The sequence below is a fragment of the Thermoanaerobaculia bacterium genome (assembly GCA_018057705.1).
Classification (GTDB): domain Bacteria; phylum Acidobacteriota; class Thermoanaerobaculia; order Multivoradales; family JAGPDF01; genus JAGPDF01.
Genome location: JAGPDF010000005.1, coordinates 50,295 through 99,582, shown reverse-complemented (window position 1 = coordinate 99,582; position 49,288 = coordinate 50,295). Strand labels below are relative to the sequence as shown.

The 49,288-nt window shown below is 69.3% G+C and carries 47 protein-coding genes; 13 read left to right on the top strand and 34 right to left on the bottom strand.

The features are described from left to right. Window positions 1-153: 153 nt before the first annotated feature. The gene (locus tag KBI44_02955) at window positions 154-1,086 is read left to right on the top strand and encodes a transposase (protein MBP9143416.1); all 933 of its coding nucleotides are present in this window, start codon (window positions 154-156) and stop codon (window positions 1,084-1,086) included. A 616-nt stretch (window positions 1,087-1,702) separates the two neighbouring features. On the opposite strand, the gene KBI44_02950 is transcribed toward KBI44_02955, so the two are convergent. From KBI44_02950 to KBI44_02910, 9 genes are all read right to left on the bottom strand, one after another. Then, window positions 1,703-2,509 carry a lytic transglycosylase domain-containing protein gene (locus KBI44_02950; GenBank protein MBP9143415.1) on the bottom strand — a complete coding sequence of 269 codons (807 nt, stop codon included), beginning with the start codon at window positions 2,507-2,509 and terminating at the stop codon, window positions 1,703-1,705. Then, window positions 2,484-3,401 carry a site-specific tyrosine recombinase XerD gene (gene xerD, locus KBI44_02945; protein ID MBP9143414.1) on the bottom strand — a complete coding sequence of 306 codons (918 nt, stop codon included), beginning with the start codon at window positions 3,399-3,401 and terminating at the stop codon, window positions 2,484-2,486. Before xerD ends, KBI44_02950 begins: the two co-directional genes overlap by 26 nt. Beyond that, complete coding sequence (locus KBI44_02940; GenBank protein ID MBP9143413.1) at window positions 3,395-4,054, bottom strand: MBL fold metallo-hydrolase; 660 nt, start codon at window positions 4,052-4,054, stop codon at window positions 3,395-3,397. Before KBI44_02940 ends, xerD begins: the two co-directional genes overlap by 7 nt. 13 nt (window positions 4,055-4,067) lie before the next feature. Further along, the gene (locus tag KBI44_02935) at window positions 4,068-4,475 is read right to left on the bottom strand and encodes a PIN domain-containing protein (protein MBP9143412.1); all 408 of its coding nucleotides are present in this window, start codon (window positions 4,473-4,475) and stop codon (window positions 4,068-4,070) included. Then, window positions 4,462-4,692, bottom strand: coding sequence for a type II toxin-antitoxin system VapB family antitoxin (locus KBI44_02930; protein MBP9143411.1), 231 nt, complete (start codon window positions 4,690-4,692; stop codon window positions 4,462-4,464). Before KBI44_02930 ends, KBI44_02935 begins: the two co-directional genes overlap by 14 nt. A 68-nt stretch (window positions 4,693-4,760) precedes the next feature. Next, on the bottom strand, window positions 4,761-6,005 hold the full coding sequence (locus KBI44_02925) for a 2-isopropylmalate synthase (GenBank protein MBP9143410.1): 1,245 nt from the start codon (window positions 6,003-6,005) through the stop codon (window positions 4,761-4,763). Between the two features lie 12 nt (window positions 6,006-6,017). Beyond that, window positions 6,018-7,169: a 3-isopropylmalate dehydrogenase gene (locus KBI44_02920; protein MBP9143409.1), complete on the bottom strand. Its 1,152-nt coding sequence runs from the start codon at window positions 7,167-7,169 to the stop codon at window positions 6,018-6,020. Window positions 7,170-7,257: 88 nt separating this feature from the next. Then, entirely contained in the window at window positions 7,258-8,508 is a 1,251-nt protein-coding gene (locus tag KBI44_02915) for an MFS transporter (GenBank protein MBP9143408.1), read from the bottom strand. 60 nt (window positions 8,509-8,568) lie between these two features. Then, on the bottom strand, window positions 8,569-9,414 hold the full coding sequence (locus tag KBI44_02910; GenBank protein MBP9143407.1) for a DUF2071 domain-containing protein: 846 nt from the start codon (window positions 9,412-9,414) through the stop codon (window positions 8,569-8,571). A gap of 89 nt (window positions 9,415-9,503) precedes the next feature. Between KBI44_02910 and KBI44_02905 the strand changes: the two genes are divergently transcribed. From KBI44_02905 to KBI44_02875, 7 genes are all read left to right on the top strand, one after another. Next, window positions 9,504-11,243, top strand: a complete 1,740-nt coding sequence (locus KBI44_02905; protein MBP9143406.1) for a M28 family peptidase — start codon at window positions 9,504-9,506, stop codon at window positions 11,241-11,243. A 94-nt stretch (window positions 11,244-11,337) separates the two neighbouring features. Continuing rightward, window positions 11,338-11,574, top strand: a complete 237-nt coding sequence (locus KBI44_02900; GenBank protein ID MBP9143405.1) for a hypothetical protein — start codon at window positions 11,338-11,340, stop codon at window positions 11,572-11,574. Further along, window positions 11,564-11,899, top strand: a complete 336-nt coding sequence (locus KBI44_02895; GenBank protein MBP9143404.1) for a type II toxin-antitoxin system PemK/MazF family toxin — start codon at window positions 11,564-11,566, stop codon at window positions 11,897-11,899. The genes KBI44_02900 and KBI44_02895 overlap by 11 nt, the downstream gene beginning before the upstream one ends. A 3-nt stretch (window positions 11,900-11,902) precedes the next feature. Further along, entirely contained in the window at window positions 11,903-12,172 is a 270-nt protein-coding gene (locus KBI44_02890; protein MBP9143403.1) for a hypothetical protein, read from the top strand. After that, window positions 12,169-13,440 (top strand): MFS transporter, encoded by a 1,272-nt coding sequence (locus KBI44_02885; GenBank protein ID MBP9143402.1) that lies wholly within the window; start codon window positions 12,169-12,171, stop codon window positions 13,438-13,440. The genes KBI44_02890 and KBI44_02885 overlap by 4 nt, the downstream gene beginning before the upstream one ends. 87 nt (window positions 13,441-13,527) lie before the next feature. After that, window positions 13,528-13,893: a DUF1428 domain-containing protein gene (locus KBI44_02880; protein ID MBP9143401.1), complete on the top strand. Its 366-nt coding sequence runs from the start codon at window positions 13,528-13,530 to the stop codon at window positions 13,891-13,893. A 16-nt stretch (window positions 13,894-13,909) separates the two neighbouring features. After that, window positions 13,910-14,509, top strand: coding sequence for a GNAT family N-acetyltransferase (locus KBI44_02875; protein MBP9143400.1), 600 nt, complete (start codon window positions 13,910-13,912; stop codon window positions 14,507-14,509). Between the two features lie 35 nt (window positions 14,510-14,544). Here KBI44_02875 and KBI44_02870 read toward each other — a convergent pair whose 3' ends face one another. The 13 genes from KBI44_02870 to KBI44_02810 form a co-directional block, all read right to left on the bottom strand. Then, window positions 14,545-15,345: a hypothetical protein gene (locus KBI44_02870; protein ID MBP9143399.1), complete on the bottom strand. Its 801-nt coding sequence runs from the start codon at window positions 15,343-15,345 to the stop codon at window positions 14,545-14,547. Window positions 15,346-15,760: 415 nt separating this feature from the next. Further along, complete coding sequence (gene add / locus KBI44_02865; protein ID MBP9143398.1) at window positions 15,761-16,744, bottom strand: adenosine deaminase; 984 nt, start codon at window positions 16,742-16,744, stop codon at window positions 15,761-15,763. A gap of 62 nt (window positions 16,745-16,806) precedes the next feature. Then, window positions 16,807-17,340 (bottom strand): pantetheine-phosphate adenylyltransferase, encoded by a 534-nt coding sequence (coaD, locus tag KBI44_02860; GenBank protein MBP9143397.1) that lies wholly within the window; start codon window positions 17,338-17,340, stop codon window positions 16,807-16,809. Next, complete coding sequence (locus KBI44_02855) at window positions 17,337-19,625, bottom strand: hypothetical protein (GenBank protein MBP9143396.1); 2,289 nt, start codon at window positions 19,623-19,625, stop codon at window positions 17,337-17,339. Before KBI44_02855 ends, coaD begins: the two co-directional genes overlap by 4 nt. A gap of 116 nt (window positions 19,626-19,741) precedes the next feature. Continuing rightward, window positions 19,742-21,661, bottom strand: a complete 1,920-nt coding sequence (locus KBI44_02850) for a hypothetical protein (GenBank protein ID MBP9143395.1) — start codon at window positions 21,659-21,661, stop codon at window positions 19,742-19,744. Beyond that, the gene (locus KBI44_02845) at window positions 21,648-22,208 is read right to left on the bottom strand and encodes an L-threonylcarbamoyladenylate synthase (protein ID MBP9143394.1); all 561 of its coding nucleotides are present in this window, start codon (window positions 22,206-22,208) and stop codon (window positions 21,648-21,650) included. Before KBI44_02845 ends, KBI44_02850 begins: the two co-directional genes overlap by 14 nt. Next, on the bottom strand, window positions 22,205-23,941 hold the full coding sequence (gene recN, locus KBI44_02840) for a DNA repair protein RecN (GenBank protein ID MBP9143393.1): 1,737 nt from the start codon (window positions 23,939-23,941) through the stop codon (window positions 22,205-22,207). The genes KBI44_02845 and recN overlap by 4 nt, the downstream gene beginning before the upstream one ends. Before the next feature lie 15 nt (window positions 23,942-23,956). Then, on the bottom strand, window positions 23,957-24,337 hold the full coding sequence (locus tag KBI44_02835; protein ID MBP9143392.1) for a YkgJ family cysteine cluster protein: 381 nt from the start codon (window positions 24,335-24,337) through the stop codon (window positions 23,957-23,959). 74 nt (window positions 24,338-24,411) lie between these two features. Further along, complete coding sequence (locus KBI44_02830) at window positions 24,412-25,416, bottom strand: GGDEF domain-containing protein (protein ID MBP9143391.1); 1,005 nt, start codon at window positions 25,414-25,416, stop codon at window positions 24,412-24,414. Window positions 25,417-25,458: 42 nt separating this feature from the next. Continuing rightward, the gene (locus tag KBI44_02825) at window positions 25,459-26,229 is read right to left on the bottom strand and encodes a type 1 glutamine amidotransferase (protein ID MBP9143390.1); all 771 of its coding nucleotides are present in this window, start codon (window positions 26,227-26,229) and stop codon (window positions 25,459-25,461) included. After that, window positions 26,219-27,118, bottom strand: coding sequence for a proline dehydrogenase family protein (locus KBI44_02820; GenBank protein MBP9143389.1), 900 nt, complete (start codon window positions 27,116-27,118; stop codon window positions 26,219-26,221). The genes KBI44_02825 and KBI44_02820 overlap by 11 nt, the downstream gene beginning before the upstream one ends. A gap of 22 nt (window positions 27,119-27,140) precedes the next feature. Beyond that, window positions 27,141-28,475, bottom strand: a complete 1,335-nt coding sequence (locus KBI44_02815; GenBank protein MBP9143388.1) for a phenylacetate-CoA oxygenase subunit PaaI — start codon at window positions 28,473-28,475, stop codon at window positions 27,141-27,143. Between the two features lie 14 nt (window positions 28,476-28,489). Next, the gene (locus KBI44_02810) at window positions 28,490-28,948 is read right to left on the bottom strand and encodes a GNAT family N-acetyltransferase (GenBank protein MBP9143387.1); all 459 of its coding nucleotides are present in this window, start codon (window positions 28,946-28,948) and stop codon (window positions 28,490-28,492) included. 116 nt (window positions 28,949-29,064) lie between these two features. On the opposite strand from KBI44_02810, the gene KBI44_02805 reads away from it, so the two are divergent. Next, entirely contained in the window at window positions 29,065-29,979 is a 915-nt protein-coding gene (locus KBI44_02805; protein ID MBP9143386.1) for a DMT family transporter, read from the top strand. Window positions 29,980-30,102: 123 nt separating this feature from the next. Here the strand turns inward: KBI44_02805 and KBI44_02800 are convergent, their stop codons facing one another. From KBI44_02800 to lipB, 7 genes are all read right to left on the bottom strand, one after another. Beyond that, on the bottom strand, window positions 30,103-31,710 hold the full coding sequence (locus tag KBI44_02800; protein ID MBP9143385.1) for a hypothetical protein: 1,608 nt from the start codon (window positions 31,708-31,710) through the stop codon (window positions 30,103-30,105). A 116-nt stretch (window positions 31,711-31,826) separates the two neighbouring features. Further along, window positions 31,827-32,765 (bottom strand): lipoyl synthase, encoded by a 939-nt coding sequence (gene lipA, locus KBI44_02795; GenBank protein ID MBP9143384.1) that lies wholly within the window; start codon window positions 32,763-32,765, stop codon window positions 31,827-31,829. A 27-nt stretch (window positions 32,766-32,792) separates the two neighbouring features. Beyond that, window positions 32,793-33,647: a carboxylating nicotinate-nucleotide diphosphorylase gene (nadC, locus tag KBI44_02790; protein ID MBP9143383.1), complete on the bottom strand. Its 855-nt coding sequence runs from the start codon at window positions 33,645-33,647 to the stop codon at window positions 32,793-32,795. Then, window positions 33,644-35,326: an L-aspartate oxidase gene (locus KBI44_02785; GenBank protein ID MBP9143382.1), complete on the bottom strand. Its 1,683-nt coding sequence runs from the start codon at window positions 35,324-35,326 to the stop codon at window positions 33,644-33,646. The genes nadC and KBI44_02785 overlap by 4 nt, the downstream gene beginning before the upstream one ends. Then, window positions 35,323-36,369: a quinolinate synthase NadA gene (gene nadA, locus KBI44_02780; protein ID MBP9143381.1), complete on the bottom strand. Its 1,047-nt coding sequence runs from the start codon at window positions 36,367-36,369 to the stop codon at window positions 35,323-35,325. Before nadA ends, KBI44_02785 begins: the two co-directional genes overlap by 4 nt. A gap of 113 nt (window positions 36,370-36,482) precedes the next feature. Further along, window positions 36,483-37,568, bottom strand: a complete 1,086-nt coding sequence (locus tag KBI44_02775; protein MBP9143380.1) for a hypothetical protein — start codon at window positions 37,566-37,568, stop codon at window positions 36,483-36,485. Further along, complete coding sequence (gene lipB / locus KBI44_02770) at window positions 37,565-38,260, bottom strand: lipoyl(octanoyl) transferase LipB (protein ID MBP9143379.1); 696 nt, start codon at window positions 38,258-38,260, stop codon at window positions 37,565-37,567. Before lipB ends, KBI44_02775 begins: the two co-directional genes overlap by 4 nt. Before the next feature lie 51 nt (window positions 38,261-38,311). Between lipB and KBI44_02765 the strand changes: the two genes are divergently transcribed. Next, the gene (locus tag KBI44_02765) at window positions 38,312-39,061 is read left to right on the top strand and encodes a DUF2238 domain-containing protein (GenBank protein MBP9143378.1); all 750 of its coding nucleotides are present in this window, start codon (window positions 38,312-38,314) and stop codon (window positions 39,059-39,061) included. Between the two features lie 195 nt (window positions 39,062-39,256). On the opposite strand, the gene KBI44_02760 is transcribed toward KBI44_02765, so the two are convergent. After that, the gene (locus KBI44_02760) at window positions 39,257-40,831 is read right to left on the bottom strand and encodes a PAS domain-containing protein (GenBank protein ID MBP9143377.1); all 1,575 of its coding nucleotides are present in this window, start codon (window positions 40,829-40,831) and stop codon (window positions 39,257-39,259) included. Window positions 40,832-41,042: 211 nt separating this feature from the next. Here KBI44_02760 and KBI44_02755 point away from each other — a divergent pair, with 211 nt between their 5' ends. The 3 genes from KBI44_02755 to KBI44_02745 all read left to right on the top strand — a co-directional run bounded on the left by KBI44_02755 (window position 41,043) and on the right by KBI44_02745 (window position 43,343). After that, window positions 41,043-41,294, top strand: a complete 252-nt coding sequence (locus tag KBI44_02755; GenBank protein MBP9143376.1) for a hypothetical protein — start codon at window positions 41,043-41,045, stop codon at window positions 41,292-41,294. 139 nt (window positions 41,295-41,433) lie between these two features. Beyond that, window positions 41,434-42,000 carry a sigma-70 family RNA polymerase sigma factor gene (locus tag KBI44_02750; GenBank protein MBP9143375.1) on the top strand — a complete coding sequence of 189 codons (567 nt, stop codon included), beginning with the start codon at window positions 41,434-41,436 and terminating at the stop codon, window positions 41,998-42,000. Continuing rightward, the gene (locus KBI44_02745) at window positions 41,997-43,343 is read left to right on the top strand and encodes a hypothetical protein (GenBank protein ID MBP9143374.1); all 1,347 of its coding nucleotides are present in this window, start codon (window positions 41,997-41,999) and stop codon (window positions 43,341-43,343) included. The genes KBI44_02750 and KBI44_02745 overlap by 4 nt, the downstream gene beginning before the upstream one ends. Before the next feature lie 39 nt (window positions 43,344-43,382). Here the strand turns inward: KBI44_02745 and sucB are convergent, their stop codons facing one another. From sucB to lpdA, 4 genes are all read right to left on the bottom strand, one after another. Beyond that, complete coding sequence (gene sucB, locus KBI44_02740) at window positions 43,383-44,855, bottom strand: 2-oxoglutarate dehydrogenase, E2 component, dihydrolipoamide succinyltransferase (protein ID MBP9143373.1); 1,473 nt, start codon at window positions 44,853-44,855, stop codon at window positions 43,383-43,385. After that, entirely contained in the window at window positions 44,809-45,795 is a 987-nt protein-coding gene (locus tag KBI44_02735; protein ID MBP9143372.1) for an alpha-ketoacid dehydrogenase subunit beta, read from the bottom strand. The genes sucB and KBI44_02735 overlap by 47 nt, the downstream gene beginning before the upstream one ends. Continuing rightward, window positions 45,792-46,826, bottom strand: coding sequence for a thiamine pyrophosphate-dependent dehydrogenase E1 component subunit alpha (locus KBI44_02730; GenBank protein ID MBP9143371.1), 1,035 nt, complete (start codon window positions 46,824-46,826; stop codon window positions 45,792-45,794). The genes KBI44_02735 and KBI44_02730 overlap by 4 nt, the downstream gene beginning before the upstream one ends. A gap of 67 nt (window positions 46,827-46,893) precedes the next feature. Then, window positions 46,894-48,720, bottom strand: coding sequence for a dihydrolipoyl dehydrogenase (gene lpdA, locus KBI44_02725; protein ID MBP9143370.1), 1,827 nt, complete (start codon window positions 48,718-48,720; stop codon window positions 46,894-46,896). Between the last annotated feature and the right edge of the window lie 568 nt (window positions 48,721-49,288).

Below are 49,288 nucleotides of genomic sequence, written 5' to 3'. Positions count from 1 at the left end.
GCGGGGCTGAGGTGCCAGCCGAGTTTCACTGTCGGCGGTTTGGAGGTAGAAGTGCGGTAGAAGTGCCCCGGTAGAAGTGCCACCCGATTTCCAAAGACGGCCTCTCCAGCCTTCGGCGCCAGATTGCCGAACCGATTTACGTCTTTCACCTGTATGGCAAGAAGACTGAGATACATCCCGCCCGGAGGAGCGCTTGTCGAGGTCACCTGTCGGACGATCCAGGGCCGCCTGCTCCTGCGTCCTTCGGCGGGCCTCAACGACGTCATCCGGGGCGTCCTCGCCCGCGCTGCCCGCCGGTCAGAGGTTCCGATCCACGCCCCGGCTTTCCTCTCCAACCACTACCACCTTCTCCTGACCGTCACCGACGCCCAGCAGCTCGCCGAGTTCATGAACTACCTCAACTCGAATCTCGCCCGGGAGGCCGGCCGCCTCGCGCGCTGGCGCGAGAAGTTCTGGGGCGGGCGCTTCCAGGCGGTCATCGTCTCCGACGAGGAAGAGGCCCAGGTGGCCCGGCTTTCGTACGTCCTTGCGCAAGGCGTCAAGGAAGGTCTCGTCGCTTCGCCGTTCGACTGGCCTGGGGTCCATTGCGCCCAAGCCCTGACCGAGGGGACGCCTCTCTCTGGCCGCTGGCACGACCGGACCCTCGAGTCCGGGGCACGGCGCAAGGGGATTCCGATCGAGCCAGAGGCCTTCATGGAGCATGAGGAGCTCCAGCTCACGCCCCTTCCGTGCTGGGAATCGATCCCCCCGGAGGAGTATCGAGCTCGCGTCCTTCAACTGATCGACGCCATCGAGCATGACGCCCGACGGCTGCAGGAAGAAACCGGGAAGGCGCCGCTCGGAGCCGACGCCGTCTGCCGGCAGAATCCTCATCACGAGCCGAACCGGATCAAGAAGGGCCCAGCCCCCCTGGTGCATGCCGTGGCTCCGGCCGTGCGTCGCAGCCTCCGCAAAGCCTACTTCGCCTTCCGCAAGGCCTATCGATACGCCGCGCACCGGCTTCGGGCGGGCGCGACGGATTTCGAGTTCCCCGTAGGTGCGTTCCCTCCGCGGCTTCCGATTCGACTGGCCGCCCGAACCGGTTAGCGGCTTAGCAAGCTCGAGCACAACCCGAAGACTCTTGGCGCACGGAGCAGCCTTCAGCTGGAACCTCGCGCCTTGGAGACGGTTCCGGGCCCCAATCGATAGGCCACGCAGCGCAACCGCGCTGAGGAATTCCTCCAGCGGACGCTACGACCGACTTGAGCGTGTCCGAATCAGTGAAGGGAGCCGAAAAGAACACGGCTCACGCCAGGAGGATGCAATTTCCTTGGACTAGGGTCGAGAGAGCTTGAAATTTGGGTGGCACCTCTTCTAGGGGGTGGCACCTCTTCTAGGGCGTTGCGAACGTCAACGGGGTGCAGGCTCTTCGGTGGTATCACCAAACACATCGGGATAGTGACGACGAAGCTCATCCAGCGGCGTAAACCGCACGGATCGCTCTTCTGCAACCAGCTCGAGATAGGTGCCACACTTCTTGCACTGGTAAACGGTTCCCTGTCGTTCGCTCGATAAGCCAAGTTCGGCAAAGTTTGAGGTCGGCGCTGGAAACCGATAGCAAGACTCACAAGGCATTTCGACCCCCTTTATGGGTGTGAACGATCACCGGGCCGCGATAAACGGCAGGCTCCGAATCCTCGAGGGTCGTCGTTGAGGCTTTCAACTAAGGGTGGCTGGACGGCAGCTGCGGAGTGCCTTCTCGGGCGAGGCTCGCGAGGGTGGCGGTCTCGAGGCCGAGGTAGCCGAGGATGCGGCGGACGTAGCCCTGAGTCTCGCGGTAGGGCGGGACGCCGCCGTAGCGGTCGACGGAGCCTTCGCCGGCGTTGTAGCCGGCGAGGATCCGCGGCAGGTCGCCGGCGAAGCGGTCGGTGAGGAACGACAGGTAGCGTACCCCCGCTTCGATGTTTCGTTCCGGCTGGAAGAGCTCGCCGGTCCGCACGCCGTAGCGCTTGGCGGTCGCCGGCATGAGCTGCATGAGGCCACGGGCCCCTTTCGGAGAGAGCGCCCGGGGATTGAACGCCGACTCGGCGCGGATCACCGCCGCGATCAGGTGGGGATTGACCTTGTGCTTGCGGGCGGCGGCGAAGATGAGCTCGCTGTAGGCGGTCGCGGGCGCCTTGTCCCCCTCCGTGAAGCGCACCGGGAAGTCATACGCCGTCGCCTCGAGGACCTCGGCCGCCTTCTCCGGCTCGGGGACGACCTCGTCGTCCACCACGCGCTCCACCCGCAGCAGCGGCAGGCGCATCGAGCCGCCCTTGGCGAACGTCAGAACCGCCCCCTGCTCATCGACCACATAGCCTTCGGCCTTGATCACCGAGCCATCGGTCAGGATGACGAGGTGCGCCGGTACCGCGCGCGCCAGGGCGAACGCGCAGAGCGCGAGCCCGAGGGGGCGCAGAAAGGCACGGCAGCGCGCGGATTCCGGCATCGCGGTCACGACTATCTTACGCACGCGGGTGAAAACGGTCATAGGCGCCGCGCAGGCGCTCCTGGTGGATGTGGGTGTAGATCTCCGTCGTCGCGATGTCGGAGTGGCCGAGCATCGCCTGGACGGCGCGCAGATCGGCGCCGTGCTCGAGCAGATGGGTCGCGAAGCTGTGGCGCAGGACATGCGGCGAGATCGGCCGGTCGATGCCGGCGCGCAGGCCCCAGGCCTTGAGGATCTTCCAGAACCCCTGCCGGGTCATCGGCGCACCGCGCAGATTCACGAACACCGCGTCGTGGCGGCCGCGCGCCAACTTCGGGCGGAGCTCCGTCAGGTAGCGGGCGAGAAAACGCTCCGCCTCCTCCCCCACCGGCACCACGCGCTCTTTCGAGCCCTTGCCGAAGGCGAGGAGGTACCCGCCCTTGAGGTCGATCTGCGGCAGCCGCAGACCGACGAGCTCCGACACCCGCAGGCCCGTGGCGTAGAGGAGCTCCAGCATCGCACGGTCGCGCACTCCCGCCGGGGTGGCGAGGTCGGGCGCCGCGAGGAGGCGCTCGACCTCCTCCTCCGACAGCACTTTGGGCAGACGCTTGAACAACCGCGGCGCCTCCAGATTCTCCACCGGATCGTCGCGGCGCTCACCCGCTTCGACCAGATCGCGGTAGAAGCCGTGCATCGCCGCCATCGCCCGGCGCGCCGAGCGCGGGCTGATCTCCTGGCCGTGCAGCCAGCGCAGATGGGCGGCGATCGCCGCCGGGTCGGCGGTGACCAGGTCCGTCCCCGCGCCCTTGCCCTTCTGCCGATCGAGCCAGTCCCCCAGACGCACGAGATCGCTGCGATAGGCCGCCACTGTCTGGGGGGAAAGCCCGCGCTCGAAGGCGAGCGCGTCGAGCCAGAGATCGAGACGCCGCCGCCAGGGGACCGGCGGATTCACCATGCCGGGGCGGCCACCGCCGCGCCGACGAACGGATTCTCGCGCCGCTCCTCGTCGAGCCCGGTCTCGGGGCCGTGCCCGGGAAAGAGCCGATAGTCGCCGCCGAGCTGGAAGAGCTTCTCGCGGATCGAACGGGCGAGCTGGGCGCCGTCACCGCCGGGGAGATCGGTGCGTCCGACGCCGCGGCAGAAGATCGTGTCGCCGACCAGAATCTCCCGACTGGCCTCGTCGATCAGGCAGACGCCGCCGGGGGTATGGCCGGGGGTGTGGAGCACCTGCAGCGCGAGGCCCGCGACCTCGACGTCGGTGCCCTCTTCGAGCCAGCCCGACGGCGCCGGACAAGGGCGTGCCCGGAGAAAAGCCTCGAGCTCCGGCCACTGCGGGCGCTCGAGATAAGGCAGATCGTCGCGATGGATCCAGAGGCCGATGCCGAAGCGCTCCGCGACATGGGCGCAGTGGGCGATGTGATCGACGTGGCCGTGGGTCAGGAGGATGCGCTCCGGGGTGAGACCCCGGCGCTCGATGGCGGCGAAAATCCGGTCGCTCTCGGCGCCGGGATCGACGACGGCGCAGCGGCCGCCTCCGGCGGCGCCTGCGGCCCCGATGAGGTAGCAGTTCTCGGCCAGTGGGCCGACGGTGAGCATCTCCAGGATCACAGTGGAACCTCGCTCACCGCCGACGCCCCACCGAGAGATCGAGCTCGCGTAGCGCCGAGACGCGCGCGAGCTGCGCGTAGTCGCGATCACAGTGGGCTACCGGGAGCTCGTGGCGGAGCGCGCAGGCTGCGATGAGGCAGTCGACGCTCGACCGCGGGGTGACGCCGGCGCGCCGGGCCGAGCGGTAGAGATCGACCGCCTCCTCGACCAGCGGACTCGAGAGCGGCGACTCGACGATTGGAAGCGCGAACATCGCCTCCCGAGCGATGCGATATGCGGCCGGATCCCCAAAGCCCTGCAATACCTCTTGAATCACCGGCAGGCAGGTCACGACCTCTTCAAGCCCGCCCAAGTCGGCCAAGGAGACGGACGGTCGTTGGCGAAAGAGCTCGATCCAGACGGAAGTGTCAACCAGAAACACGCCGACCTTTCACTTTCGGCGGTTCTTCTCCACGCATCCTGGCGAGATCGCCCTGCCACAGCCCCTTGCCGGCGAGCTCGAGGATCTTGCCGGCCCGCGCCCTGCGCACGAGCTCGGAGAGCGCTAGATCGACCGTCGCCGAGTAAGTGCGCTTGCCGCAGAGGCGCGTCGCCTCTTCGAGGAGAACTTCGTCGAGGAGAAGGTTCGTGCGCTTCATGCGCACATTTTATCATCTCTGTGCGCCGAGCTCGTCCGCAGGTCCGCAGGTCTCGCGGCGCCTGGATCCTATTCGGGAACCGGAAGGAACCCGCTGCAAAGCGCGAGAATGCGCTCTTCGGAGAGCACCGCCTTCGACTCCTTGGCGGCGCGGAAGATCGCCTGTACGCACTCGGGCGAGGCCTCGAGACCGCGCTCCTGCAGCCAGCAGAGGACGTTCGCCTGGCCGCTCATCGGACCCACCTCGACCTCCTGCCGCCGGCCGACCATCGCCGCCGGGATGCCCGAGTAGACCCGGTCGGCGAGCCAGTCGTGCCCCTTGGCTCGCGCCTTGAGGATGGCCGCGGCGTGCACTCCCGTCTGGGTGCGGTAGGCGTCCCTGCCGAAGACCGGATAGCTCTCGGGGATCGCCACCCCGGTCGCCCGCGACACCAGCGCGCAGAGCCCGGCGAGCGGCTGCAGGTTCCAGTGGCTCCAGCCGAAGAGCTCGAAGTTCACCAGCAGCTGGTCGAGGGCGCAATTGCCGACGCGCTCGCCAATCCCGAGGATCGTGCCGTGAATCCTGTCCGCGCCGGCTTCGGCGGCCGCGACGGCGTTGGCGAGTCCGAGCCCGCGGTCGTTGTGGCCGTGCCAATCGATCGCCACGTCCTCGCCGGTGTCGTCCACCACCTCACGCAGGAAGCGGACGAGGTTGCGTGCCCCTTCGGGCGTCGCATGCCCGACCGTGTCGGCGATGCAGATCCGCCGCGCCCCGGCCTCGACCGCCGCCGTGTAGAGGGCGCGCGCGTCCTCGGGCCGGGCCCGCGTCGTGTCCTCGGTGACGTACATCACCGGCAGACCCTCGCGCGTCGCGAGCCCGACCGCCTCGCGCGTCAGTTCGAGGAGCTTTGCCATCTCCCACCCTTCAGTGTACTGGCGGATCGGCGACGAGCCGAGGAAGCAGGCGACCTCGATCGCGAGGCCCGTTCGCTGCGAGATCTCGACGATCGGGCGGATGTCGGCCTCGAGCGTTCGCGCCGCGCAGTTGGCGGCGATGGCGAGCTTCTGGTCCACGATCTCCTGGGCGATGCGCGTCACATCGGCGACGACGTGCGACCCGGCGCCCGGCAGGCCGATGTTCAGCGAGTCGATGCCGATGGCGGCGAGACCGTGGAGGATCTCGAGCTTCTGCCCGATCGTCGGCGTCTTCACCGACGGCGACTGCAATCCGTCGCGGAGAGTCTCGTCGTTCAGCGCAATGCGGCCACGCGCCGGATGGAGCTCACCCAGGCAATCGTTCCAGTCATAGATCAACTCGGATACGGAGGGTTGCATCGACGGACCTCCTCAGGAGACGAACGCGGCCGGCCGGGCCGCGGCGCCAGATCCAGGATCGGCCGTTCCCGCAGCACCGGATCCAGAAGCGATGGCTCGCGCCACGAAGTCGCCGACTTCGCCGGTGGTGAGGCTGCCGCCCAGGTCGTGCGTGGTGCGGCCGGTCCGGATCGACTCGCCGACGATGCTCTCGATCTCGAGCGCCGCGGCACGGTGCCCGAGCGTCTCCAGCATCAGGGAGGTCGAGAGGATCGCGCCGAGCGGATTCGCCTTGCCGGTGCCGGCGTATTTCGGCGCCGAGCCGTGCACCGGCTCGAACATGGAGGTGCGCCCCGGATGGAGATTCGCCGAGCCGGCGACCCCCAGACCGCCCTGCAGCGCCGCGCCCAGGTCGGTGAGGATGTCGCCGAACATGTTGTTCGAAACGATGACCTCGAACTGCTCCGGGGCGCGCACCAGCTGCATACAGAGCGCGTCGACGAACATGTGCGAGGCCTCGATCGCCGGATACTCCTTCGCGAGACCGAAGAAGACGCGTTGCCACAGATCGTGGCCGAAACGCATGACGTTCGACTTGTCGGCCATCAGGACCTTCTTCTTGCCGTTCGCCGCCGCCCATTCGAACGCCGCGCGGCAGATGCGCTCGACGCCCTTGTAGGTGTTGACCTCTTCCTGCAGCGCGACCTCGTCGGGGGTCCCCTTCTTCAGGAAGCCGCCGACACCGACGTAAGCACCCTCGGTGTTCTCACGGAAGACCGTGAAGTCGATATCGCCCTCGCTCTTGCCCTTGAGCGGGCAGAGCCGGGCGTCGTAGAGCTTGCACGGCCGGAAGTTGATGTAGAGGTCGAGCTGAAAACGGATCCCGAGCAGGATGTCGGCGGCGTGCCGCATGTCGGGGATGCGCGGGTCGCCGTAGGCGCCGATGAAGATGGCGGAGAAGTTGTCGCGCAGGTCGTCCATCGCGCCGGCCGGGATCGAGACTCCGGTCTCGAGGTAGTGGTCGGCGCTCCACGGGAAATGGACCAGCTCGAGCGGCAGGGAGTGGCGCTCGGCGGCGGCCTGCATCACCTTGACCGCCTCGGCGGTGACGTCGCGGCCGATGCCATCTCCGGGCAGGACAGCGATGCGCTGCGGACGGCGATCCTTCGGGTCGGTCAGATTCATCGTGGCTCTCGCTGGCTCTTGCTGGCTCTCGTTGACTCTCGGCTCGTGGGAGCCCGGTGGAGTGAATCGAGGTCCATCCCGATCGGCCTCAGTCGGGCGGACGTGACTCGCACTCGGCGCTGACGGCGGTCGATGCTAGCACGCGACCCAGCCCCCAGAATCCGAGCCAGAGGGCGCCGCCGACCACGCCGGCCGCCCCCCAGAGCACGCCCCCGCCATAGCGGTCGTAAACCGACAGGCCCAGCGCCGGCGCCAGCAGGAAGGCGGTCGCGAAGGCCATCGTATAAGCGCCCATATAGCGCCCGGCGCGCGCCGATCCGGCCCGGGCGGCGACGAAGATGTTGGTCATCGGCAGAGTGAGCATCTCGCCGACTGTCCAGACGAGCACGGTTGCGGCGGCGAAGAGCGCCCCGCGCCCCAGGGGCAGGAGCGCGAAACCGAGGCAGAGGAGAAAGGCGCCCGGCCCGATGATCGCGAGTGGAGCCAGGCGCTCGGTGCGGTGCAGGATGAGCATCTCAAAGGCGACTACGACGAGCGCGTTGAGGCCGAGGAGCCCCCCGATGGCGGCCTCGCTGAGCCCGTATTCATGGTGCAGATAGAGCGGAAAAGTGCCATTGATCTGGAAGAAGACGATCGCCAGAACCATCGCGAGGCCGAGGAAGACGACGAACGGGCCGTCGCGCCAGGGCGAGCCCACCGGTTGCGGCGCCTCGTCGGAAGCTGCGACGGGCCGCATGCCGCGGCGCGCGGCCCGCCGGCGGGCGAGAAAGAGGACTGCGGCGGCGGCCCAACAGGTGCCGGCGTCGGCGAGAAACAGCAGATCGTAGTTGGCGCTCGCCAGAAGGCCGCCGACCGCCGGTCCGATCGACATGCCGGCGTTCACGGCCAGGCGCAGGAGCCCCATCGAACGCCCCCGCACCTCCGCCGGGACATCCTTGCCCGCTGCGGCGAGCAGTGCCGGCCGGTAGCACTCCGCGACCAGGCTGATCACCACCATGGCGACGCCCCAGCCGCGTTCCGATTCGATCCGGGTGAGGGCGAGGAATCCGAAGCCGGTGCCGATGAGGGAGAACTGCTGCACCGCGACTGGCGACCAGCGGTCCGCCGCCCATCCACCGAGGAAGGCGCCGCCGATGGCGCCGGCGCCGTAGAGGGCGAGCATCCGGCCGGCTGCGGCGGGACTCCACCCGAACTGTCCGGTCAGGTAGAGGGTGAGGAACGGCAGCACCATCGTGCCGGCGCGATTGACCAGCGTGGCGAAAGCGAGGATCCAGACCTCGCCGGGGAGGCCCGAGAAGGCACGGACGTAGCTCCGGCCGAGCCGGCGCAGGGGGCTCAAGCGATCAGCTCGTAACGGAAAGCTGGCGCGAAACGCAGATCTGGGCTGGCGTCGCGCGGCTCATCCGGCCGCGGTCATCGGCGCAGCGACCGGCACCTCGCGCGCCCCTTCGAAGGCGAAGACGAACTGAACCCTGGGCACGAGGAAGGCCGAGTGCACCTCGGACCAGCCTTCGACGGGTACGAACGGCAGGAATGTCTCGAGCCAGTCGGCCTGCTCGATCCGCGCGCTGACCGGCAGCGCAGGGGTCGCCGGCCGGTCGGTCTCGACACGCCGCAGGGAGGCGCCCTGCCGCCAGAAGGCGCGAGTGCGGTCGCGAAAGAACGCGACCTCCCCCTCCCACTGCCGCGAGGAGCGCGGTCGCGGATCCTCGACCTCGCCGCCCGAGCCTCCGCCGGCCGCTCCGGCGAATCCTCCGGGTGCGCCGATGCGCACCGCCGTCGTCAGGCGAGCTCCGGCGGAGAACCTCCAGCGCCAGATGCGCGGATCCGGATCTGGAGCCCCGCCGCTCTCCCGAAGGGCGCCATCCGCCGGCGCCTCCGGAAGCCCGTCGGGAAACTCACAGACCGCCGCCGAGAGCGGCTGCCCGCCGACGAGTCTCCCGAGCGGCACCACCCATCCGGGCACCAGCTGGCGAAGCAGCAGGACCGACGCTGTGTTGACGGCGTCGCGCACGTAGAGTCGCGCATCGACCTGGGGATAGGACAGAGCGAGCCAGCTCGCTCCCCGCAGGTGGAGACCTACCTGGCGGTAGAGCACCAGCGAGAAGAACGCCAGGCCTTCACTCCCAACGTGGCCGGCGCGCCCCAGGTCGTAGCGCAGCCCGGCCGGCGCCGGTGGCAACGCCGCGAGCGGAATCGCCCAGTTCAGGTAGAGAGCATCGGCGAGCGCCGTTTCGAGGACCACCCGGGGAAGTTAGCCTGTCTCCCGCTGACCGGCAAGTGGGCACGCGTCGCAAGAGCGCCGGACGGCCGCTTTCAGGGGAGAATGGCGCCATGAACCGATCGTCTCGCTCCGCCGCGATCCCCCTGCTCGGCTGCACCCTGACCGTCGGCATGCTGCTCGCGACCTCCGCGACCCGCGCCGACAGCGGCTCCCCGCCTGCCGTCGTCGAGCCGACACCGGCCGGCGGGCCGATCGACGCCGCGGGCCTCGCCGCGACGGTGCGTTTCCTCTCCTCCGACGCCCTCGAGGGGCGAGGGCCGGGGAGCCGCGGCGACCAGGTGGCGCGGCTCTACCTCTCCAGCGAGCTCGAAGCTCTCGGCCTGGTGCCGGGAGTCGGCACGGGCGCCGGCGCGGGGTCGCCATCGCCAACCTGGGAGCAGTCGTTTCCGATGGTGGGCATCGATTCGCAGGCCCCGGCGACCTGGGAGTTTCAGGCTCCGGGCGGCCGGGTTGCGCTCGCCCGCCGGGAGGAGTTCATCGCGGCGTCGGGCGTCCAGGCGGCGACAGCGACGATCCAGGATTCGGAGGTCGTCTTCGTTGGCTACGGCATCCAGGCGCCGGAGTACGGCTGGGACGATTTCAAAGGGGTCGATCTGCGGGGCAAAGTCCTGCTGATGCTCAACAACGATCCGGACTGGGACGACGCCCTCTTCGCCGGCAAGCGCCGGCTCTACTACGGCCGCTGGACCTACAAGTACGAGAGCGCCGCGCGCCAGGGCGCGGCTGGCGCCGTCATCATCCACACCACCCCCTCCGCCGGCTATCCGTTCCAGGTCGTTCAATCCTCCTGGTCGAGCGAACAGTTCGAGCTCCCCGCGGGCGACGAACCGCGCCTGCAGATCTCCGGCTGGACGACCGAAGGGGCCGCCGAGAAGCTGGTCGCGCTCTCCGGCCGGAAGCTCTCCGAGCTCGTCGAGGCCGCGAGGTCGAAATCGTTCCGTCCGGTGCCGCTCGGCATCCGCACCAGCCTGACGCTCGAGAACCAGATCCGCAAAGTCGAAACCGCGAACGTCGCCGGGCTCCTGCCCGGATCCGATCCCGTCCTGCGTGACGAGGTGGTCGTCTACACCGCCCATCACGACCATCTGGGCGTCGCCTCGCCCGACAAGGAGGGCGACACGATCTACAACGGCGCGCTCGACAACGCCACCGGCTGCGCCCAGCTCCTCGCCCTGGCAAGAGCGTTCGCGGCCTTGCCCGAGCGCCCGCGGCGCTCGATCCTCTTCCTCTTCGTCGCCGCCGAGGAGCAGGGCCTGCTGGGCTCCCGGCACTACTCGACCCACCCGACCTTCGCTCCGGGCAAGATGGCCGCGAACATCAACCTCGACTCGGCGAACATCTACGGCCGCACCCGCGACGTCACCTACGTCGGCTTCGGCAAGTCGTCGCTCGACGCCGTGGTGACCGCCGCCGCCGCGGCGCAGGGCCGGGTCGTCCACGGCGACCCGGCGCCCGAGAAGGGCTCCTTCTACCGTTCGGACCAGTTCCACTTCGCGCGCATCGGCGTGCCGGCGATCTACCTCGACCCGGGAACCGAGTTCGTGGGCGCGGGCGCCCCGGCCGCCAAGGCGCGACAGGAGGCCTACGACGCGACCTGCTACCACCAGCCGTGCGACGAGTTGAACGCCGACTGGGTCTGGGACGGCATGCTCGAGGACACCCGGCTCGCGCTGGCCATCGGCACCGCCATCGCCAACGCCGACGCCATGCCGACCTGGAACCCCGGCGACGAATTCGAAGCGGCTCGCGAGGCTGCGCTGGCCGACGGCGCCGGAAACGGGACACCGTGAAGCAACGCCTGGACCGCAACACCTCCTTCTGACCGCCGCAGGGCCGGGCGACCATGGAATACCCGGGTATTCCGCGTGGTGCTACACTGGTGTCATGAAGATCGGCGTCTCCCTCACCGAGGAGCTCGTCCGGTTCGCGGACGCGGAAGCGGCACGGCGCGGCACGACGCGCTCGGGTCTGCTGGCGGAGCTCCTCGACGAAGCCCGCGTCCGCGCCCGGACCCGGGCCTACCTGGACCGGCATGGCTGGGACGTCGCGGAGGACGAGACCGCCTGGCGCGACTACCAGCGTGCCCGCATGGCGCAGGAGTATGCCGAAGATGACTGGTGACTCCCCGCTGCCCAGCCGCGGTGAGGTCTGGTGGGTGCGCGTCGACAAACGCCGTCCGGCGGTCATCGTCCAGACCGACAAGGTCCGCGAGCCCCGCATCGCTTCATTTCTCGTCGTGCCGCTGACCGGCCGTCTGCATCTCGAGGGACTGCCCGGAAACGTCCGGCTCGACACCCGCTCGACCCGCCTTGGGAAGCCCTCCGTCGCCAACGTCTACGACCTGCAGAAGGTCCTCAAGGCCGACCTGATCGAGCGTGTGTCCCAGCTTCGGCCGAGCGAGCTCGCGGCGCTCGACGCCGGCCTGCGCCTCGTTCTCGAGCTCTGACCGATGACCGCTCAGGCCTGGTTGGGGATCGGTATCCTGGTGCTCGTCGTCCTCGTCCTCCTCGAAGGCAAGCGCCAGGAGAGGATCCATGGCAAGAGCCGGCGGCGCGGACTGATGCGCACGGGACTCCTCGAGCTGCAGAAACAGCTCGAACCCGAGCGCAAGATCGAGATCCTCCTCGACGAGCGCGACGACACCGAGGCCGAGGAGAGCGCCGCGCCGCCGCAGCCGCCGCCTCCGACAGCTTCGCGGCGGCCGCAGGGCAAGGCTTGAGCCTCCCCGAAGCGCTCCGCTCCCTGAGGCATCGCAACTACCGGCTCTTCTTCGCCGGCCAGCTCGTCTCGCTCACCGGCACCTGGATGCAGTCGGTCGCCCAGGCCTGGCTCGCCTACAGCCTCACGCACTCGGCCGCCGTCCTCGGCATCGTCGGCTTCGCCGGCCAGATCCCGGCCCTGCTCTTCTCCCCCGCCGGCGGCGTCGTGGCGGACCGCTTCGCCCGGCGCCGGGTGCTGCTCGCGACCCAGGCCACCTCGATGGTCCTGGCGTTCACTCTCGCGGCGCTGACGCTCGGCGGACAGGTGTCGATCTCCTGGATCCTCGTCCTGGCGGCACTCTCCGGCGTGGTGAACGCCTTCGACATTCCCACCCGCCAGGCGTTCGCGGTCGACATGGTCGGGCGCGACGACCTGGTGAACGCGATCGCCCTGAACTCGTCGATCTTCAACGGCGCGCGCGTCCTCGGGCCGGCGATCGCCGGTATTCTCGTGGCTCGGATCGGCGAGGGCTGGTGCTTCCTCGTCAACGGGGTGAGCTATTTCGCGGTCCTCGGCAGCCTCCTGGCGATGCGGCTGCCGGCGCCGGCGCGGGGCGCGCACGCCACTACTGCATGGGCGAGCGTGCGCGAAGGCTTCGTCTACGCCTCGCGCGCCCGCCCGGTGCGCGCCCTCCTGCTGCTGCTCGGCGTCGTGAGCCTCACCGGCATGCCCTACGTCGTCCTGATGCCGGTCTTCGCGCGCGAGATCCTGGGCGGCGGCGCCCGCGAGCTCGGTCTGCTGATGGGCTGCGCCGGTGTGGGCGCTCTCCTCGGCGCGATCGTGCTCGCCAGCCGCAGGCACGTCAAGGGCCTGGGTACGTTCATTGCCATCTGCGCCGGCGGAATGGGGATCTCCCTGATTGCCTTCGCCCTCTCGCGCGACTTCCGGCTCTCGGCGCTCCTCCTCGTGCCGGTCGGCTTCTTCGTCATGAGCCAGATGGCGAGCTCGAACACGCTCATCCAGTCGCTCATTCCCGACGCCATGCGCGGCCGCGTGATGTCGCTCTACGCCATGATGTTCATGGGCATGGCGCCGATCGGCGCCCTCGTCGCGGGCTTCCTCGCTGCCCGGATCGGCGCTCCCGCGACCCTGGCCGGGGGCGGTGCGATCTGCATCGCCGGTGCCCTCCTCTTCGCCCGCCACCTCCCCGCCCTGCGCCTCGAAGCCCGCCAGATGATCGTCGAGCTCCAGATGTCCGCCGGCGCCCCGCCCGAAGAGCCGACCTGAACCTCACCCTCCTGGACGCAGCTGCTTTCGCCTGGACTAGACTCCGCTGCTAGTGCATGCCAGACAACCACGACCCTGGGAGGCCTCATGAGCTACGTCGATGGATTCGTCTTCGCGGTGCCGAAGAAGAAGGTTGCGGAGTACAAGCGGATCGCGAGGAAGGCCGGGAAGGTCTGGATGGAGCATGGGGCGCTCGCCTATCAGGAGTGTCTCGGGGAAGACATTCCGAAGAAGAAGAAAGGGAGTGTGTCCTTCCCCGGTATGGTGCTGGCGAAGCCCGGCGAGCTCATCGGCTTCTCCTGGATCGTCTACAAGTCGCGCGCCCATCGCGACAAGGTGCTCAAGAAGGTTCTCAGCGATCCCCGGCTCGCCAAGATGATGAACCCCGACGCGATGCCGTTCGACATGAAGCGCATGGCCTACGGCGGATTCAAGACCCTCGTCTCGTTCTGAGCGTTGGAGGGTCGGCATGATCGCTCCAACCCCGGTGACGCTCGAAGGCGACGGAGTACGGCTCGAACCGCTGGCGGCGGCGCACTGTGACGGCCTCGCTGCGGCGGCCGCCGACGGCCGGCTCTGGGAGCTCTGGTACACCTCCGTGCCGGCGCCGGAGGAGACTGCCGGCTACATCGACAGGGCGCTCGCCGGCCAGCGCGCCGGCGACATGCTGCCGTGGGCCGTGCGCGAGCTCGCGAGCGGCGCCATCGTCGGCAGCACGCGCTACCACGACATCGTCGCGGCGGCCGACCGGGTGGAGATCGGCTGGACCTGGTACGCCGCCGCCTGGCAGCGCAGTCACGTCAACTCCGCCTGCAAGCTCCTGCTCTTCACGCACGCCTTCGAGACGCTCGGTTGCCGGGTGGTCGGCCTGCGGACCGACAACTTCAACTTCGCCTCGCAGAGGGCGATCGAAGCGCTCGGAGCGAAGAGGGACGGAGTGATCCGCCATCACTGGGCGCGGCGCGACGGCTCGGTGCGCGACACCGTCCTCTACAGCGTGCTCGCCAGCGAGTGGCCGGACGTCCGCAAGCATCTTTCCGGCCGGCTCGCCCGGCACCGCGCCCCCTGAGGCGGTGCCGGGTCGTCGCTCGAGGGCCGGCCCCGTCAGGGTACCGTCTGATGCCAGGCTGCGGTGTCGCCGCTCTCGAAGCCGTCCAGGAACGGCAGGTTGGAGAGCGACAGGTCATCGTAGAAGGTCGAGGTCGCGTTGTTGGCGAACAGGTCCACGCCCCGCAGGCTGACCGCTCCCTCGGGCCCGAGGTGCGTCGACCAGGGGGCCGTGTAGAACTGCGCGCCGTTGTAGAAGACCGTCTGGGTATTCGCCGTCAGGTCGGCGACGACGCGGATTTCGACCCACTGGTCGCGCACCAGCGGCGCCGTCACGCCGGTGGTGCAGTCGCCGAGCGTGTCGTCGCGAACCACTCCGGCGGTGCCGTCGAAGCAGAGCTGGACCGACCAGTGCCCGAACGCCAACGCGGGATAGGTGTTGAGGAGGATGAAGTAGGTGCGGCCGGTAACCGCCGTCGGCAGGTACTGCCAGGCCGTGTAGGTCCACACGCCCGATGTGTAGCCTGAGTACTGGTGGACGAGGTCGGTATCGCCGACGACGTCGATCGAATTCGGGGCGCTTCGGAGTTGCGTGGCGCTGGTCAGCGCGCCGACAGTTCCCGAACCGCCCCAGCCCTCCCACCCGCCCTGCCCGATGACCTCGGAGCCGGTGGCGTACGCATCGAAATGCTCGATCCAATTCGGCGCCGGACCCAGCGGCTCCTGGGCGAGCGGCAGGTCGGCGGGCGGCGGCTGGGCGAGCCGGAAGTCGGAGGCGCCGGCCTCCCCGGGGAGCCAGGCCCCGAGGGCGATGGCGGCGGAAGCGCTGCAGAGGACGAGCATCATCTTGGGCTGCATCTTTCCTCCCTGAAAAAGGATGGCGCGGCGGGCCGGCCATCGTTGTACGGACGCCGATTCCGATCCAGGAACGGATCGGATCGAATCCTCCTTCCTTCCGGAACGCGACGAGTGGGGGTTTTCTAGCACACTCCTCCGGGCTCCCCAGCACAGGACTCCACAGCGAGGCCACCCCTCTCTGCTCTGCCCTGCGCATGCAGCGAAGATGCCAGCTACGATCGAAGAGTCAGCGGGTACGAGATCGCGCGAATCGCCCCGGCAGCGACGCGCGCCGGTCAGCGATTCCCCAATCGCGCGGAGGTTTCGTCAATTCTCCGATCGCAGTCGGCATCGCCTCCCCCCGACTCGCGACGGACTGAATCCCGACTTGGTGGCGCGCCCGGCGCGCCACGAAAGCGCGCTGACGCGGCCTTAGCTAGATGTCGAGCTCTCGCCCGAGGTGGCGAGCGGCGGCGGCGAGGATCTCTTCGCGCATGGCGGCCAGGTGGGAGCGCTTCTCCGCTTCGGGCAGGAAGGAGTGCGCGGCGGCCGCCAGCGCGAGATTGGCGAGCACCTCCGGCGTGTAGGAGTAGGCCTCGCCGACCCGCCGGAACTCCTCCGAGAGCGTCGTGTCGAACAGCGCCGGGTCGTCGGTGTTGATCGACACCTCGAGCCCGGCGCGGCGCATCTCGTCGAACGGATGGTGCGCCACGTCGGGCGCAACGCCGAGGCAGATGTTCGAGGTCGGGCAGACCTCGATCGGTACGCGGTGGGTGCGCAGCCGGTCCACGAGACCAGGGTCCTCGATCGAGCGCACGCCGTGACCGATGCGCTCGGCGCGGCAGGAGTCGAGCGCCGAATAGACCGCCTGCGGCCCAGCGTGCTCCCCGGCGTGCGCCACGCAGTGAAGCCCGGCGGCGGCGGCGGCGGCGAAGTGGTCGGCGAACGGCTCGCTCGGGAAGAGCGCCTCGCGCCCGGTGAGCCCGAGCGCGACCACCACCCCCTTCTTCTGGCCCGCGAGAGCCCAGTCGAGGGTCGGATCGGCGGTCTCCTTGCCGACGTCGCGCACGATGTCGGGAATCAGGCGGATGCGCACGTTCTCGTCGCGCTCGACCGCTACGATCGTCTCGGCCATCGCGTCGAGCACCTCGTCGATCGCGACGCCGTTCTGCCAGTGCGTCCCGATGGTGAAATGCACCTCCGAGTAGCGGATGTTCTCCGCCGCCTGGTCGATGGCGAAATCGGCGAGCAGACGCTGGAAATCCTCGGGGTCGCGGACGCACTTCGAGCAGGTGAGATAGATGTCGACGAAGTGGTCGAAGTCGCGGAAACGGAACCACTCACGCAGACCCGCTTCGTCATCGGCGGGCAGCGTCACCCGCCGGCGGCGCGCGAGTGCCAGGAGCGTCCGCGGACGCATCGCGCCTTCGAGATGAACGTGCAACTCGACCTTTGGAATCGCGCGCAGGAAACCTTGGAGAGTCAGAGTGCCTCCTCGGGACGAAGTCCCCGGGAAACCTGGGTGAGCGGGCCGCGCCCCTGTTTCTCGCGCAGCCGATCGAATACCAGCGGCGGCACGAGACCGGTGATCTCGGCGCCGAAGCGCGAGACCTCCTTGAGCAGCCGGCTGGAGACGTAGCTGTACTCCTCCTTGGGCATCATGAAGACGGTCTCGATGCGCGGATTCAGATGCCGGTTCATCAGCGCCATCTGGAACTCGTACTCGAAATCCGAAACCGCCCGCAGGCCGCGCACGATGGTGCGCGACCGGATCTGCTCCATGAACTCGACCAGGAGGCCCGAAAAGCTCTCGACGCGGAAGATCCCGTCGTTACCCACCAGCGCCCGGATCATCTCCATGCGCTCCTCCACCGTGAAGAGCGGGTTCTTGTCCTCGTTGTGCAGCACCGCAATGACCACCTCGTCGAACATCGGCCGGCAACGCTCGATGATGTCGAGGTGGCCATTGTGGATCGGATCGAACGAGCCGGGGTAGACCGCGACGCGACGGCTCATCGTTTCACCTCGGAGGAGAGATCGAACGTCTCGTAGTTGAGCGCGGCGTCCGCGAGGCGCAGCAGCACCAGCCGCGCCGAGTCCGGAATCTCGCCGAGCAGTAGCGTCTCCTGCTGGCCGTCGAGCAGACCGTCCGCGGCGGCCACCGGCCGCCACTCCCCGGCGTCGATCGACAGCAGCGCCTCGCGCAGCGGATTCAATCGGTCCGTCACGCCGACGCTCCAGACGCCGCCACGCTTCTCGGCGCGGGCGCGGGCCGGCGGCGAGTGGTCGATGACCACCGGCTCGCTTTCCTGTTCCGCGGTCAACTCGTCCTCCGCACTGTTGCCGCGGCGATCCGAGGCCGTCAGGCGGAAGCGATAGCGCCCGTCCGGCAGAACGGTGGCATCGAAGCCGAAGAAATCCTCCTTCACGTCGTCGGTCAGCGGCAGCCAGGCGGGCGCTCCGGCCTCGGTCCGCACCGCGAGCGCGTAACGCAGCTCGTCGCCGTTGGGATCGGTCACCCGCCAGCGCAGCGTCCGCTGGCCGAGCTTCCAGAGCTGTTTCGTCCGCGTGTCGCCGCCGGTCGCCGCCGGTTGCAGGGTGGTGAAGATGCCGTCCTTGTTCGGTCCGGCCGGCTCGTAGGCCTGGTCGGCCGGATTGAAGTTCGCCGGCACCAGGATCTCGCCGGGGTCGAGGGCACCGAAGCGGTCGATCCTCGGCCGCTGGTTGACCTGGCGGTACGAGGCCTCGGCCAGCATCAGGCGCGGCGATCGCCCGCGTTCGCCCGTGAGCTCGGCCTGCCACTGCAGGTAACGGCCGTTGCCGATCGGGGGGATCGGCACCTCCCAGCCCCGGCCCACCGGCACGCCGTTCGCGGCAGCGCTCCAGGGCGACCAGGTGGCGTCCGGGATGGCGCTCGATCCGGTACGGAAACTCAGGCGGACGCTCGTGCCCTCCGGCATCTCGCCACTCCAGCGAAAGACTCCGTAGCGGGCCAGAAGCCCAGAGTCGAGTGGCGCGCTGATGTAGGTCCCGCTGGCCGAGGCCCGCTCTGTGAGGCGATAGAGAGCCGCAGCGTTGGTCGTCAGGAGTACCGGCAGTCCGGCGGCCGCGCCGCGGATTCCGGCGCCCAGGTCGGTGCCGGCCGCGTCGGCACCGAGCCCGACGACCTGGCGCTGGTCGAAGTCGTGGTCCAGCGTGACGTTGAGCGGCGGGAGGGGGGGGACCGGCGTGGCCGCCGACGGTGTGCCCTCGACGCCCTCGACGCTGTAGAGACGACCCTCGGCGCCGGTCGCCACGAAGAGGCGGCGGCCCATCCACGACATCGCGAAGACCGTCTCTTCCTGCGACGTCCAGACGGTTTCGACCAGACCTGCCGCCGAGATCGCCACCAGCTCGCTGCGCGGGCCTTTCGCTCCGGGAGGGCGCGACCCGGCGGCCGCCGGCTCCGCATCCCCCTCCCCCTCCACGCTCACGGTCGCCTGCGAGTCGGCAGCGGCGTCGCTCCCCTTGGCCGCATCTGCCGCCGGCCGCGGCGCCGCCAGATCGAGATAGCTCGCCTCCGAAGCCAGCACGGCCGCGAAGACGGTTCCGCCCGGAGCCTCGGCCAGGGCGACGGCTTCGGAGAGCGCCGAGTCGTAGATCGTCCGCACGCTGCCGTCGGCGGAACGCCGCAGGAGCAGCCCCTGCCCCGCGGTTCCGATCAGGAGGCTGCCGTCGCGCTCGACGAGGAGGCTGCGCAGGTGGGCATCCTCACCGTCGTAAGCGAGCGTCCCCTGACCGGCCGCGTCGACCCGGTAGAGGTGCCCTTCCGTGCCGGTCGCGACCCAAAGGGCGCCGTCGGCGCCGCGCGCCAGCGCCCAGATGTAGGTCTCCTGCGGATCGAAGAACGGCGTGGCCTCGGGCGCCTTGCCGGCCGCTCCGGGGCGGATGCGGTAGACCTTGCCGGAAGGCGAGGTACCGGCGAAGAGGGTTCCGTCGCGGTCGGCGTGGAGCGCGAAGACGTTGGCCTCCGGCGCGTCGAAGAGGACCGAGACCGCTCCGTCGCGGGAGACCTTCAAGACCCGGCCCTCGCCGCCGGTCCCGATCGCCCAGCCGTCCGGGAGCGTCGCGATCGCGAAGGCGAACGGCTCCGGAACCTGGGCGACCGTCTCGACGTCGGCCGCGAGCGTCAGGACACCGCGGGCGTCGATCCGGACGCCGGTGAGCGTGCCGGCGACGAAACCCGCCTGCGACTGGATCTGGTGGATCCGGACCGGACTCGCGCCCGACGGCGCGGCCCAGGACAGGGCCCCCGCCAGCACCGCGCCGCAGCACCGGAGCCAGCGCGGCCAGCGGCACGACCGACACCTCGGAAAGACAGCTGAGGTTTCAGCTTTCATCGCGTCCCTTTCAGGTTCGGCATCGCTGCCCGCCCGCTTCATCTTCCGCCGCCCTGCCGGGTGCCCGCAGTTTCGCGGCCGGGAGGCCGGCGGATCTCGATGTCCACCCGCAGCAGCCCAGCGAGAGGGCGGTCACGGCGGAAGGCCTCATTCTGCACGATCGCATTGCGCACGACGGTGGCGCTCTTCGCGCCCATCGCCCCCCAGATCGACCGCATCGAGCCGGGGAGTCTCGGCAGGAGGTCGCCGCCCGACGAGAGCCCGCCGCCGGAGATCACCCCGAGCACGACGAGGTCGCTCGAGGAACGCAGCGACCGCAGGAAAGCGAGGGCCTGTTCGATCCGGGCCGGCGGCGCCGGGGCGAGTGCCAGGCGGGCCGCGTCGGCGCTCGCTCCGTCGCCGACCAGGAGCGAATATCGGCCGTCCGGCAGTCCCGACGGCACGACGACCTGCTCGCTCCAGCGGACATTCTCGCCGCGCCAGCCGCGAGCGTCGATCTGCAGGTCGAGCGTCTCTCCCGGCGCGACCCGCGTCCGGCTCGGACGCACGAAGGTCAGCATCGCGGCCCGTGGCTCCGTCTGGAGGCGGACGTCGACGCCGATCCCGCTCACTTCGAGCTGCGCGAGGTCGTTCTGGGTGACGTAGGCAAGCACCGACATCACGAAACCGATCGCCTCCTCAGGGGCGCCCGGACCGTCGAAGCTCTGCTCGAGCACGATCGCCGGTCGCGCGGGCGCTCCGCCGAGATCGACCCGCAAGGCGAGGTCGACGTTGCGCACTCCAGCCGTTCCGGTGGCGACGTCCCAGGAGCCGAGACAGCCGATCGCCGCGAGCGCCGGCAGGAACTGTGGCATGCCGGCCAGCTGGAGATCGAATCGGCGTTCGACGGGACCGAGTACACGGACGACCAGAGGGACGGTGCGCGCCACCGTCCCGACCCGGCCGACCGAGCCGTAGGTATGGTCGCGCTCGAAGCTCCCCATCGCCGGGCCGGAGTTGGCGAGCTTGAACGACGACAGCGCGCTGGGCATGACGGTGACGACTTCGGAAGAGGCGAGCGGCATGCTGATCTCGCTGATCCCGACGGCGGAGTGGCCGAAGGCGAAGAGCCGGTCGCCGATGCGATCGGTGACCGTGCCGGTCGCCGCGAGCCGCAGGTCGCCGTCCACGAAGACCGCCGCGACCGAGCTCCCGGGGCCGAGATCGGAGTCGATCGCCGCGCTGCGTCCGCCGCCCAGCTCCGAGAGCGAGAAGGCCGACGAAGGCAGCAGACGCGAGAGGAGGGTGCGCGAGCTCTCCCCGAATCCCGAGGCTCCCCAGAGAAGCGCCGACCGGCCCTCGTTCGAGACCGCACGCGCGAAACGCTCGAGCTCGTCGTCGAGTCGCCCGGACGGGATCTTCCGCGCCAGGATCTCGTCGAGCAGGACCGCCACGCTCCGCGGCGCCGCCGCCCCTGCGATCGGGCTCGGGGCCGCGCTGCTGCCGATCGCCCGCATCGCGGCAATCGGCGTGATGCCGGCGATCGGCTCGGTCGCGAACGGCCAGGAGAAGGCGACGGCGCCCGCGAGCCGGCCGTCGAAGTAGACCGGGCTGCCGCTCATCCCGGCGATGACGCCGCTCTTCTCGAGATTCTGCCCCGAGAGGCGGGCCAGGATGTAGCTGCCCTCCGGCTTCTGGTTTTCGAGCACGCCCAGCACCTCGACCTCGAAGCGCTCCGGCGTGGTGCCCTGGAAGACCGAGAGGCCGTAGCCGCGCATGCCGGCCTGGATCTCCTCCACCGGAATCGTCGCGACTTCGGGGAACGCAGTTTCGATCCCAGTGGCGAAAAGACCGGTAAAGGAAAAGAGAGACAGCCAGGCGAGACCGACGAGCGTACCGGCTAACACCCCCTTTACTGGAAGCTTCTTGCTTGCCTCCTCGGGCGGTGCGCTTCGGTGCCTGGCATCAACCAACTTCATCTCGGCCCTTCCTGAGGATGACGACCTCTCCGTCGCTCAACGCGACCAGGGTCGAGGGCGCGCCGCCAGCGGTCGTACCCTGATCTACGACGAGGAACTTCTCGGCGGATGCCTCGAGCCAGGACCGGACTTCGTTCGGATTCGTGAGCGGCGGCTCGCCGCTCGGGTTGGCGCTGGTCGCGGTGAGGGCGTGGCCGAGCTCGCCCAGCAGCGCACGGAGGCCTTCGTGCGCGGGAATGCGGGCCGCGATCGTCGGGGCGCCAGCGCTCGCCGCGATCGGCGCGGTGAGCGGCAACACCACCGTCAGCGCTGCCGGCCAGCGCGGCCGGGCCCAGGCCAGGGCTTGCGAGTCGGCCTGAACACCGAGGGCGAGCAGCTGCGCGACGTCCGCCGCAACGACGGGCAGGGCCTTGCCGCGCTCGCGACCCTTCAGCCGGTAGATCGCCTCGATACCCTGCGCGTCGCGCGGATCGACTCCGAGGCCATAGCTCGACTCGGTAGGGACGGCCAGCACTCCGCCGGCCGCGAGCAGCTCCGCTGCGGTCATCGCTTCTCTCCTGCCGCGATCAGCATCTCCTCGGCGTGCGAGCGCGACAGCGCGGTCACTTTCTCGCCCGACAGCATGCGGGCGATCTCGGCGACGCGCTCGGCGCGATCCAACCGCTCCACGTCGGCGAACGTCCGTCCGCTCCGCACTCGCTTCGTCACGCGGTGCTGCACGTGCCCGCAGCTTGCAACCTGGGCGAGGTGGGTCACGGCGAGGATCTGTCCGCGCTTCGCCAACCGCCGGAGCTTCTTCCCCAGCGCCGACCCTTCGGCGCCGCCGACGCCGGCGTCGGCCTCGTCGAAGACCATCGTCGGACCGCCGGCGACCTCTTCACCCCGCGCCGCGAGCTGCAGGGCGAGCGAAACCCGCGCCAGCTCGCCACCGGAGGCGATGCGCGACAGCGGCATCATCGGCTCCCCCGGGTTGGGTGCGAACTGAAAGACGACCCGGTCGAAGCCGTGTGGACCGAACTCGACGCCCTCCCCGTCGATCTCGAGGGCGCTTCCTGCGCGCCGCGTCGTCTCGAGGCTGACGCCGAAGCGCGCCCGGGCGAGCGCCAGGTCGGTGAGCTCGCGTTCGAGCCGCTGGACGAGCTCGGTCGCCCAGACGGCCCGCAGGCGGCTGAGCTGCGAGGCGGCGGCGCGATAGGCCTCGAGCGTGCGGCCGGCGGCCTGCTCGAGGGCGGCGCGATTCTCCTGCGAGTCGTCGAGCTCGGCGAGCTCCTCCTTGAGCCGCCGCTGCGATTCGAGGAGCTCCGAGCTGGTCGCACCGTACTTGCGGAAGAGCCGCTCGAGGAGCGCCAACCGGTCTTCGATCTCGTCGAGGCGCCCGGGTTCGCTGTCGGCACCGGCGGCATCGAGGCGGCCGCGCAGCTCGCGTGCCAGCTCCTGGACCCGGGCCGCGATCTCGTCGAGCTCGGGAATGGCGGCCGCCGCCGTCGCCTCCCATTGCACGACCTCGGCGAGGCCGTGCCGTGCCGTGGCGAGCCGGTCGGCGACCGCGTCGTCGCCTTCGTAGAGCATCGAGAACGCTCCGCCGAGGGCGCGCACGATCGCCTCGCGATGGCGCAGGAGGTCGCGGCTCCGGCGCAGCTCCTCTTCCTCGCCGGCGACCGGCTGCGCCGCTGCGATCTCGCCGAGCTGGAAGCGCAGCAGATCGATTCGTTCGGCGCGCAGGCGGGCGTCACCCTGCAGACGCTCGAGGCGTTCGGCCGCGAGAGCATGCTCGGCATAGCGCGCCGCGACACGCGCCGCGGCCTCGAGCCCCTCCTCGCCGCCGAGACGGTCGAGCCACTGGCGCTGGAGCTCCGGATCGGCGAGCCCGAGCTCGTCGCGCTGGCCGTGAATGCGCAGCAATCGCGGCGCGAGCTCCTGCAAGAGGCGCAGCGTGACCGGTTGATCCTGGACGTAGACCCGGTTACGCCCCTCGCGCGAGATCTCGCGCCGGATGACGAGCTCGTCGCCGTCGCCATCGTCGGCGACTTCGATTCCGGATTCGCGGAGCCGCGCCCGCAGCGCTTCGTCGCACTCGAAGATTCCCGAGACGGTCGCGCCCTCGGTTCCTTCGCGGATCAGGTCGCCGGCTGCGCGGGCGCCCGCGAGGAGCGCCAGCGAGTCGACCACCAGCGACTTGCCGGCACCAGTCTCACCGGTGAGCACGTTCAGACCGGGAGCGAGCTCGATCTCGCCCCCCGCCAGTACCGCCAGATTCTTCACGCTGAGTCGGCGCAGCATGTTCAGTTTGGAGGGCTAGCCTCGGGTAAACGACGGCACATAGTCAGGATCGTCCTGCAACTCGCGCTCGGAGCAGAGGAAATCGTAGAAGCCGCAGCGTACGCTGCCGGGATGCTCGCGACAGATTCGGGGCCGGGCGTCGTAGATGCCGCACTGCCGTGTTTCGAGGTTCAGGAACTGGCAAACAGAACCGAAGATGGCGTCCTTCTGGTGCCGCAGGACGCGAAGACTGCCGCCCGGGACCAGCTTCGTGAAGCGCTTCGACGCGACTTCGACGGGAAGGCCGTGGTGCTTCGCGAGTCGTTCGACGTCGGCCGGCTTGGCCTCGATGTGGTCGTACGAACAGCAGTGCGCAGGGCACTTCGAGCAGTTGAAGAAATGGGGCTTGCGCGACATTTACGGATACTAGCAGCCGCGCTGACCGAAGTTACGCGGGTCGGGCCGGTGCGGGGGGGCCACCCCGCATGGCTTCAAGCTGCTGGTGGCGCCGGCAGCACCGGCGGATTCGACTGTGCCACCACGCGATTCCGGCCGGCGCCCTTGGCGAGGTAGAGCGCCCGGTCCGCGGCCTCGAAGAGAGCCTGGTCGGTGGCCATGCCGCCGTCGCGCTCGGCGATGCCGAACGAGCACGAGATCGAGAAGACCGCGCCTTCACGCGCGAACTTGAGCTCCGCCAGCCGGTCGCGGAGCTTCTCGGCCAGCCCTTGACCGCCCTGGAGCCCGGTCTCGGGGCACAGGACTGCGAACTCGTCCCCACCGAGGCGGGCGAAGACCTGCTCCGGCCGGATGTGCTCGCGCACCGATGCCGCCACCTGCTTGAGCACCATGTCGCCACAAAGGTGACCGTGGGTGTCGTTGACCTCCTTGAAGCTGTCGAGGTCGAACAGCACCAGTGTCAGCGGCCGGTCATGGCGCTCGGCGCGAGAGAACTCCCGGGCGAGCTCCTCGTGGAACTTGCGCTGGTTGAGCGCCTCGGTGAGCCCATCGCGCATGACCATCTGGTAGATCGCTTCGTGGTACGCGTGCTCGACGTCCTGTTCGTGCAGGAACTTGAAGTGCACCGATCCGACCTGGAAACGGTCACCGCTCCGGAGCAGCGCCGGCCCGTCCACCCGCTGGTCGTTCACGAAAGTGCCGTTCGTCGAACCCGCGTCCTCGACCGTGACCTTGCGGCCCTGATAGCGCAACCGGGCGTGACTGCGCGAGATCGAACGCACTTCGGGGAGACTGATGTCGACGTTGTCGGCGCGGCCGATCTCGAGCGTCGAACCGGAGACCAGGCGGTAGCGCGTGCCGAGCCGGGCATTCTCCGGATGGGCGATCAGGATGACGTTGGCCTCGAGCGCCGGACGCCCGGAAGCCTCTTCTTCGGCGTCACGATTGGCGAGGGTGATCGCCCCGGTGCGCTGCCGGTCATCCAGCTCCTCGAGACGAAAGCTGTCGGTCGAGGGCTGCCTCTGTCTGGCGCGGCTCACTCTGGGGAGAGCGTACTACCGGCGCCCGGCGAGGGCAAACGACTATCGGCCGGACACTTCAGCCCGCCGACCGCCGGCAGCGACGACCCGGTCGAGGAAGCGCCGCAGGAGGGTCGCGGACTCCGGGCTCGGGCCCAGGGCCTGTTCCAGGCTCGCCATCGCACCGTGGTCGGAGAGGTACTCCTCGCGATAGACGTTCGCCCGGTCGAGCATCCTCTCGCGATCGAGCTCGACGTGGAACTGCGCGCCATAGACCGGCGCGTCGCGCAGGCAAAACGCCTGGTTGGGGCAGAGAACGCTCGCCGCGAGCTCGACGGCCCCCTCCGGCAGCCGGACGACGCGGTCGTGGTGGCCGAGCTGAACCCCGAACCGGCGCGGCAGGCCCGCCAGCCAGGGGTCGGCCTCGCCCGCCGCGGTGAGCTCGATGTCGAACGTTCCGAGCTCTTTGCGCTCGAGATCGGTGATCACCGTGCCGCCGAGCGCCTTGGCAATGAACTGGTGCCCCCAGCAGGAACCGAACAGCGGCCGACGCCGAGCGACCAAGTCACGGACCAGCGTCGTGAGCGGCCCGGTGAATGGATACTCCTCGGTCACCGAGTGCGCTCCGGCGCCACCGATCACGACAGCGTCGAAGCCGACCGCGTCGTGCAGAGCGAGGTCGGGCCGGTTGACGAGGTTCCGGAAGGTGAACTGCTCGGGACGGAGGCCGGAGAAGTGGATGAAACAGTCCTGCTCCTGGCGCTCGACCTCGGGCTCGTCGCGAATCTGCAGGAGAAGGACCTGGAGCCCGGCCAGCCGATCCTCAGCGGGCACCGAACATGCCCTTGAGGACGTGGGTGGCGACCTCCGGGTTCTCGCGCAGGCGACGCGTCGAGTAGGGGTACCAGTCGCGACCGTAGGGCACGTAGACCCGCAGCCGGTGGCCGTCGGCGAGGAGGATCCTCCGGAGCTCGGGGTCGACGCCGTAGAGCATCTGGAACTCGTAGCGCTCGCGCGGCACCTTCAGTCGGTCGACGAGCGCGACCGCGCCACAGGCCAGGTGCTCGTCGTGGGTCGCGATGCCGACGTAGATCCCCGATGTGAGCAGCTTCTCGAGCGCCTCGAGGAAGTTCAGCCGGACGGTCTCATAGCCCTTCCAGGCCACCGTCCGCGGCTCGATGTAGATCCCCTTGCACAGCCGGACGTTGGCGCCGGCCCTGGGCAGCGCGGCAATATCGGCGAGCGTGCGGCGCATGTAGGCCTGAAAGACCACGCCCACGTTCTGGTGCCGGGCGAAGACCTCGCGGTAGATCGCGAGCGTCCGGTCGGTGGTCGAGTGGTCCTCCATGTCGATGCGCACGAAATTCCCGTGCCGCGCCGCCGAGGCGACGATGCGCAGGACGTTCTCCTGGCAGAAGCCGGCGTCGATCTTGAGACCCAGCGAGGTCAGCTTGATCGAGACGTTCGACGGCAGGCCGCGCGCCGCGATGGCGTCGAGCATTCGGACGTACTCGTCGGCGGCGGCGGTCGCCTTGGAGCGCTCGGAAACCTCTTCTCCCAGCAGGTCGAGAGTCGCCATGGCACCTTCGGCGGAGAGCTTCTCCACCACGGCCAGGGCATCTTCGAGCTTCTCGCCAGCGACATACCGGCTCGCTACGCGTCCAACGATGGCCTTCGGGACCAGCGGCAGTCCCTTGACGATGATCCAGCTCGCGATTCCCATGGCGGTCGGAACCCGGCGCCGCTCAGGCGCCGACCGCGGAGGCTGGCAGCTCGATCGCCTCTTCGGCGACCCAGCGCACCGACTTCGAACAGGGGCAGACGCCACCCACGCGGCGCAGCTGCGGCATCGACTTCTGCGCTGCGTCAGCCGTCTTCTCGCCGGCTGCCACCGCCTGCAGGTTCTCGACGAAGTCCTGGAAGTCGCGGGTGGCGCGATAGCCGTCGGGAAGCGTCTTCGTGAGGTGGCCGAGATAGCTCTCGACGCTCTCGAAACGCTCGCCATCCATCCCCACCCAGGAGAAGGCCGGGACACCGCGACGCCGTCCGTACTCACGGTGCGGCAGGCGCAGGAGCTCCTCGAACTTCACGCCCCGGAAGCTGCCGCGATCGCGCTCGAGCGTCGCGAGGCCGACCTCGGCGTCGGTGAGCGAGAGCTCGGGAAGGCGGGCGCGCAGATAGCGCATGTTGAGATCCCGGACGACTTTCGCGCACTCTTTCGCATACTGGTCCTGGGACTCGGCGTTCTTCATCGGCTTCAGGCCCCATTTGACGTTGGTCGCCCCGCCGCGCTCGTCACCGAACATCTCGTAGGCCCTCGGCACCCACTTGTTGAGGTGTTTCTGGATGACCTCCATGGTGATCATCGGCGAACCTGCCGCCGCCTTCACCACCCAGCGGCGCAGGGGAACCACGCCGGTCGCGAGGTGGAACGCCTCCTCGCGCAGCATCTGCGGCATCGAGTCCGCCATCGGCGAGTAGGCCGAGACCTTCTGCAGGGTGAGCTGGTACTTGCCGACCCGGTCGATCAGGGCGCAGAAGACGATGTTGTCCACGAACGATTCGAAGTCGATATTGAAGGCGCCGAGCACATGGGAGCCGGTCTTCATCGACAGGATCTCCTCGACGGTCTGCTCCCGGGTCTGGCCGGTGACCGGCTGCCAGTCGTCGTCGGTCAGCAGGTGCAGCATCTGGTAGCCGTGACGCAGCTCCTCGGCCATCATGCGCAGCACCATCGCCTGTTCCTCTTCGTCCTGAGCGCGGGCGAGGGTCAACTGATGCTGCTGGATCGAGCCGAACTCGGTCGACGCCTGGGCGCGGATGGCGCTCACCAGGTGATGCGCCGCTTCGGGCTTCATGTCGCAGGCCCGGGTGTACTTCGCTCTGCCCTGATCCTCGCCGCACTCGATGGTGCACGGCATCCCGCACTCGCGATAGGCGCACAGGCGGAATTTCTCGTCGCGCGGAAAGTAGCGGTCCCAGTTCTCCATCAGGTATCCGAAGTCGGGCAGATAGGTGTCCCGCCAGCGCTCCACTGCCTGGTGGAACTTCTTCGGGATTTCGGTCGTTTCGGTCGCCATGGTCGGTTCGATCCTCAGGCCTGACTCTTGCCCAGATTCATGCAATAAGGCCGCAGTGTGTCGGCCTCGAAGCCGAGGCGGGTGAAGAAAGCCTCGACCTCCGGCATCGAACTGTCGACCATCGTTCGCACCCTGCGCACCCCGCGCGCCGCGTAGCGCTTCAGCATCTCGCCGGCGAGCGCACGACCGACGCCGCGCCCGGCGAAGCCCGGGTCGACGCCCAGGACTTCGATCCAGCCGCACTCCTCTTCGATCCCGAACTCGCCCGAACGGATGTCGCCGAGCATGAAGCCGGCGACCTCGCCGTCGATCTCCGCGACCACCGAGCCCTCGGGGGCGCGGCGCAGGTAGTAGGTCACCCGCCCCTCCCAGAGATCAGGCTCATATCGGTTACGCGTCTTTTCGCCGATCCGGACAATGCCGTCGAGATCGAGCTCGGTCAGGGAACGGACTTGAATGGCCTCGGAAGACAATCGGGCACCTCGCCTCGGCATTGTATCGGCTGCCTGCGCCTCCGCCAATCCTCGACCCGGCCGGCCCTGGCTCGCCCGCGCCCGTGCGCCCTGCCGTGACCCGCTAAGATCCGACGATGCCGTCGCCCCGGGAGGAACCACGCGCGCCCAGCGCGGCTCCGAGCGCCGACCGCGCCGCGATCGTCGCCCTCCTGGTCGTCCAGGTCGTCTTCGCCACGCTGCACGTGGTCGGGAAGGTCGTCCTGGCGGAGATCCCGCCGCTCGCCTTCGCCGCCACCCGCGTGCTGATCGCGGTGCCTCTGCTCACCGCCATGGCCTGGCGCCACGACCGGGTGATGCCGACAGCCCGGGATTGGCGCGCCCTCGCGCTGCTCGGCCTCCTCGGCGTCTTCGCCAACCAGGTGCTCTACCTCGTCGGTCTGCGATTCACCACGGCGACCAACGCCGGAATCCTGATGCCGTCGATTCCGGTCTTCACGGTCGCCGCGGCGGCGCTGCTGGGGACCGAGCGCCTCACCCGTCGCCGGGTCGCCGGCGTCGCACTCGCCGCCATCGGCGCGCTGGTGCTGCTCGACCCGGCACGGCTCGAGCTCGGCGGCCAGACCTCGCTGGGAAATCTCCTGGTGGCCGGCAACTGCCTCTGCTACGCCTTCTACCTGGTGCTGCTCCGACCGCTGCTCGCGCGACTCCCCTGGCGCACGGTGGTCGCCGGAGCTTTCGTCACCGGCGGGACGGCGACCTTGCTGGTGTCGTTGCCGACCCTGGCGAGGGTCGACTGGCCAGAGGTGCACGGCGCCACCTGGCTGGCGATCGCCTACGTCGGGGTCTTCCCGACCGTCGGCACCTACGCGCTCAACACCTGGGCCGTGCGACGCAGCTCACCCTCGGTCGCGGCAGCCTTTACCACCCTGCAGCCGGTCTTCACCGCGCTCCTCGCGACGTTCTTCCTGCACGAGACCTTCGGCTGGCTGCAGGCCGCGGGCTTCGGGCTGATCGTCGCGGGGTTGGTGGTCGTTTCGCAGCGGCGGTGACGCGCGACCAGCGATCGATGCGTTTCGCGTTGCTCAACGCATCCCACATTCCAGATTCAGAGCTCCTCTCCGTCTGAGATGCAGGATGCGTAGAGCGCAGCGAAACGCATCGCTTTGGCCTTTTCAAGGGCAGATGGCGAAGGCGTCGCTGTCGGTGATCGCTGGCGACCTCCGGCCGAGCGGGTTGAAGTAGGTCCGCGAGCGGCCGGTCGCGGTGTCGGTGGCGGTGAGGGTGTACTCGACATCGGTGGTCGCCGCGGCGTAGACCCAGTGGCGGCCGAACCCGGCACAGGCGTCGACCACCTTCACCAGAACCTCCAGGTTGGTATCGGCGAAGAACCAGAAGAGGCCCGAGTCGGAGGTCAACGGATAGGCGTGCCCGCTGCCACGTCGGCCCTGGTAGTCCCGCCACTCGACCGCGATACGGAACCGGTCCGCTCCCAGGCAGAGGGCGGTCCCACTCTCCGTGCAGCCGGTTCCAGGCGGGAGAAGCAGAAACCGGCGCGCAACGAGATCCGGAGGCAGCGTGCCTTCGGCCCAATCGTCCCAGGCGACGAGGAACTCGTTGCCGGCGAGCGCGACGATGCGCACGTTGTCGGTGTCGGCGCTCTCGCGTCCCACCGAGACCTCATCACCCACCGGACCGGCGGCCTCGAAGACCCGGGCGTAGACCGCGCTCCCCTCTTCGACGAAACCGGTCTCGTTCCAGGCGGCCACGAAGCTCCCTCCGACCGCGGCGACGCCGACGACGCCCGTAGTCTGCGGTCGCGGCAGGCGCAGCGCGAGCTCGCCGCCCAGCGCGGTGCCGGCGGAGGCGAAGACCCGTCCCGCGACACCGGTGCCGAGGTAGGCCCCCCAGACGACGGCGAACTTCCCGTCGCTGCCCACGGCGACGCGCGGAAAGGCAGGCCGAAAATCGCTCTGAGAAACCGGGAACGACGGCGCGAGCGCCGCGCCGCTGGCGTCGAACTGTTGCGCCGCGACCTGAAGATCGTCCAGCTGCTCGCCTTCCAGGAAGGTCAGGACGAACCCATCGTCCGGGCGCAGCGCGACGTGCGGCTCGCGCCGGCCCACCACCCCGACCGCACCCAGCGAGCCGACGTTGCCCAGGGGAGAGCAGTCGGCGGCGAGCCGGCGATAGAAGACGCTCGGCGGGATGGCGGAGTCGCGCGGGTTCTCTTGCCAGGCGACGACGCTGGTGCCGTCGCTCGCCGTCGCGAGGCGCACATTCAGTGGATATCTCGAGGTCGACGAAATCGTGCCGACATCGACCCGCACGCGCGCGCCTCGGGGGGCCCCGAGCGCATCGACGCACTGGGCATCGACCTCGGCCCCTGAGAGCTCCGGACGGGCCCGGACGCCGACGAGGACGCCGTCGCCATCGCCGGCCAGGCCCAGATCGGCGAACTCGAACTCGTGGTCTCGAAGGCTCCCGGCGACCGGCGCTCCGTCGCGATCGAAGCGTCGCTGGCGGCCGGTGGGGTGGCTGAAATCGAGGCTTTCGGATCTCCAGGTGGCACCCCAGCCGCCCTGTCGGTCGGCGGCGATATGGCTACCGCTCTCATGGTCGCCATCGCGCTGACTCACCGCGATCTCGTCGCCGAGGGGGACGATCTGTGCGGGCAGTGCCTGGGCGGCGGTTGCGAGCCCGAGCCACGCCAGAGCGCAAGCGAGCATCGGTACCTCTGGAAGCTGCGTGGACTTTCCGAACGGCGAACGACGGATTTCCATGGCAAGCCTCCTCGCCCTTGGGTGCTGTCTTTCCGGCAAGCTAGCACAACCGCCATGCCCCTCCGACACGGCCCGCGCGTGCTCCGAAAACAGGCCCGAACCGGGCCGGTCGGCGCTCAGCCGGCGGCGGCGGGGACGCGCAATTCGGGCGGTACGTGCTCGTGGGCGTGGTAGGACGAACGCACCAGGGGGCCGGCCTCGCAGTGCAGGAAGCCCAAGGCCATGGCGTGGGCCTTGTGGGCCGCGAACTCGTCCGGATGGACGTAGCGATCGACGGGAAGGTGCTTCGGCGTCGGCTGAAGGTACTGGCCGATGGTGAGGACCTCGACTCCCGTGGCCCGGATGTCGGCGAGCGTAGCGCGCACCTCGTCGCCCGTCTCCCCGAGCCCCAGCATGATGCCGGTCTTCACCCGGCCGGAGAAGCTCCCCTCGTCGCGCCGCCGCGAGGCCTCGGCGAGCAGCGCAAGCGTGCGGTCGTAGCGGCTGCCCGGACGGGCCTGGCGATAGAGCCGCGGCACCGTCTCCGTGTTGTGCGAAAAGACCTCCGGCGCCGCCGCCAGAACGATGTCGAGGGCATCCGGGACACCGCGAAAGTCGGGCGTCAGAACCTCGACCGCGCAGGACGGCGTGCTCTCGTGAATCGCCCGGATCACCGCCGCCCAGTGACGCGCGCCACCATCCGGAAGGTCGTCGCGGTCGACCGAGGTGATGACGGCGTGCCGCAGACCCATCGTGGCGACCGCCGAGGCGACGTTCCTGGGCTCGGCCGCGTCCACTCCCGGATTCGGCCTGCCCGAGGTCACGGCGCAAAAGCCGCAGCGCCGCGTGCAGATCTCCCCGAGGATCATGAAAGTTGCCGTACCGTGCTCGCCCCAGCACTCGTAGATGTTGGGGCACTTGGCCTCTTTGCAGACCGTGTTCAGATTCAGCCCGTCGACGAGCTTGCGGACCTCGTGGTACTTCGCGGGCGTCGCGAGCTTGATGCGCAGCCATTGCGGGCGTCGCTCACGGGCGCTCGGAGTTGCGCCGCCGATCTGGACGAGTTTCTCGCTCACGCGGCCTAGTCTATCGCCCCGCGGCACCTATGCGTCGAAGTCGAGGGCCACGTCGAGAGTCGGCGCCGAGTGCGTGATCCAGCCGACCGAGATCAGGTTCACGCCGCTCTCGGCCACGGCCCTCACATTGTCGAGTGTGACGCCGCCCGAAGCTTCGGAGATCGCCCGCCCGTGGATCCGTTTGACGGCGTCCGCGAGCTCCGCGGGGGTCATGTTGTCGAGCAGGATCACGTCGGCGCGGGCGGCGAGTGCATCTTCGAGCTGCGCGACCGTCTGCACCTCGCACTCGATCTTCACCAGGTGACCGACGAGGGCGCGTGCGCGCTCGATGGCTGGCGCGACGCCCCCGGCAGCGACCAGGTGGTTGTCCTTGATGAGCACCGCGTCATCGAGTCCGAAGCGGTGGTTCGCGCCGCCGCCGCAGCGCACGGCGTATTTCTCCAGGGCGCGCAGCCCGGGGGTGGTCTTGCGCGTGCAGACGATGCCGGCGCCTGTTCCGGCGACCGCATGCACCAAGGCCCGTGTCGCGGTCGCGACGCCGGAGAGGTGACCGAGAAGATTGAGCGCCGTGCGCTCGCCGGTGAGGATCGCCCGCGCCGGTCCGCTGATCCGCGCGAGAGTCGTCCTGGCCGTCACCACGTCGCCGTCGGCAACCCTGGCGTCGAACTCGACCGCCGGATCGAGCAGCGCGAACACCCGTCGCGCCATCGGCAGTCCGGCGATCGAGCCGCCGCTGCGCGCCACCAGCTGAGCGCTGGCGACCGCCTCGGGGGGAATCGTCGCTTCGGTGGTGATATCCCCGGCGCGGCCGAGGTCCTCCGCCAATGCGAGGCGCAGGAGCGCCTCGTAGACCAGCGGATAGGGCGGCGTCGGGCGGATCATGCAATCGCCGTCACGAGGTAGTCCGCGTCGTCGGAAGGGGCCTCCAGCGCAGGTGAGAACCGGACCGCGACAGCGTGCTCACGGATCTCGACATCGAGAAACTGCCGGAACCGCCAGGCTTCCGCGCTCTGCGGGAAGTCGGTCCGGAAGTGCGCCCCACGGCTCTCCTCGCGATGGAGCGCCGCGGCCGCCACCAGCGAACCGGCGATCGCCAGGTTGCGCACCTCCGAGGGCGTCGCGGGGAGCTGGCGGAGGATCTCGGCGAAACGCCGTTGCGCCGCCTGAAGCCCCGCCGCATCGCGCATCAGGCCCAGGCGCTCCCAGGAGAGGGCGCGGATCTCCCGTCGCAGATCGGCCAGGGCGGCGACCGGATCGCCCGCGCTCTGCGCAGCGGCGGAGCGGCCGGCGACGGCCGCTGCCGCCGCGCCCGCCGGCGGCTCGCGGCGCGCGCTCGCACCGATCGCCTCGGCTACCCGGGAACCGAAAACCAGCGCCTCGAGCAGGGAATTGGACGCCAGACGATTCGCGCCATGGACGCCGGTCGCCGAGACTTCACCGCAGGCCCACAGGCCCGGCAAGCTCGCCCTTCCCCACTCGTCCACCGCCACGCCGCCCATGAAGTAGTGCGCCGCCGGCACGACCGGCATGAGCTCGAGCCGGGGATCCACCCCGGCGCGCTGGCAGTTCGCGAAGATCGTCGGGAACTTGGCCGGGAACTGCTCGCCGATCGCCTGCCGTCCATCGAGGAAGACCTTGCGGCCCGCCGCCAGTTGCTTCCAGATGCCGCGCGCCACGACGTCGCGCGGGGCGAGCTCCGCATCGGCGTGCTCGGCGGGCATGAAGCGGAAGCCGGCGTCGTTGACCAGAGTCGCGCCTTCGCCGCGCAACGCCTCCGAGAGGAGCGGCAGCGGATCGAGGTCCACCGCGAGCGCCGTGGGATGGAACTGGACGAACTCGAGATCGACCAGCCGCGCCCCGGCCGCCGCTGCGAGCACCAGGCCATCGCCGGTCGACTCGGGTGGATTGGTCGTGAAGCGGAAGAGCTGTCCCAGGCCGCCGGTGGCGAGCACGACCTGAGCCGCTTCGTGCAGGACGAGGTGCCCGTCGGCGTGGCGAGCGAGGACGCCGACGACGCCCGGCTCGCTGCCATCGGCGGGATCGCCGACCGGAGCGACGACGAGCTCGGTGGCGAACGCCCCTTCCCACAAGCGGATCCATGGGGCGGTTCGCACCCGCTCGGCGAGCGCCCGCACCAGCTCGGCGCCGGTCGAATCGCCGTGGGCATGCAGGATTCGCCGCCGGCTGTGCGCCGCCTCGCGGCCGAAATCGAGTTCGCCTCTGGCCGAGCGATCGAACTCGGCCCCGAGCTCGATCAGCCGACGGATCGCGATCACGCCTTCCTCCGCCAGCAGCTCCGCGATCACGGGATCGACCAGACCGGCTCCGGCCGCCACCGTGTCGGCGGCGTGGAGCTCCGGCGAGTCGCCGACACCCATCGCCACGGCGACGCCGCCCTGCGCCCAGAGGCTGGAACCCGACGAGAGGGTCGTCTTGGTGATCAGGTCCACGCGCTTGCCGGCGAGCTCGAGCGCACAGGCGAGTCCCGCGACGCCCGTACCGATCACCACGACGTCTGCGGTGCGGCGCTGGATGGCCACGCCGTCGGGGGCGTCACTCATCGCTTGGCTCCTCGCGCCACCTCGAGCATGCGCTCGACGGCGCGACGGGCGCGCAGCGCGATCTCCGGCGCGATCTCGACGCGATACTCGAGCGTTTCGAGACTGCGCAGGATCTTCGGCAGCGTGATCCGCTTCATGTGCGGGCAGAGGTTGCACGGCCGCACGAACTCGACGTCGGGATGCGCCGTGGCCACGTTGTCGCTCATCGAGCACTCGGTGATCATCACGACGCGCCGGACTCCGGCCGCTCCGACCTCGCGGATCATGCCGGCGGTCGAGCCGACGTAGTCCGCGGCGGCGAGGACGTCCGGCGGGCACTCGGGGTGTGCGAGCACGAAAACTCCCGGGTCGGAGGCGCGCATCGCTGCGATCTCGGCGCCGGTGAAACGCTCGTGGACCTCACAATGCCCCTTCCAGAGCACGAGCTCGACCGGAGTCTGCGTCGCCACCCACTTTCCCAGATACTCGTCGGGCAGAAAGATCACCTTCGGGACGCCGAGCGACTCGACCACCTCGACGGCATTCGCCGAGGTGCAGCAGATGTCCGACTCCGCTTTGACGTCGGCCGAAGTATTGACGTAGGTGACCACGGGCAGTCCCGGGAAGCGTTCCCGCAGCAGGCGCACGTCGGCGCCGGTGATCGAAGCGGCCAGCGAGCAACCGGCCAGCCGGTCGGGGATCAGCACGGTCTTTTCGGGCGAGAGAACCTTCGAGGTCTCGGCCATGAAGTGCACGCCGCACTGCACGATGACCGCCGCGGGCGTCGTCGCTGCCTGCTGCGCGAGGGCGAGCGAGTCGCCGACGAAATCGGCCACGCCGTGGTAGATCTCCGGCGTCTGATAGTTGTGCGCCAGGATGACCGCGTTGCGCTCCTTCTTGAGTCGCAGGATCGCGGCGATATAGGGCGCGTGCACCGGCCATTCGATCGCCGGCAGGACACGGCGCATGCGCTCGAAAATGGGCGCCGTTTCGCGCTCGACCTCGGGAGTGAACGGCAACGCCGGCCGGTGAAGACTGCCTGCGAGGATCTGCGCTTCGGTCATTTCGGGCTCTTTCTTATGCTCAACATGAGAATATCTGATTCCCAGAAAAACCGGCACGCGCCGGCGAGGCCTTATCCTAAGATTGAGTATTACTGAATGTCAAGGCCCAGGCATCAGAGTCCCGAGCGCAGGCCGGGGAGCCCGACGCCGGGCGCGGGCCGCTCACGAAGGACGTCGCGCCGGAACCGGAAGAGCTCCGCGGGACGGCCGCCAGTGCCCGCTTCGAGGCGGCCGGTGCCCTCCACGAGGCCGCCCTGCTCCACCAGGCGGCGGAAGTTCTGTTTGTGCAGGCGCAGGCCGGCGAGCGCCTCGACGGTGCGCTGCAGCTGGAGGAGCGTGAACGTCCCCGGCAGCAGTTCGAAGACGACCGGCCGGTAGCGCAGTTTGCCGCGCAATCGGCCGAGCGCCGAGGCGAGAATCCGGCGATGGTCGAGCGCCAGCGGGCGGCCGAGCCGGATGCCCGGATCGAAGACCGGAGGCGCAAGCGGGTCGCCGGTCGCGGGCACGATCGGAGCCTGGGCGGGCGCCTGGGAAGGCGCTCGCTGGGCATCGTCGCGGAACGCCTCGGCTACCAGCCCGACTTCATAGAGGAGCTCGAAACGATCGTGCACCCGCTCGCCGTTCCAGGGCGCGCCGCCCTGCCCGAAGCAGATGTCGGCCCGCTCTCGCCGCAACCGCATCGCGGTGCGATCCGCGCCCGCCTTCACCCAGCGCTCGAGCGCCGGCGCGATTTCGCGCTCGAGAACGTGCGGGCGACCGTCCCGCCAGTCCTCCCAGGGGAGGAAGTCGTAGCAGTTCATCCAGCCCGGCTGCATCCCACCCTCGCCACCCTGCCCATCGGGCCCACTCCCGCCGGCGCCCCAGGCGAGCGGCGCCTCGCGCACCAGGGCGAGATAGGCGATCGCGATGCCGCGCGGCCCGCCGCGACGCTCGCGCGAATCCCGGAAGCGGTTGCCGAAGGTATAGAGCTGTTCGACGTAACCGAGCTCGACGCCGGTCTGGCCGCGCACCCAGGCGGAGAGCGCGAGCTCGAGGGTGCGGTCCCTCTCCGGATCGAGGGGGCCCGACGGCAGAGCGAGCTCCAGGCTGGCGCGCGCGGCGCCGGACTCGGCGCTCCGGTGCACCGTCAGCAGGCGCGGCTCCTCGTCGGTCACTGCGACGATGACGGCGTTCAGGCCGATCTCGATCGCCACGCTCATGCCGGTTCGCCGGCGGCGCGTCGCGTGAGCTCCGGATCGCTCCGGAGCTCGCGCTCGAAGACGGCGCCGAAGTGTTCGCGGACGCGCGCCGCGACCTCCTCGAGAGGCGTCTCGACGCCGCTCTCGCGGGCGATCGACGTCATCTCGACTTCGGGCATCCCACAGGCGACGATGCCGCCGAACAGCGCGAGCTCGGGCGCGACGTTCAGGGCGAAGCCGTGGGTCGTTCGCCAGCGCGACAGGTGGACTCCGATCGAGGCGATCTTCTTCGCGCCGACCCAGACGCCGATCCGGTCGCCTTCTCCGCCGGCGGCGGCGATCCGGAAGTCGGCGAGGGTACGAACCAGAACCTCCTGCAGGTCGCGAACGTAGCGCCGGATGTCCCGCCGGTCGGGAGAGAGGTCGAGGATCGGATAGCCGACGAGCTGCCCGGGGCCGTGAAACGTCACCTGTCCGCCGCGGTCGGAGGGGGCCACCTCGACGCCATGCGCGGCGAGCTCCGCCGGGCTCCACAGGATGTCGGTCGCGGTGGCGTTCCTGCCCAGCGAGAAAACCGGGTCGTGCTCGAGGAGCAGCAGCCTTTCGGGCCCTTCGCCGCGCCGCAGCGCCTCGCGCAGCTCCACCTGCAGCGCCGCCGTCGCTGCATAGGGAACGCGCCCGAGGAAGCTCCAGCTCGTCTGTCGCGCCGCCACGGGCTCATTCTATTCCGCCCGGGAGCCTGCGAAGTGCTAGCTTTCGTCGCCATGAGCCCGACGACCGATCCGCCTCGAATTGCCTCGACGAAGCGCCGCTTCAGCCGCTATCACCTGGTGCTCCTGACGGCTTTTCTCGCCGTGTGGGCCTGGTCGGCGATCGACCCCGTCTTTCCCGACGACTGGTGGCTCGAGAACATCCTGGTGTTCGCCGGAGTGCCGCTCATCATCGGTCTGGGCTTCTACTTCCGCCTGTCGAACCTCTCCTACACCCTGATCACGATCTTCATGATGATGCACGCCGTCGGGTCGCACTACACCTACGCCGAAGTTCCGTTCGGTTCCACTCTCCAGGGCTGGTTCGGCTCCGACCGCAACATGTACGACCGCCTCGTCCACTTCTCGTTCGGGCTGCTGCTCGCCTATCCGGTGCGCGAGGTCTTCGTGCGCATCACCCGCGCGCGCGGTTTCTGGAGCTTCTACCTTCCGGTCGAGCTGACGCTCGCTTTCTCCGCCATCTACGAGCTGATCGAGTGGCTGGCGGCATCGGGAGTGGCGCCGGAGGCGGGACTCGCCTTTCTCGGTGCCCAGGGCGACGTCTGGGACGCCCAGAAGGACATGGGGCTCGCCGGCCTGGGTTCCCTGCTCGCCATGGTGGTCACCCTCCTGCTCGTTCTCCGAATCGACCCCGACGCCCGCCGCGACCTCGGCGCGAGTTTCCACATCCCGCCCGACGACCGCCCGATCGGTGAGCAGCAGATCCTCGCTTGGCTCCGCCGGCGGCGAACCGGGGAGAGATGACAGGGCCCCAGCCCGACCTTCTCATCGGCTTCGTCGCGAGGCGTCGCAGATGCCCGTGACTGCAAGGCGTCGCGACCGAGGCCCGCGCAGACGTACATTCAGTACGTCGAGCAGGCCGACCGAGCGCAACGCAGCAGGCGTGGGCAGCTGCGCCGCCGCAGCAGAAGGCCGGTGAGAAGGTCGGGCGAGGCCCGTCTAGCGTTCCAGGATCGCCGGTGGACCCGGTACCGCGACGGCCGGGAGCTCGACACGGACCGTGGTGCCTTTGCCGGGCTGGCTGGTGATGCGGATGCGGCCGCCGGCCTCCTGCACGATCGAGCGGACGATCCAGAGACCGAGGCCGGTACCCTTTCCGGCCGCCTTGGTGGTGAACTGCGGATCGAACAGCCGGTCGAGATTGCCGGCCGGGATCCCGACCCCCGAATCCTCGACTTCGAGAGCCCAGATCCGGCCGTTCTCCGAGACGGTCCGCAGCTCGAGCCTGCCGCCGCCGGGCATGGCGTCGCGGGCGTTCGCGGCGAGGTTCAGGACCAGTTGCTCGATCTGGCCGTCGCGCAGGGCAACCGCCACTCCCGGCGCGCCGAGGCCTTCCGAAAAGGCGACACCGCTGCCGACCAGCGAGCGCAGGAGGGCCGCGACCTCGGCGAGGGCCTGATCCGCGAGCACCGGGCGCAGCTCCTGCGGCCGGCCGCGGCTGCGCTCCAGCAGGCGGCGCAGAAGATCGGCGGTGTGTTGCGCCGAGCGCTCGATCTCGAGCGCGTAACGCTCCAGGTCGGAACCCTTGGGAAGCCCAGCGAGCAGCAGATCGCAGTAGCCGAGCAGCGGCGTCAGGAGATTGTTGCCATCGTGGGCTGCTCCCGCCAGGAGCCGCCCCAGGCCGGCGAAGGTCCTGGCTTCGGAGAGCAGAGCCGCGTGCTCCTCGGTCTCTCGGCGGTCGCGCAGCAGCACGAAGCGCATCCGCCCGGACGAGCCGCCACGACCGCCCGCGGCGACCGGTGCGGTTCGCAAGTCGAAGGCCCGGACGCGCATACCGAGTCGGATTCTCGTACCGTCGGGGCGCTCGAACTCGGCCGCCAGCTCGTGGGCCGACAGCTTCGAGGGGTCCGGGCTGCCCGCACCCGGGTTGCCCCAGCGTAGCGAGCCGAACGGAGCGCCGTCGAGATCGGCGTCCGAGAGCCCGAGCAGGCTTTTCGCCGCCCGGTTCCATCGCCGGATGACGCGCTGCTCGTCGACGAGCAGCAGGCCGTCTTCGATCAGGTCCCAGACCACCGCGAAGCGCAACTCCAGGTTGGCGAGGTCGAGGGCCCTGAGTTCCGTCTCCCGCACGTGGAGCGCGATCTCGGCCGCGAGCCGGATGGAGCGGATCAGGCAGTCGGCGTCGAGCTCGTGCACGAGCACGAAGTCGCAGGCGCTCGCCGCCATGGCCACTGTGACCACCGATTCGTCGTCGCGTCCGGCGAGGACGACGACCGGCGAGAGTCCGCCCGGAGGACCCAGGGAGCGTACGAGGCGCAAGACCTCTCGCTCGCCCAGCGTGGAGCTCACCAGGCCGGCACAGGCCGTCCCGCGCTGGCGCAGCATTCGCAGTCGCGCCAGGGCGCCATCGACGGTGGCCGACTCCAGCCAGCGCGTCCGCGTCGCGGCCTCGACCTCTGCCGCGAAAGCACGCAGGGCGCGGCCCTCCGCCGGACCGAGGCCGACCCCGAGCAGCACCGTCTCGCGTTCCTCGCCATCCACGACTCGCGCCGAACCGCCCCACTCCGGTTCCAAATCGAATCTCCCCCGGGGAACCGAATGGGCCCCCCCTACTTAGATAGTTGCTCGAGGGGGACGAAACGTGACAAATCGGAAGAACTTTCTCGACAGCAGGAAAAACGGCGTTCGCTGTCACGTTTGGAGGGGGGCAAAGCAACTATCTAAGTGAGAGGGCCCCTCCCGCCAAGGGGGCCGGACGGTCGGACCCTTTCGAGAGGAGTCGTCCATGTCCCGCTTCCGTCGTGCCGGTGCCGCAATCTGCCTCGCCGTCGTCCTTTGGTCCGCCCTGCCGGGCGCACTTTCGGCGCAACGCGGCGCAGAGCACTTCTCGGCCGTCACGCTGGCCGAGCCGCCGGGAGACGGTCTCCTCGGCAGCCTTCTCGGCTGGGCCCGGAGCGCCTTCTTCTGGCTCCAGGCCCTAACCGATGCCGAACACGGCACCGTAGTCGAGGCTCCGGTCGTCCCACCGGCCCCGTAGCGACTCCGACGAGAGGAGGCGCATCCGTTGACACGCAACGGCCTCGCCTCCTGCCCGCCGAATCGGGGAAGGCCCAGTAGAAGGCTTCGGCGCCGCAGGGTGATACACTCGGGCGAGCTTTCGCATCGCCGAGGCCATTGTGAGCGCACTCGATCCGGGCTGCATCCAGGACGAACTCCCCCAGCTGGTCGACCGGCTGGCGCCGGAGTTCGCTCGCCTCTTCACCTACTTCAGGATTCCGGCGCAGGATGCCGAGGACCTGTTGCAGGATGCCTTCGTCCTCTTCATCACCAAGCGGCGCCAGATCGCCTCGCCGGACGCCTGGCTGATCGGCACGCTGCGATTTCGCTGCCTGCTCTACTGGCGCAAGCGCCGACGGCGACTTCTCGAAACGGTCGACGAGACGCTGCTGATGGAGCTCGCCGGGGGTACTTCGCCGCGCCAGGAGAACGACGATCTGGCGCGCGATCTCTCGGGCGCGATCGGGCGTCTCCCGGATCGCTGCCGGTCGCTGCTGCGCCTGCGCTATGGTCTCGGCTGCGACGATCCGGAGGTCGCCCTCCGTCTGGGCTACAGCCCGACCGGCATCCGCAAGATCGCCCATCGTTGTCTCTCGGCTCTCACACAGCAGATGCTCGCCGGCGGCTATCCGACGGCGGCGATTCCGCCGAAGGCCCAGCCGTCGGCGCAGCCGGGTGCCGAATGAGCGAGACCCAGCCCATGCCCGACTGCAACTTCGATGGCGCACTGCTCGCCCGTTTCGCCGACGGCGAGACCAGCCCGGCCGAACGCCGCAAAGTCCTGAAACACCTGCTCTCCGGCTGCACCCTCTGCCGCGCGACGATCGCACCCAGGATCCGGCTCATCGGCGACGCGCGGCCGAGCGAGTTCTCGCTCAGTCGTGTGCTGGCGAACGTGGCCGATATCGAGCGCCAGATGAACCAGGAGCGGGCCATCGCCGCCGAACAGTTCCGCGACTTCCTGCGCCACCCGCCGCCACGCCAGTGGACGCTGCTGCGCAACAGCAGCCGCTTCGACAGCTGGTCGTTCTGCGAGCTGCTGCTCGACGCCGGACTGGCGGCGATCTACGACGATCCCCACCGCGCGGTCGAGCTCTCCCGGATGGGCGTCGCGATCGCCGACCGCCTCGGTACCGAGAACTACGGCGAGCGCGTCGTCTGCGATCTGCGGGCTCGCGCCTGGGGAAGAACGGCCAACGCGCTGCGGGCGACCTCCGACCTCGCTGGTGCGGAACAGGCGCTCGCCACCGCCGCCCGCCATCTGAAGCAGGGGTCGGGCGAGCCGCTCGAGGAAGCCGAGCATCTCTATTTCACCGCCTCGCTGCGACGCGCCGAGCGCCGCCTGGACGAGGCTCTGCGCTCCATTCACCGCTCGCGCCGGATCTATCGCATGGTGGGCGACCTTCACCTCGAAGGTCGATCCCTGATGTGCGAGGCGGCGATTCGAGACCTGCGTGGAGAGGCCGCAGAGTCCGTCGAGTGTTGTCGCCTGGCGCGGCGGCAGGTCGACCCCGAGCGCAACCGCCGGCTGGCGATCGCCGCGCATCACAACCTCGTATGGCAGCTGATGTGCGCGGGCAAGGCCGAGGAGGCGATGGTGGAGCTTTCCGCGCTGCGCCCCGCCTACCAAGAGTTCAACGACCGGATGCTGCTGCTCAAGCTGCGCTGGATGGAGGCCCGGCTGGCCAAGGATCTCGGGCGGCCGGAGGAATCGGAGCGCGCCTTTCGCGACGCGCATGAGGGGTTCGTCGAGGCCCGGATTCCGTACGAGGCCGCCTCGGTAGCCCTGGATCTCGCGGTGCTGTTCGCCGAGCAGGGCCGGAGGCAGGAGTTGAAGCTCCTGGCAGCCGAGCTCGTCGCGGTGTTCCGCACTCTCGGGGTGGCCCGCGAGGCCTTCGTGGCGCTCACCATCTTCGAGCGCCTCGCGGAGGCGGATGCCGTGACGTTGAGTCTGCTCGCGAGGCTCAGCCAGTACTTCGCGCAGGTCCGCAACCAGCCGAACCTGCGCTTCGACCCCGAGAACCTGTAGAAGATGAGATCCGGGCGAGGCAGGCCCCGCCCGGATGGATCAGAGGTAGGGCTCGAGCTCCGGCCAGGCGTCGGACTCGAGCATCTTCTTCACCGAATTCATGAAGTGGTCGGCATCGGCGCCGTCGACCAGCCGATGGTCGTAGGTGATGCCGAAATACGACATGACGCGGATCGCGATCGTGTCGCAGCCGTCGACGTCGGTCATCACCATCGGGCGCTTCTCGATGGCACCGATACCCAGGATCGCGACCTGCGGCTGGTTGATCACCGGCGTGCCGAAGAGGCTCCCGAAGACGCCCGGGTTGGTGATCGTGAAGGTGCCGCCCTTGAGCTCGTCCGGCCCCAGCTTCTTCGACCGCGCCCGGTCGGCGAGATCGTTGGCCGTCTTCGCCAGGCCGAGCAGGTTCAGCTGATCGGCGTTGCGGATGACCGGCACCAGCAACCCCCAGTCGAGCGCCACGGCCATGGCAATGTTGACGTCCTTCTTGAACACGACGTTGGTGCCGTCGATCGACGCGTTCACCTTGGGGTGGGCGCGCAGCGCCGCGGCGACCGACTTGAAGATGAACGGCATGTAGGAGAGCTTGGTGCCGTTCATCTTGAAGAACTTGTCCTTGGCGCGCGCCCGGATCCGGTCGACCTTGGTGAAGTCCATGTGGAAGACGGTCGTGACGTGGGCCGAAGTGTCTTTCGAATAGCGCATGTGCGCTGCCGTGATCTGGCGGATCTTCGACATCGGCTCGATGGTGACGTTGTCGCCGGGCTGGTAGGCCGCGACATGGAAACCGGTGTCCACCTTGCCTGCGGCCGGCGGGGCTGCGGCCGCAGGAGCGCTCGCGGCACGCGGCGCTGCAGGAGCCACAGCAGGGGCGGCGGCAGCGGCAGCGCGCACGGGCTTGCCCTGGGCGATGTAGTCGAGCATGTCCTGCTTGGTCACCCGGCCGTGGATGCCGGTGCCGGTGAGCTGGGAGAGATCGATGCCTTCCTTGGCGGCGATGCTGCGCACCAGCGGACTCGAAAGCTGGCGCACGCGCTCTTCGAGCGAGCCGGCCGGGGCAGCGGCCGGTGTAGCGGCGGCGGGCGCTGCCGGAGCAGGCGCCGCGGCCGGGGCTGGCGCTGCAGCGGTCGCAGCGGCGGCAGGAGCAGGCGCCGGCGCAGCCGTGGCGGCCGGAGCGCTGGCGGCCGCCGAGCCAGCCTCGCCGATCATCGCCACCACCTGGTTCACCGGCACGGTCTCGCCCTCCTGGTTGCGAATCTCGAGCAGCACTCCGGCCGCCGGGCTCGGAATCTCGGCATCGACCTTGTCGGTCGAGATCTCGAACAGCGGCTGATCGCGCTCGACCTTCTCGCCGACCTTCACCAGCCAGCGGGTGATCGTCCCCTCGGCGATCGACTCGCCCATCTGCGGCATCACGACTTCGGTTGCCATTGCTCTCTCCGTTGAAGCGATCCGTCGATCCCGGTCAGGCGCGAAGCAGTTCGCGGACGCGGGCAATGAGTTTATCGGCATTCGGAAGGTAGTAGTCCTCGAGCGGTGGCGAGTAGGGGACGGGCGTATCCAGGCAACAGACTCGCGCCACCGGAGCGTCGAGATGCCAGAACGCCTTCTCCGCCACCCGCGCCGCGACCTCGCCGGCGAACGAGCCGGTCTGCGGCTCCTCGGTCAGCACCACGACCCGGCCGGTCTTCTGCGCCGTGGCCAGGACCGCCTCTTCGTCGAGCGGCTTCAGGGTTCGCAGGTCCAGAACCTCGATCTCGATGCCCTCCGCGGCCAGAACTTCCGCCGCTTCGAGGGCAACGTGCAGCATCGCCGCGTAGGTGATGATCGAGAGGTCGCGGCCCGAGCGCGCCAGGCGCGCCTTGCCGAGCGGAATCGGCGCGGCCTCGGGATCGATCCGACCCTTGATGCGCCGGTAGAGGTACTTGTGCTCGAAGAACAGCACCGGATTCTCGTCGCGGATCGCCGAGCGGATGAGGCCGTAGGCGTCCTCGACCGTTCCCGGATAGACGATCTTCAGGCCCGGGGCGCGGTTGAAGTAGGCCTCCGGGTTCGCCGAGTGGAAGGCCGAGCCGCTGACCCGCCCTCCTGACGGCCCGCGCATCACCATCGGCACCTTCTGGCCCCAGCGATAGTGGTTGGTGCCGGCGAAGTTGACGATCATGTCGAAGGCGTTGGCGATGAAGTCGATGAACTGGAACTCGACGACCGGCTTGAGGCCCATCATCGCCGAGCCGATCGCCGCGCCGACGAAGCCCGACTCGGCGATCGGCGTGTCGATCACCCGCTCCGGCCCGAACTCGTCGAGCAGCCCCGCCGTCAGCTTGAAGGCGCCGCCGTAGACACCGATGTCCTCGCCGATCAGGAAGACCGTCGGGTCGGCCTTCATCTCGTCCCACAGGCCCTGGCGGATGGCGTCGAGGAAGGTGATCTCGCCGGCTCCCGAGCTCATGACCGCGCTCCTTCCGCGTAGACGCCCTCGAGGGCGCGCTCGGGGGGCGGCATCGGGGAGGCGAGGGCGAAGTCGACCTCGGTGTCGAGCTCGCCGTTGATCCTGGCCGTGATGGCGTCGAGCTCTTCCCGGGTCGCGAACCCGTTCCCGAGGAGATGGCGCTCGAAGCGATCGATCGGATCCTTCGCCTTCCACTGCTCGAAGAGCTCCTTCGGCACGTAGGAGGCGTCGTCGTGCTCGGCGTGCCCCTTCATCCTGAAGGTCTTGACCTCGAGGAGCTGCGGTCCGCCGCCGGAGCGCGCCGCCTCGATCATCGTGCGCGCCGCCTCGTAGACCGCGAGGACGTCGTTGCCGTCCACGGTGCGCGCCGGAATGCCGTAGGCCGAGGCCCGCTGGGCGAGGTCCTTGATCCTCATCTGCCGCGCGGTGGGGGTCGAATAGGCGTAGCCGTTGTGCTCGGCGACGACGACCAGCGGCACGTCGAGCACCGCCGCGACGTTCATCCCCTCGTGGAAGTCGCCGGTCGAGGTCCCGCCGTCGCCGATGTAGGTCATGGCGACGTAGCTCTTGTGCTGGAGCTTCGCTGCCAGACCGACCCCGGCCATCACGGGGACGAGCGCCCCGAGCATGGAGATCGGCGAGATCAGTCCACGCGAGAGGTCTCCGAAATGCAGATTGCAGTCCTTGCCCCCCGTGGGGCTCCCGCCGCGCGCCATGTACTGCGTGAAGACCTCACGCGGCGAGACGCCGCGCACCAGCATGGCGCCGAGGTTGCGGATCAGCGGCGCGACGATGTCGTCGGGTCCGAGCGCGTAGGCGGTGCCGATCGAGATCGCCTCCTGGCCACGGCTGCCGTAGAGGCCGCCGACCACCTTGCCCTGGCGGTAGAGATTCGTCAGGCGATCCTCGACCAGGCGATTGAGCTTGAGCAAGCGGTAGAGCTCGAGTTGACGCTCGCGCGACAGCGCGGTCTTCGCGAGCTTGTCCTTGGGCTCGGTGGCACCTGGGTCCAATGGACCGAGACTGCTCATGCGGCCTCACTTTCCTGGGGACACGAAGGACGCTTCGCGTCCATCATGTCCCCGGCCGTTGCGCGACTCACGAGTGAATCGCCGGGCCCAGCGTGGCGTGGGCGGCTTCCATCACCGCCTCGGCGAGGGTCGGATGGGCGTGGATGGTGTGCATCAGCTCTTCGGTGGTCATCTCGGCCTGCAGGGCGACGCAGGCCTCTGCGATCAGGTCGGTCGCGTGCGGGCCGATGATGTGGACGCCGAGGATCTCGTCGTACTTCCTGTCGCGGACGATCTTCACGAAGCCCTGCGCCTTGCCGAGGATCCGCGCCTTGCCGCTCGCCATGAAGCTGAACTTGCCGACGCCGACGTCGTAGCCGCGCTCCTTCGCCTTGGCCTCCGTCAGGCCGACGCTCCCGACCTCGGGCTCGCAGTAGGTGCAGGAGGGGGTGCGGTCGTAGTTGAGCGGATGCACGGGCATCCCCTTCATGTGCTCGACGGCGAGAATCCCCTCCGCCGAAGCGATGTGCGCCAGCCATGGGGTCGGGACGACGTCCCCCAGGGCGTAGATGTGCGGCACCGACGTCTGCATGACGCCGTTCACGGTCACATAGCCCTTCTCGGTCGCGAGTCCGACCTTGTCGAGGCCGATGTCCTCGGTCACCGGAGCGCGGCCGACCGCGACCAGCAGGACCTCGACGTCGAGCTCCGACTCCTTTTCGCCCTGCTGGAGCGTCACCTTGACGCCGCCATCGTGAGGCTCCGCCTTCGTCAGCTGGGTCGCGGTCATGACCTTCATGCCGCGCTTCTTCAGCTGGCGCTCGAGCTCCTTCGAGACCTCTTCGTCTTCGATCGGCAGGATGCGGGGCAGCATTTCGACCAGAGTCACATCCGACCCGAACGACCGGAAGACCGAGGCGAACTCGGTGCCGACCGCTCCCGCGCCCAGCACGACGATCGACTTCGGGATGCGCTCCATCTCGAGGATGTGATCCGAGTTGAGGATCGTCGTGCCGTTCGCGGGCGCGACCCGGATGTCGCGCGGCACCGAGCCGGTGGCGACCATCACGAAGCGGGCGGTGAGCGCTCGCCGGCTGCCGTCTTCGGCCGTGACTTCGACCGAGTGCGGGCCGTTGAGGCGCCCATGACCCCGAACCCCTTCGACCTTGTACTTCTTGAACAGCGACTCGATGCCCGAGGCGCTCTTGTCGACGATGCCGCGCTTGTAGGCGTGCACCTTCTCGATTTCGATCGCGGGCTCCCCCACCGCGATGCCGAAGTCGCCGGCGTGGCGGATCTGGTCGACGACCTCGGCCGAGTGCAGCAGCGCCTTGGTCGGGATGCAGCCGCGGTGCGTGCAGGTGCCGCCGAACTTCGGGTCCTTCTCGACGCAGGCGACCTTCATGCCGAGCTGGCCGGCGCGGATCGCCGCGACGTAGCCGCCAGGACCGCTGCCGACGATCACCAGGTCGTAGTCGAACTGGCCGTCGGGTGCCGCGGGAGCCGGGACATGCGCCGGAGCAGGAACTGACGGGACCGGAGGTGCTGCCGGGAGTGCCGCCGGAGGAGCCGGCGCCAGCGTCGCCGCTGGCGCTGCTACAGCGGCGGCAGGCGCCTCGGGTGCGGGAGCGGCTGCGACAGGTGCGGCGGCGGCGGGAGCGGCACCGGCCGCCTCGCCCTCGGCGCCGATCAGGCCGACCACTTTGTTGACGGGCACCGTCTCGCCCGCCGCGTTGTGGATCGCGAGCAGCACCCCGGCGGCGGGCGACGGAATCTCCGCGTCGACCTTGTCCGTCGAGATCTCGAACAGCGGCTGATCGCGCTCCACCTTCTCGCCGACCTTCACCAGCCACTTGGTGATCGTCCCCTCGGCGATCGACTCGCCCATTTGCGGCATCACGACTTCGGTGGCCATTGCGACTCCCGTTTGCGCCCGGAGGGCGAAGATTCTGTTTTTTTCGACTGCGAGCGCCGGTGACTCGCTTGCGCTCGACGTACGGCGTTCGACCGCCGTCGTTGTTTTCAGTAAAGGGGGGTTGCGCTCCTCCTATCGTCCTCGCAAGAGCCCAACCGCCCCCGGACTTTACCGGAAGTGACCTCCCCGCTTCCACGCACCGGCTCCCCAGCGCGGCGGGTGCCGCTCCAGCGGTAGCCGTGCCTCTCCTGCGAAAGTAGGTCGCCGCGTGTCGGCTTCGCGGGAGCGCCGCCGCGCAGGGACCCCGAGGGTCCCACTTGGCGAGCGTCGGCGTCCCGCGGAAAAGCGGCCGCACATGTCTGAGCCCCGAAAGGGGCGAGTTGTGCGGCCGCCCGCGGGGCGCCGGGAAGCGAGCCTAGTGGGACCGGGGAAAGCCGGCGGCGCTCCCGCGAAGCCGGCGCGCGGCGGCCTGCGCCGCTGGTGCAGCGCGGCGGCGATCTTGAGGTGGACCTAGAGCGGCACCGCCGCGAACCTCCCCGGCCGCTCCTCGACGATCCGCCCCAGCGGC

Coding starts and splice junctions, on each gene's coding strand:
- KBI44_02955 (MBP9143416.1), top strand. CDS start 154: ATGGCAAGAAGACTGAGATACATCCCGCCCGGAGGAGCGCTTGTCGAG.
- KBI44_02950 (MBP9143415.1), bottom strand. CDS start 2,509: ATGACCGTTTTCACCCGCGTGCGTAAGATAGTCGTGACCGCGATGCCG.
- xerD (MBP9143414.1), bottom strand. CDS start 3,401: ATGGTGAATCCGCCGGTCCCCTGGCGGCGGCGTCTCGATCTCTGGCTC.
- KBI44_02930 (MBP9143411.1), bottom strand. CDS start 4,692: ATGAAGCGCACGAACCTTCTCCTCGACGAAGTTCTCCTCGAAGAGGCG.
- KBI44_02925 (MBP9143410.1), bottom strand. CDS start 6,005: ATGCAACCCTCCGTATCCGAGTTGATCTATGACTGGAACGATTGCCTG.
- KBI44_02920 (MBP9143409.1), bottom strand. CDS start 7,169: ATGAATCTGACCGACCCGAAGGATCGCCGTCCGCAGCGCATCGCTGTC.
- KBI44_02905 (MBP9143406.1), top strand. CDS start 9,504: ATGAACCGATCGTCTCGCTCCGCCGCGATCCCCCTGCTCGGCTGCACC.
- KBI44_02900 (MBP9143405.1), top strand. CDS start 11,338: ATGAAGATCGGCGTCTCCCTCACCGAGGAGCTCGTCCGGTTCGCGGAC.
- KBI44_02895 (MBP9143404.1), top strand. CDS start 11,564: ATGACTGGTGACTCCCCGCTGCCCAGCCGCGGTGAGGTCTGGTGGGTG.
- KBI44_02890 (MBP9143403.1), top strand. CDS start 11,903: ATGACCGCTCAGGCCTGGTTGGGGATCGGTATCCTGGTGCTCGTCGTC.
- KBI44_02880 (MBP9143401.1), top strand. CDS start 13,528: ATGAGCTACGTCGATGGATTCGTCTTCGCGGTGCCGAAGAAGAAGGTT.
- KBI44_02875 (MBP9143400.1), top strand. CDS start 13,910: ATGATCGCTCCAACCCCGGTGACGCTCGAAGGCGACGGAGTACGGCTC.
- KBI44_02870 (MBP9143399.1), bottom strand. CDS start 15,345: ATGCAGCCCAAGATGATGCTCGTCCTCTGCAGCGCTTCCGCCGCCATC.
- add (MBP9143398.1), bottom strand. CDS start 16,744: ATGCGTCCGCGGACGCTCCTGGCACTCGCGCGCCGCCGGCGGGTGACG.
- coaD (MBP9143397.1), bottom strand. CDS start 17,340: ATGAGCCGTCGCGTCGCGGTCTACCCCGGCTCGTTCGATCCGATCCAC.
- KBI44_02850 (MBP9143395.1), bottom strand. CDS start 21,661: ATGAAGTTGGTTGATGCCAGGCACCGAAGCGCACCGCCCGAGGAGGCA.
- KBI44_02845 (MBP9143394.1), bottom strand. CDS start 22,208: ATGACCGCAGCGGAGCTGCTCGCGGCCGGCGGAGTGCTGGCCGTCCCT.
- recN (MBP9143393.1), bottom strand. CDS start 23,941: ATGCTGCGCCGACTCAGCGTGAAGAATCTGGCGGTACTGGCGGGGGGC.
- KBI44_02835 (MBP9143392.1), bottom strand. CDS start 24,337: ATGTCGCGCAAGCCCCATTTCTTCAACTGCTCGAAGTGCCCTGCGCAC.
- KBI44_02820 (MBP9143389.1), bottom strand. CDS start 27,118: ATGGGAATCGCGAGCTGGATCATCGTCAAGGGACTGCCGCTGGTCCCG.
- KBI44_02815 (MBP9143388.1), bottom strand. CDS start 28,475: ATGGCGACCGAAACGACCGAAATCCCGAAGAAGTTCCACCAGGCAGTG.
- KBI44_02805 (MBP9143386.1), top strand. CDS start 29,065: ATGCCGTCGCCCCGGGAGGAACCACGCGCGCCCAGCGCGGCTCCGAGC.
- KBI44_02800 (MBP9143385.1), bottom strand. CDS start 31,710: ATGGAAATCCGTCGTTCGCCGTTCGGAAAGTCCACGCAGCTTCCAGAG.
- nadC (MBP9143383.1), bottom strand. CDS start 33,647: ATGATCCGCCCGACGCCGCCCTATCCGCTGGTCTACGAGGCGCTCCTG.
- KBI44_02785 (MBP9143382.1), bottom strand. CDS start 35,326: ATGAGTGACGCCCCCGACGGCGTGGCCATCCAGCGCCGCACCGCAGAC.
- nadA (MBP9143381.1), bottom strand. CDS start 36,369: ATGACCGAAGCGCAGATCCTCGCAGGCAGTCTTCACCGGCCGGCGTTG.
- KBI44_02775 (MBP9143380.1), bottom strand. CDS start 37,568: ATGAGCGTGGCGATCGAGATCGGCCTGAACGCCGTCATCGTCGCAGTG.
- KBI44_02765 (MBP9143378.1), top strand. CDS start 38,312: ATGAGCCCGACGACCGATCCGCCTCGAATTGCCTCGACGAAGCGCCGC.
- KBI44_02755 (MBP9143376.1), top strand. CDS start 41,043: ATGTCCCGCTTCCGTCGTGCCGGTGCCGCAATCTGCCTCGCCGTCGTC.
- KBI44_02745 (MBP9143374.1), top strand. CDS start 41,997: ATGAGCGAGACCCAGCCCATGCCCGACTGCAACTTCGATGGCGCACTG.
- sucB (MBP9143373.1), bottom strand. CDS start 44,855: ATGCCGATAAACTCATTGCCCGCGTCCGCGAACTGCTTCGCGCCTGAC.
- KBI44_02735 (MBP9143372.1), bottom strand. CDS start 45,795: ATGAGCTCGGGAGCCGGCGAGATCACCTTCCTCGACGCCATCCGCCAG.
- KBI44_02730 (MBP9143371.1), bottom strand. CDS start 46,826: ATGAGCAGTCTCGGTCCATTGGACCCAGGTGCCACCGAGCCCAAGGAC.
- lpdA (MBP9143370.1), bottom strand. CDS start 48,720: ATGGCCACCGAAGTCGTGATGCCGCAAATGGGCGAGTCGATCGCCGAG.